At 42.9% G+C, this 41,001-nt stretch carries 37 protein-coding genes (1 of these 37 running past the window's edge); 30 read left to right on the top strand and 7 right to left on the bottom strand.

Annotated elements, in window-relative coordinates; genetic code table 11:
- The 5 genes from M1G14_RS03955 to M1G14_RS03975 all read left to right on the top strand — a co-directional run.
- On the top strand, window positions 1–970 hold the 3' portion of the coding sequence (locus M1G14_RS03955) for an AAA family ATPase (protein ID WP_247926303.1). It extends 1,883 nt beyond the left edge of the window; the window shows 970 of its 2,853 coding nt (coding positions 1,884–2,853); the start codon falls outside the window, past its left edge; it ends in the stop codon at window positions 968–970.
- Window positions 971–1,224: 254 nt separating this feature from the next.
- Window positions 1,225–2,466, top strand: coding sequence for an aminopeptidase (locus M1G14_RS03960; RefSeq protein ID WP_061590964.1), 1,242 nt, complete (start codon window positions 1,225–1,227; stop codon window positions 2,464–2,466).
- A 361-nt stretch (window positions 2,467–2,827) separates the two neighbouring features.
- Window positions 2,828–3,496, top strand: coding sequence for a DUF443 family protein (locus tag M1G14_RS03965; protein WP_049523288.1), 669 nt, complete (start codon window positions 2,828–2,830; stop codon window positions 3,494–3,496).
- A 32-nt stretch (window positions 3,497–3,528) separates the two neighbouring features.
- Window positions 3,529–4,197, top strand: coding sequence for a DUF443 family protein (locus tag M1G14_RS03970; protein WP_049523286.1), 669 nt, complete (start codon window positions 3,529–3,531; stop codon window positions 4,195–4,197).
- An 83-nt stretch (window positions 4,198–4,280) separates the two neighbouring features.
- The gene (locus M1G14_RS03975) at window positions 4,281–5,285 is read left to right on the top strand and encodes a hypothetical protein (protein WP_049523284.1); all 1,005 of its coding nucleotides are present in this window, start codon (window positions 4,281–4,283) and stop codon (window positions 5,283–5,285) included.
- A gap of 64 nt (window positions 5,286–5,349) precedes the next feature.
- Here the strand turns inward: M1G14_RS03975 and def are convergent, their stop codons facing one another.
- Together def and M1G14_RS03985 are read right to left on the bottom strand one after the other, a co-directional pair.
- The gene (gene def, locus M1G14_RS03980; protein ID WP_003004253.1) at window positions 5,350–5,964 is read right to left on the bottom strand and encodes a peptide deformylase; all 615 of its coding nucleotides are present in this window, start codon (window positions 5,962–5,964) and stop codon (window positions 5,350–5,352) included.
- Window positions 5,965–6,018: 54 nt separating this feature from the next.
- The gene (locus M1G14_RS03985) at window positions 6,019–6,711 is read right to left on the bottom strand and encodes a cyclic nucleotide-binding domain-containing protein (RefSeq protein ID WP_049523282.1); all 693 of its coding nucleotides are present in this window, start codon (window positions 6,709–6,711) and stop codon (window positions 6,019–6,021) included.
- A 146-nt stretch (window positions 6,712–6,857) separates the two neighbouring features.
- Between M1G14_RS03985 and M1G14_RS03990 the strand changes: the two genes are divergently transcribed.
- The 8 genes from M1G14_RS03990 to trxA all read left to right on the top strand — a co-directional run bounded on the left by M1G14_RS03990 (window position 6,858) and on the right by trxA (window position 12,769).
- Window positions 6,858–8,021, top strand: a complete 1,164-nt coding sequence (locus tag M1G14_RS03990; protein WP_049523280.1) for an MFS transporter — start codon at window positions 6,858–6,860, stop codon at window positions 8,019–8,021.
- Window positions 8,022–8,126: 105 nt separating this feature from the next.
- The gene (locus M1G14_RS03995) at window positions 8,127–9,278 is read left to right on the top strand and encodes an MFS transporter (RefSeq protein ID WP_247926304.1); all 1,152 of its coding nucleotides are present in this window, start codon (window positions 8,127–8,129) and stop codon (window positions 9,276–9,278) included.
- Window positions 9,279–9,280: 2 nt separating this feature from the next.
- Entirely contained in the window at window positions 9,281–10,009 is a 729-nt protein-coding gene (locus tag M1G14_RS04000; RefSeq protein WP_247919788.1) for a pseudouridine synthase, read from the top strand.
- A 56-nt stretch (window positions 10,010–10,065) separates the two neighbouring features.
- Window positions 10,066–10,494 (top strand): hypothetical protein, encoded by a 429-nt coding sequence (locus M1G14_RS04005; protein WP_031576193.1) that lies wholly within the window; start codon window positions 10,066–10,068, stop codon window positions 10,492–10,494.
- A 201-nt stretch (window positions 10,495–10,695) separates the two neighbouring features.
- Window positions 10,696–10,965, top strand: a complete 270-nt coding sequence (gene rpsO / locus M1G14_RS04010) for a 30S ribosomal protein S15 (RefSeq protein WP_003004251.1) — start codon at window positions 10,696–10,698, stop codon at window positions 10,963–10,965.
- Window positions 10,966–11,385: 420 nt separating this feature from the next.
- Window positions 11,386–12,030 (top strand): CadD family cadmium resistance transporter, encoded by a 645-nt coding sequence (locus tag M1G14_RS04015; RefSeq protein ID WP_003010035.1) that lies wholly within the window; start codon window positions 11,386–11,388, stop codon window positions 12,028–12,030.
- A gap of 187 nt (window positions 12,031–12,217) precedes the next feature.
- Window positions 12,218–12,442, top strand: a complete 225-nt coding sequence (locus tag M1G14_RS04020; RefSeq protein WP_247919787.1) for a DUF4649 family protein — start codon at window positions 12,218–12,220, stop codon at window positions 12,440–12,442.
- 12 nt (window positions 12,443–12,454) lie between these two features.
- Complete coding sequence (gene trxA, locus M1G14_RS04025; RefSeq protein WP_247919786.1) at window positions 12,455–12,769, top strand: thioredoxin; 315 nt, start codon at window positions 12,455–12,457, stop codon at window positions 12,767–12,769.
- A 46-nt stretch (window positions 12,770–12,815) separates the two neighbouring features.
- Here the strand turns inward: trxA and M1G14_RS04030 are convergent, their stop codons facing one another.
- Window positions 12,816–13,469, bottom strand: coding sequence for a hypothetical protein (locus tag M1G14_RS04030; RefSeq protein ID WP_247919785.1), 654 nt, complete (start codon window positions 13,467–13,469; stop codon window positions 12,816–12,818).
- 128 nt (window positions 13,470–13,597) lie between these two features.
- Entirely contained in the window at window positions 13,598–15,394 is a 1,797-nt protein-coding gene (gene pepF, locus M1G14_RS04035; protein WP_247926305.1) for an oligoendopeptidase F, read from the bottom strand.
- 330 nt (window positions 15,395–15,724) lie between these two features.
- Between pepF and M1G14_RS04040 the strand changes: the two genes are divergently transcribed.
- The 12 genes from M1G14_RS04040 (at window position 15,725) to M1G14_RS04095 (ending at window position 31,570) form a co-directional block, all read left to right on the top strand.
- The gene (locus tag M1G14_RS04040) at window positions 15,725–16,690 is read left to right on the top strand and encodes a hypothetical protein (RefSeq protein WP_024054789.1); all 966 of its coding nucleotides are present in this window, start codon (window positions 15,725–15,727) and stop codon (window positions 16,688–16,690) included.
- A 47-nt stretch (window positions 16,691–16,737) separates the two neighbouring features.
- Window positions 16,738–19,383, top strand: coding sequence for an SEC10/PgrA surface exclusion domain-containing protein (locus tag M1G14_RS04045; RefSeq protein WP_247926306.1), 2,646 nt, complete (start codon window positions 16,738–16,740; stop codon window positions 19,381–19,383).
- Between the two features lie 78 nt (window positions 19,384–19,461).
- Complete coding sequence (locus M1G14_RS04050; protein WP_042759817.1) at window positions 19,462–20,778, top strand: DUF6287 domain-containing protein; 1,317 nt, start codon at window positions 19,462–19,464, stop codon at window positions 20,776–20,778.
- A gap of 101 nt (window positions 20,779–20,879) precedes the next feature.
- Window positions 20,880–21,617 carry a hypothetical protein gene (locus M1G14_RS04055; protein WP_049523567.1) on the top strand — a complete coding sequence of 246 codons (738 nt, stop codon included), beginning with the start codon at window positions 20,880–20,882 and terminating at the stop codon, window positions 21,615–21,617.
- 608 nt (window positions 21,618–22,225) lie between these two features.
- A complete protein-coding gene (gene pnp, locus M1G14_RS04060) occupies window positions 22,226–24,448 on the top strand; it encodes a polyribonucleotide nucleotidyltransferase (protein WP_049523569.1) in 2,223 nt (740 codons plus the stop codon).
- 24 nt (window positions 24,449–24,472) lie between these two features.
- Complete coding sequence (cysE, locus tag M1G14_RS04065) at window positions 24,473–25,090, top strand: serine O-acetyltransferase (RefSeq protein WP_049475175.1); 618 nt, start codon at window positions 24,473–24,475, stop codon at window positions 25,088–25,090.
- Between the two features lie 12 nt (window positions 25,091–25,102).
- Complete coding sequence (locus M1G14_RS04070) at window positions 25,103–25,969, top strand: GNAT family N-acetyltransferase (RefSeq protein ID WP_049475174.1); 867 nt, start codon at window positions 25,103–25,105, stop codon at window positions 25,967–25,969.
- A gap of 20 nt (window positions 25,970–25,989) precedes the next feature.
- Window positions 25,990–27,333 (top strand): cysteine--tRNA ligase, encoded by a 1,344-nt coding sequence (gene cysS, locus M1G14_RS04075; RefSeq protein WP_003004399.1) that lies wholly within the window; start codon window positions 25,990–25,992, stop codon window positions 27,331–27,333.
- On the top strand, window positions 27,326–27,724 hold the full coding sequence (locus M1G14_RS04080) for a Mini-ribonuclease 3 (RefSeq protein WP_049475172.1): 399 nt from the start codon (window positions 27,326–27,328) through the stop codon (window positions 27,722–27,724). Before cysS ends, M1G14_RS04080 begins: the two co-directional genes overlap by 8 nt.
- Entirely contained in the window at window positions 27,721–28,581 is an 861-nt protein-coding gene (locus M1G14_RS04085; protein WP_049475171.1) for a helix-turn-helix domain-containing protein, read from the top strand. The genes M1G14_RS04080 and M1G14_RS04085 overlap by 4 nt, the downstream gene beginning before the upstream one ends.
- Before the next feature lie 124 nt (window positions 28,582–28,705).
- Window positions 28,706–29,836 (top strand): ABC transporter ATP-binding protein, encoded by a 1,131-nt coding sequence (locus tag M1G14_RS04090; RefSeq protein WP_247926307.1) that lies wholly within the window; start codon window positions 28,706–28,708, stop codon window positions 29,834–29,836.
- Between the two features lie 66 nt (window positions 29,837–29,902).
- The gene (locus M1G14_RS04095; RefSeq protein WP_247926308.1) at window positions 29,903–31,570 is read left to right on the top strand and encodes an alpha-glucosidase; all 1,668 of its coding nucleotides are present in this window, start codon (window positions 29,903–29,905) and stop codon (window positions 31,568–31,570) included.
- Window positions 31,571–31,897: 327 nt separating this feature from the next.
- Here the strand turns inward: M1G14_RS04095 and M1G14_RS04100 are convergent, their stop codons facing one another.
- Window positions 31,898–35,119, bottom strand: coding sequence for an LPXTG cell wall anchor domain-containing protein (locus M1G14_RS04100; RefSeq protein ID WP_247926309.1), 3,222 nt, complete (start codon window positions 35,117–35,119; stop codon window positions 31,898–31,900).
- A gap of 114 nt (window positions 35,120–35,233) precedes the next feature.
- Complete coding sequence (locus M1G14_RS04105) at window positions 35,234–36,196, bottom strand: aromatic acid exporter family protein (RefSeq protein WP_247926310.1); 963 nt, start codon at window positions 36,194–36,196, stop codon at window positions 35,234–35,236.
- A 96-nt stretch (window positions 36,197–36,292) separates the two neighbouring features.
- Here M1G14_RS04105 and rlmB point away from each other — a divergent pair, with 96 nt between their 5' ends.
- The 5 genes from rlmB to rpsI all read left to right on the top strand — a co-directional run bounded on the left by rlmB (window position 36,293) and on the right by rpsI (window position 39,425).
- The gene (gene rlmB / locus M1G14_RS04110; RefSeq protein ID WP_247926311.1) at window positions 36,293–37,021 is read left to right on the top strand and encodes a 23S rRNA (guanosine(2251)-2'-O)-methyltransferase RlmB; all 729 of its coding nucleotides are present in this window, start codon (window positions 36,293–36,295) and stop codon (window positions 37,019–37,021) included.
- An 18-nt stretch (window positions 37,022–37,039) separates the two neighbouring features.
- Complete coding sequence (locus M1G14_RS04115) at window positions 37,040–37,552, top strand: NYN domain-containing protein (RefSeq protein ID WP_227038570.1); 513 nt, start codon at window positions 37,040–37,042, stop codon at window positions 37,550–37,552.
- Complete coding sequence (locus M1G14_RS04120; RefSeq protein WP_247926312.1) at window positions 37,552–38,415, top strand: DegV family protein; 864 nt, start codon at window positions 37,552–37,554, stop codon at window positions 38,413–38,415. Before M1G14_RS04115 ends, M1G14_RS04120 begins: the two co-directional genes overlap by 1 nt.
- Window positions 38,416–38,567: 152 nt before the next feature.
- A complete protein-coding gene (gene rplM / locus M1G14_RS04125) occupies window positions 38,568–39,014 on the top strand; it encodes a 50S ribosomal protein L13 (protein WP_002876943.1) in 447 nt (148 codons plus the stop codon).
- 18 nt (window positions 39,015–39,032) lie between these two features.
- Window positions 39,033–39,425 (top strand): 30S ribosomal protein S9, encoded by a 393-nt coding sequence (rpsI, locus tag M1G14_RS04130; protein WP_002893764.1) that lies wholly within the window; start codon window positions 39,033–39,035, stop codon window positions 39,423–39,425.
- Between the two features lie 367 nt (window positions 39,426–39,792).
- Here the strand turns inward: rpsI and M1G14_RS04135 are convergent.
- Window positions 39,793–41,001 (bottom strand): GmrSD restriction endonuclease domain-containing protein (locus tag M1G14_RS04135; RefSeq protein WP_247926313.1); only part of this gene is annotated, 1,209 nt, incomplete at its 5' end.

Raw genomic sequence — 41,001 nt, forward strand, 5'->3', positions numbered from 1 at the left:
TGAGCAATTGACCAAGACCATGGCAGATCGGGTGGTGGCCCAAGGTTCTGACGATATTGAGACCATCCTCAATAGCGATATTGATGCTGTTCTTAACCAAGGTAAGTATCAAGCAGGAGCCGACAAGGAAGAAGATGGGATGGCTGCCCTCAACCGTTTGGTTGGAATTGCTAAGGTGAAAGAGCAAGTTGAACAATTCGTGGCCATGGCTGAGTTCAACCAAAAACGGGCTGAACAAGGTGGCATCGTTGAAGATACGACCTTGCACTCTCTCTTTCTTGGAAACCCCGGTACAGGGAAAACGACTGTGGCCCGCATTTTGGGTAATATCCTCTTCCAAAAGGGGGTTATCAAGCAGAAGAAGTTTATCGAAGTATCCCGGAGCAATCTGGTTGGAGGCTACCAAGGTCAAACAGCCTTGAAGACGCGCGAAGTCCTAGAAAGTGCACTGGGTGGAGTCCTCTTTATCGATGAGGCCTATACGCTTTATACCGGTTTAAATGACGATTTTGGGAAGGAAGCCTTGGACGAAGTCCTCAAATTTATGGAGGATCACCGCCGCGATATCGTCATTATCTTTGCTGGTTACACGAAAGAGATGCACGACTTCTTGCAGGTCAATTCAGGTCTACAAAGCCGGATCCCAACTACATTTGATTTTGAAGACTACAGCCCAGATGAGATCGTGGAGATCGGTTTGTTAGGATTGCGTAAGCAAGGTTACCAGGTCAATGAAGCCCTTTATGGAGAGATTGTGAAAGGGAATTATATGCGTGCCAATGACCATAGTAATGGTCGCTGGGTCCGCAATCTCAATGAAAAACTCTTGCGCCAAGTATCAACTCGGGTAACCCGTGAAGGTAGTACAGACTACAATTCCATTTTGGATCAAGATTTGGAAGCTTTGAGAGAGAATAGCAGTTCAGAGCAACCCCATACCGTGGATGATCAAGGCTATGTTCTTCCTTAAGCTGAAGGAACAAGAAAAAAGAGGCTGGGACAAAAGTCCTAGCCTCTCAATTATTTTTGGATTGTCGAGCAAGACGCAGTGGTTGAGTGGGCTCTACTACGCTGATTTCATCAGCTTTTACAGCCCTACTCAACTGTGCGGAGGTGGGACGACGAAATCGAATTCTAACGAATTATCGATTTCTGTCCCACTCTCTTTTTACATGGACTTATGGTATACTAGGAGGAGATCATTCACTTATGAAGGAGAAAACAATGGTTTTACCAAATTTTAAAGAAAACCTCGAAAAATACGCTAAATTGTTAGTGGCGAACGGTATCAATGTGCAACCTGGGCATACCTTGGTCTTGAACATCGATGTGGAACAAAGAGAATTGGCCCACTTGATCGTGAAGGAAGCCTATGCCTTGGGGGCGCATGAAGTGATTGTCCAATGGGCAGATGATTTCACTACCCGGGAAAAATTCCTCCATGCACCGATGGATCGTTTGGACAATGTGCCAGACTACAAGATTGCGGAGATGAACTACCTCTTAGACCACAAAGCTAGTCGCTTGGGTGTGCGCTCGTCTGATCCAGGTGCCTTAAATGGTGTTGATGCAGAGAAGCTTTCTGCCTCGGCTAAGGCTTTGGGCATGGCCATGAAACCAATGCGCATCGCTACTCAATCTAACAAGGTCAGCTGGACCGTTGCTGCAGCAGCAGGTTTAGAATGGGCGAAAAAGGTCTTCCCAAATGCGGCGAGCGATGAAGAAGCAGTGGATCTCCTGTGGGATCAAATCTTCAAGACTTGCCGAGTCTACGAGGAAGATCCAGTCAAGGCTTGGGAAGAGCATGCAGCTATTCTCAAGAGCAAGGCAGATACACTGAATAAGGAACAATTCTCAGCCCTTCATTACACAGCCCCAGGGACTGATTTGACTCTTGGCTTGCCGAAAAACCACGTCTGGGAATCTGCCGGAGCCATCAATGCCCAAGGCGAAAGCTTCTTGCCAAACATGCCGACAGAAGAGGTCTTCACAGCTCCTGACTTCCGTCGCGCAGAAGGTTATGTAACGTCTACAAAACCGCTTAGCTATAACGGAAACATCATCGAAGGGATCAAAGTGACCTTTGAAAATGGAGAAATTGTGGATATCACAGCAGAAAAAGGCGATCAAGTCATGAAAGATTTGGTCTTCAAAAACAAGGGAGCGCGTGCCTTGGGTGAATGTGCCCTCGTCCCAGATCCAAGCCCAATTTCCCAATCAGGCATTACCTTCTTCAATACGCTCTTCGATGAAAATGCCTCTAACCACTTGGCCATCGGAGCAGCCTATGCAACCAGTGTAGAAGGTGGCGCAGAGTTCACAGAAGAAGAACTCGAAGCAGCCGGCCTTAACCGCTCAGACGTCCACGTCGACTTCATGATCGGCTCAAGCCAAATGGATATCGACGGTATCCGAGAAGACGGCACCCGCGTCCCAGTCTTCCGCAACGGAGATTGGGCGATATAGGGAGCAGGACAGAAATCAGTAACTCGAAGAGTTTGATTTCTACCTCGCTTTTCGATTTTAAGGCTCGGGCAAAAAAGGTCCACAGGACCTTTTTAGTCCCCCCCGCACAGTTGATGAGGAAGGGGCCTTGCTTCGCAATCCCTATCTACTACCTCAAAACAGTGTTTTGAGCCATCAACCCCTGTGCCCAAAATATAATAGAGTAAAAAGTATCCAACTGCTAAGAAGTTAGATACTTTTTTTGGTCAAAACTTGATCATCAAAGTAAAATCAGGTATGATGGATGGTATGTTCTTTTATGAATAAATAATATAATTATGACTGTCTAAGAATAAAATAGTATAGAAAGTAAGATCAATCTATGTTTAAACCAGCAAAAATCGATCGTTTGCCGAAAATGAATTTTCGATATCGTTTGTTAAAAGTAGAGAATGAATGGTATTTAATGGACGTCGATCGACCAATTATCATCACCTATTTTCTTCCATGGTTTACCTATTTTATCCCTCATAAAGGTTATCAGCTAACAGAGGATGAAGTAGAAGCAATAGCTCCGAAAGTTCTTAAAAGAGATAAGAACATACTTTCAACTCAGACTAAAGCAGGGATTTCAACACTTGGTGCTGGTTCCTTAGCAGTTTTACTAGGTAGAGCTTTTCCGATAGAGGATTATTTATATTTTACTTCCCATCTACTGAATCTAGTGCTAATGATCCTTGTTCTAATCATTGCTTTTGGAATTCGCATTTGGATCAGTATTGGGAAAAAAGAGTCGGTCATAAAGCCTTCCAAGAAAGCTAAAAAAATGTATTGTCGCCCAGTAAGATTTAGGTTACTACTAAAAAATCTTCTATTAGTAACATTGGCTTTATTTCTTTCAGCTGTATCATTTTGCTTTGTTCTGAGTACCAGTAAACCCAATCTAATTCTTCATGTGGCCTTATTTGCTTTTTCATTGGTTTTTTTATCACATGGTAATTTATTATTATATGCTTCAGGCGAGGATTATAAGGCAAAAATTAAAAAATAGGAAAAAGTGTAAATGTTAAGAAAGGATGATCTATGTTTAAACCAGCAAAAATCGAACGGTTGCCCAAAATGAACTTTCGCTATCATTTATTAAAAGTTGACGGAGAGTGGTATTTGATGGAAGTCGATCGGCCGATTATCATCACCTATTTTCTTCCGTGGTTTGTTTATTTTATCCCTCATAAAGCCTATCAGCTGACAGAGGATGAAGTAGGAGTCCTAGCTCCAAAAGTATTTGAAAGAGACAAGAAGCATCAGAGTTTAGTGAATAATAATATCGGGAGGGCATCGGTTGGTCTAGGTGTAACCTCCATGCTATTAGCAAGGGCGTTTCCAATAGAAAAATACCTCAATTTTACCTCTCACTTGCTTAATCTATCCTTGATGATGTTGATTTTAATTTTTGTAGTGGGACTTCGGATTTGGATGGGTAGAGGGGAAGGGATGCAGGAAATTGTGGCAGATAAAACACCTCGAAAAGTGTATTGCTTTCCTGAATATATAAAAAACATACTATTACCTTTAATATATGTAACTTTTCTTATAGTCATGTTCATTGCAGTATGTTATGCAATTTTAATAAACTTTGAGCCCAATTTTATAATACATTTTGGTCTATTAATCTCATCATTTCTATTTTTATCAGCTGGGAATTTAATTTTTTATTCCCCAATCATCTCTTTCAAAGCCAAAGTCAAGTAGATCAAGTTAAGTGAAATTCAGAAGCAAGTGCAACATCCATCTGCTTTTGGATCTTAAAGGAATTTCTTAGAAAGGAGCATGTCATGAAAAACGAAAAGACAGTCGGTATTGAGCAGGTGAACAAAGTCTACTTTAAAAGTTTAGCCAATACACGTGCTTCAGCGGCTATGATGATCACTTCGTGGACAGGCGTATTTCTGTTCGCGATTGCAATCCTTTGTTTTTATTCGTATGATGTATCAAAAGGTATAAAACCATTTAGTCATTGGTTTTTTGATATCCTCGTCATCTATTGTCTTTACCATATCATTACATTTTTCTTGCCGTTAATGGGGACATTTATATATAGAAGACAAGTATTGTCAACGACCCTACTCTTATTCACCTATGCAGGGATGTTTTTATCGCTCCAAGTCATGGGCTTGCTCATCATTGTTTCTGCTCTGGCAAATAAAGAATTTGAGGTAGGTTTCCCGAAATATGGCTTCATCGTCATTCCTTTTCTTGTGATTTGTACCTTAGTGGGCTTTATTTATAATTATTTTTGGCTTAAGAAGCAGTTAAAGATTGGCTTTTCACCAACTAGAACCCTAGGAAATTATTTCGCAAAATCAAGTAGTTACAGTAGCAATGCCCTAACGATCATCTTCGTCTGCTCCATGATAGGAGCGGCCCTTACTGGCTATTATGGAGTGGTGCTAGGAGTATCCGTAAGCATACTATTCAGTTACGCTTTTACTCAGTTGCTGACAGAAGTGGGTTACCTCTTGTATTTGAAAACAAAAAGCAAGGAATACTGGGAGGATGAACCTGAAGATAATCCGACGTTGTGGGATTTACTATGGAATTGGTTGAAAGGCTTCAGCCTAAAAAAAGCTAAACTTCGCATTCCGTTAGAAATAGTATGCTATCTATTGATGTTTGTAGCACTTGATCATTTAGGATATGCTGATGCAAAGGTAAGACGACCAATCTGGTTGGTGTGGCTTGTCAGAATGATTACCCTAGGAATTGCCTTGGACTTCTTTATTAGCATGGCACGTACCATCATACGCAAGTTTTCGAATAAAAGGCAAGGCAAAAAATAACAAAAAAATACCTAACCGAGAGCTTTCTCAGTTAGGTATTTTTGTCATTTACGCCCTTTGTATCTTATTCTAATATCAAAAGTCCTTCTTTGATTTCAAATGGGTTGTTTGGGTTGATGCGGTCATAGAACATGATGCCGTTGGTGTGGTCGATTTCATGTTGAACGACAATGGAGTTGTAGCCTTTGAGTTTGATGCGTTTCTTTTCCCCATCTTTTGTGAAATACTCAACCGTCACGCGGGCATGACGAACCACATAGCCTGGGACGTTGCGGTCTACAGAGAGACAGCCTTCCCCGTCGCCAAGAGCTGCATCTTGCACAGAATGGGCGACAACCTTTGGATTGTACATGACTTCTTGAAGGCTATAGGCTTCTTTTGGTGGGTTGCCATCGGCATCTTCTGGATTGGGAACCAAAACAGCGATAATCCGTTTAGAGATATCCAACTGTGGTGCGGCAAGTCCAACTCCTCCACGGAGGCCAAGTTTTTCAGCCATAACAGGGTCTTGAGAATGGTGCAAGAATTGCATCATTTTTTCACCCAGGATAATTTCCTGATCAGACAAAGGGAAGGTTACATCTTCTGCAACAGCTCGAAGTGTTGGATTTCCTTCGCGGATAATGTCATCCATATCAATCAAATGGGACGCTCTTGTAACTTTTTCAATTGCTTTCATCGTTTTACTCTCACTTTCTTTCTACCCTCCATGATAACACAAAAGAACCTGAAATTAAAGTTTTCTGTCAGTTGTTTCCGTGTGTTTGATGGACAAGTCCCCCATTCTTTTTCGGTCTAAAATCGTATAGACCCGTCCTTCTCTTTTGATCAACCCCTCGTCAATCATCTGTTTGATCACGCGACTAAGGTGGCGGTAGCTGATCCCAAAACGCAGGGCCAGCTGATTCATCTTGGGCTTGAGGGTCCCATTTTCATCGCAATGTTCCAGAAAATGCGTAGCGAGGCGTTCCTTGACCGAATAATGAAAGTTTGCAGGAGCCAAATAGTTGATCTGGTGCAATTTCTCAGCCAAGGTCTTGGCCGTAGAGCGCAAAAAGGTTGGATCAAACAGGAGGCGCTTCTTAAAGTGCTGGGCTGGGAGCTGGACGACTAGCGAGTCTTGGTCTGCAATGACTGATGAGATACAGACCCGATCGAGCAGGAGCTCAATCTCTCCTAAGAGTCCAGGTTTTTCTTGGATTTCAAGGATGGTGTCGCTGCCATTTTCAAGACTGTGGATAATCTTGAGCCGGCCTTTGAGAAAATAAGGAATGACATCTTGCTCAGAACCTTGGCGGCAGATATAATCTCCAGCCTGATAGAGAACGAGGTCCAGCTGGCTGAGACAGTCGCCTGGAAAGATCTGGTCCAATTGGTAGTCAGTGATGATCTCCTTGAGTCTTGTAGATGGGGAAATTTTTTTCATCTCACTCTCCTAAAATAGGACAAATGTCCTGTTTTTCTATTTCTAAATTGATTATACTAGGATTCTATTGAAAATACTAGTTTGAATCTTTTTTGAAAAAACTAGTGAAATCAAAGTATTACCAGTAAAGTGTAGGAAATAAAAAAATGAAAAAAACAATGGAAAGAATCAGTCTCTTGAGCTTGTCGCTCATGCTGATCTCATCCTTTTCAATTACAGCCGGTTTGCCGGCTATGAAGGCTTATTTTAGTCACTTCGGATATTCAGCAAGTCAGGTGGAACTCTTGGTTTCCCTGCCAGCCTTTGCGGTCGTAGCCATGCTCTTTTTAAATAGCCTGATCGAGCGGTGGATGAGTGAGCGCCAGATGATTGTCGCAGGGCTCTTGCTCTTTTCAACTAGTGGCCTCTTGCCTTTGGTCGTGCAGGACTATCCTCTCATCTTTCTGAGTCGTTTGCTCTTTGGCTTGGGGACAGGAATGATCAATGCCAAGGCTATTTCAATTATCAGTGAGCGCTACTCAGGCAATGATAAGACCCGGATGCTGGGCTATCGGGGGTCTGCTGAAGTGGTGGGCTCTGCCATCTTGACCTTTATTGTGGGACAACTCTTACCCCTAGGCTGGCCAGCGATCTTTGCCGTATATGGTGGTGGTTACTTGATTTTACTCCTCTATCTCCTTTTTGTCCCTTATCCTAAGGAGCAAAAACAGGCTAGCTTGAAGGAGAAAAAGAAAGGTTCCGCACGTCTTCGCTCCCCTCAATGGCGTTTTAGTCTGATGCTAGCTGTGATTGCTGGTATCATCATTTGTTTCAATTCCATCATTAGTCTGCGCGTGCCGGATATCATCGTTGATGCTCGTATGGGAACAGCGACAACAGCTGGAACCGTCTTGAGTCTGATGCAATTAACAGGGATTGTCGCAGGGGTAGGCTTTGCCAGTTTGACACATGTTTTCAAAAAGAACTTGCTCATGATCATGTGCTTTGGTTTCGGTCTGGCTTTGGCCTTGATTGGCTTGTCCAGCCAGCTATGGAGCTTGGTTATAGGAACCCTTTTAGCAGGATTTACCTACAGTACGGGGGTCACCAGTATCTTTTATCACTTATCTGAAAAAATCCCGACCAATCTCCTGAACCTTGCGACCTCGCTGGTCTTGATCGGCTGCAATCTCGGATCGGCCCTCTCTTCTTTCTTCATCCAGTTGGTGACGCCACTAGCTCCTAACAATCATCTGCTTTTTGTCTGGATTGGTGCTTTGATGGTTGGAACGGGAGTCTTTGCCTCACAATTACTAGCACGAACGAAATGATGGAGAAATCATTTCGTTTTTTTAATTCAATCTATTGCGTCCTGTCACTAGCTCGTGTTATTATAGGAGGAGTGTGAAAAAAAGATTAGTTTAAAGGATAGAATAATGAAAAAAATCATGGAGAAAGTGAGTATTCTCGCGCTTTCATTTATTTTGACGACCTCGTTTTCGATTTCGAGTGCGCAGTCGGCCATGTTTGCCTATTACAAGGGAATTCCTCATAGCATGATTGAGCTCTTGGTCTCGCTTCCTTCTGCAGGGATCATGGTTTCACTCATCTTCAATAAATGGATTGGGCGCCTATTTTCAGAGCGCCAGATGATTGTGACAGGCTTAGTTGCTTACGCTCTATGTGGCTTTATTCCCTTAATCAGTCCAGCCTATCCGGTTGTCTTTTTGTCTCGGATTATTTTCGGGATGGCGGTTGGCTTGCTCAATGTTTCTGCCATTGCCATTATCAGTGAGCGCTATAAAGGAAAAGAACGCGTTCAAACCCTTGGCATTCGTGGTTCTGCAGAGGTTGTTGGGACGGCCGTTTTAACCTTTGGAGTCAGCCTCTTGATTCGCTTTGGCTGGCAGGCTGCCTTTCTCGTTTACGGCATCAGTATTCCTATCTTACTTTTGTATCTCTTATTTGTGCCTTATGGATCTAAGACAGAAGCAGTGGAGGAAAAACACAAGGATGTGAAGATGACGGGGGGACAATGGCGGACTACGCTCGGCTTAGCGGTCGTTGCGGCAGCTATCGTCTTGTCCAATGTCATGATCACCGTTCGGATTCCAAGTGTGGTAGAACAAGTTGGACATGGCACTGCCCAAACTGCGGGGGTTATTTTAGCAACCATGCAATTTGTCGGAATCCTTGCAGGATTAGCCTTCTCCCCATTAACCCAGCTGTTTCGCGATCGCTTGTTGGTAGTTTCGGGAGTGGCCTATGGCTTGACCCAACTGTTGATCGGGGTTTCTACCAATCTCTGGATGCTCGCCCTTGTGACCATCCTTGCAGGTTTTGCCTATAGTGTGGCTCTCACAACTGTTTATAATGTCTTATCTGATCAGATGCCAGCTGGAGTATTAAGTCAGGCAACATCCATTGCGGTGTTGGGGTGTAGTGCAGGTTCGATCGCAACGACCTTTGTCCTTAGTCTATTAGGGACGATCTCATCTGCTCCAGCCTTCATTTTTGGATTTTCTGGTATCCTCATGATCCTGATTTCCTTTTTTGGCCTTTGGATTGTGCGAAAGAGCGGGAAGTAATCATGCGGCTAGATAAATTTTTAGTGGATTGTGGCGTGGGGAGTAGGACCGAGGTCAAGCAGCTTCTCAAGCAAAAGAAAATCGCAGTGAATGGGAAAAAAGAGACAGCAGGGAAGCTACAGATTGATCCAGCCAAGGATCAGGTGACCTTTATGGGGGAAAATCTGGTCCATGAAACCTTTGTGTATTATCTGCTTCATAAACCAGCTGGAGTCATCTCAGCGACTGAGGATGACCATCACCAAACTGTCTTGGATCTATTGGATGAGACAGCCCGTCACAAGGAAGTCTTTCCTGTCGGGCGCCTAGATATCGATACCCATGGCTTGCTCCTTTTGACCAATAATGGTAAGCTCGCCCATGCCATGCTTTCACCGAAGAAGCATGTGTCGAAGGTCTACCGTGCCCAGGTGGCTGGGATCATGGATGAGGCAGATGTGGCCCGTTTTGAAGCAGGCATTGCCCTCAAAGACTTCACGACTTTGCCTGCGAGATTGCAGATCTTAGAGGTGGATGAGGCAAGCGCCAGTTCCTATGTCGAAATTGAAATTGCAGAAGGAAAATTCCATCAGGTCAAGCGCATGGTCGCTGCCTGTGGCAAGGAAGTAGTGGATTTAGAGCGAATTTCTATGGGTCCTCTAAGGCTAGATCCAAATTTAGAGCTTGGGGACTGGAGACGGCTGAATGAGTCTGAATTGAAATCTATCAGTATATTTGGGATCAAACTTTAAGTTAGTACAATGTTAAAGTTAAAAATTGGATAATTACAATATATAAGGAGTTTGTAGTGAATTACTTTAATAATTTATTTATAGTTTTAATGCCAGTTATTGTTGGTGCATTGATTTCAATTGTTCCTAATATGATAAATAAGAAAATTGAAAATAAAAATAAGTTAAAAGAAGACAATAGAAATATTAAGTTACAAAACTATGTAGAATTAATAGATCTATTAACAATAGTGTTGAAGAATCCAGGAGTTAATTTTGAACAAATTATTTCTAAAATAAATATAGTAAACATGATTGGCAGTGTGGAAGTAGTTTATACGTTAAATGAATATATTCAAACATGGGGAGGTTGCACTTCACAAGAGGATCAAAATACTAAATATTTTCAATTACTCATTGCGATGAGGAAAGATATTGGTATTGACGAAGGGGATCTGTCTAAGCTTTCTACAATAGGGTTACTTGATATCCAACGAGTGAGTTGATATTATGGAGATGTTTTTTCTTGCTTAAGTTTATGTACAAACTAACTTTTAAAATCATCAAGCTACTGTATTTTCTATTTGTTTGACAAACGGGATCAATCCTGATAGAATAAGAAGGTCGAATAGACAACTAACTCTTTCTTGGTAGCAGGCTATGCCAAACCTGCCACTCGGATAGAGCATAAAGAAAAGGAGCTTATCATGGCAATCTCAAAAGAGAAAAAAAATGAAATCATTGCACAATACGCACGTCACGAAGGTGACACTGGTTCAGTAGAAGTACAAGTTGCTGTCCTTACTTGGGAAATCAACCACTTGAACGAACACATCAAACAACACAAAAAAGACCACGCTACTTACCGTGGTTTGATGAAGAAAATCGGTCGCCGTCGTAACTTGTTGGCTTACCTTCGTACAAACGACGTTAACCGTTACCGTGAGTTGATCAACTCTCTTGGACTTCGTCGTTAATCTTGCGTCTAAAACGTTTCTATACTTCGTTGACTTCGCCTCGATGTACCATCAGTACAATCTTCGGCTCGGCGCCTTGTCTAGAAACGTTTTATCCAGCAAGAATGGAGCCTTCTGAATTCAGGGGGCTTTTTTATTGAGGTTTTATCGGCCACAATTTTGGAGACTACAAAAACTCAAATAGTAGCAGTCTGCAAGCTCCCTCGGAGAGCCTACACTTTACGAAGTAAAGTATAGTGGGTTATACTTTACATGGAAGTAGTCACCGAATTCTAGCTAGAAATTACTTTGTAACTACGTTTTGAGGAGGAGTAAAATGCTTTCCTACGTTCGACATTACCCACTAGCGATAGCTAAATTAATGTGTCTGTGCTTCCCTAAAATCTGCTGATTTATTACTGACTAATACAGGAGTTTTTTATGGGACAGACAATCATATCTGCTATTGGTGTTTATATTTCCACCAGTATCGATTATTTAATTATTTTAATTATTTTATTTGCACAGCTATCACAGAATAAACAGAAATGGCATATTTATGCGGGGCAATATCTAGGCACAGGCTTACTTGTAGGGGCGAGTTTAGTTGCTGCTTATGTCGTCAATTTCGTGCCTGAAGCATGGATGGTTGGATTGCTTGGTTTAATCCCTATCTATTTAGGGATTCGCTTTGCAATTGTTGGAGAAGGTGAGGAAGAAGAGGAAGAAATTATTGAAAGATTTGAACAAAGCAAGGCAAATCAACTGTTTTGGACAGTTACATTGCTGACAATTGCGTCTGGCGGAGATAATTTAGGTATCTATATACCTTATTTTGCTTCGTTAGATTGGTCACAGACACTCGTGGCGTTGCTTGTGTTTGCAATCGGCATAATTATCTTTTGCGAGCTTAGTCGTGTGCTATCCTCTATGCCGTTAATATCTGAGACAATTGAAAAATATGAGCGAATCGTTGTGCCCTTAGTATTCATTACACTTGGACTATACATCATGTATGAAAATGGCACGATAGAGCCTACAATCTTCGGTTCGTCGCCTTCTCTAGAACGGTTTTATCCAGTATAATCTTCGGCTACGGTTTCTAGCATCGTAAGGTAAAATAGACCAGATCGATCTCCCTTCGGGGAGATTTTTTGTTTTGTTGTCTTTTCCTTTTCGCACAAGATCCATCATTCTGAGGAAGTCGTTTTGTTTGACAGATGTAATGAACAGTGTTACAATGGATACATCTTAAGAAATAGAGGTTACTGATATGATTGAAATTACATATCTAGATGGTGCAAAACATGAAAGAGTCATGCATTTTGATTCCTATGAAGAGTTTGAACGATCCCAACAGACCTGCTTGATTGGTGTAGCGGATTACTATCCCGTACAAAAATTGACCTATAATGGTCACGAACTCGATTACCACGGAACTTACGGAGATGTCTTCTTCTATTTGATGAAGCAAGACCTCGATCAATACAAAAACTAAAGGAGAAAAACAATGGTAAAAGCAATTACAGATGCAACATTTGAAGCAGAAACGAAAGAAGGATTAGTCTTGGTAGACTTTTGGGCAACCTGGTGTGGTCCATGTCGCATGCAAGCTCCTATCTTAGAAAAATTATCGGAAGAACTTTCGGAAGATGAGTTAAAAATCCTGAAAATAGATGTGGATGAAAATCCTGAAACAGCGCGTGCTTTCGGCATTATGTCTATCCCAACCTTACTCTTTAAAAAAGATGGACAGGTGGTCAAACAAGTTGCAGGGGTACACACTGCAGCACAAATCAAGTCTATTGTGGCTGAGTTGAGTTAAAAAGCAAAAAAGCTAAAGAAGAATGAACCTTCTTTAGCTTTTTTTGTTATTCCTTGTTCGAATGATGTTTTCCAGCTCTAATTGCTTCAGCTTCACTCATTGTGATAACTTTGTCCTTACGAGTATTTGATGGCATATTATTAATATTGTACCAATAGGCAGGTGATTTTCCATATTGAGCAACATAGACGATACGTTGTTCCTGGGCAGCAGCTTGTTGAGCAGCAGCAGCTTGTTGTGCTTCTACTTTAGCTTTTTCATTAATTGCATTTTGTACACGTCCGATGCGTTCAGTTAACGTAGCTTTTACTGTTGGATCAACAATTTGCTCGACAGCTGCTTGTGCCGGGGCAACGTTATCTTGAATTTGATTATTTTCTAGTTGTTGTACATAAGATTCAGCTTGCTCCGCAAGTTGTTTTGCTTCAGCCTCTTTCTTTTCACGTTCTTCTTTTTCTTTTCGTTCCTGTTCTTCTTTCGCCTTTTTCTCGCGTTCTTCTTGTTCTTTTCGTTCTTGCTCCTCCTTTGCTTTTTTCTCTTTTTCTGCTTTCTCCTGTTCGTCGCGTTCTTTTTTTGCTTTTTCTTCTTTTTGAACGAAACCTACCTGTTTTTCAGTTTCTTTCTGAGAAGCTTCATTTTGATTTGAGCAAGCTCCAAATAATAACGCAATTAAGATTGTTAAAATCAACCGTTTTTTCATAATGTTACTCCCTTCGGATATTTATCCAAGAATTATCATACCATAATATAAAAGCGCTTTCAATCACTAACTGGTAACATTTTTATAAAAAAATCAGACTTAGATTAAACTAAGTCTGAAAATTGTTCTTATTCTCCCAATTCTGCACTGTAAGCAATGATTTGATCGACAGTGTCTGAAAGGAATTGGATGGTATCCCGAAGTGGTTTGTCTGTTGAAATATCTGCTCCGATAATCATAGCAGACTCAAGTGGGGTCTTGCTACCGCCTGATTTAAGGAGATCTAGCCAATCTTTAGCTCCGTTTTCGGAGTTCTTCAAATGCAGGTAACCAGCGGTTGAGATAACTAGGCCAGCTGAGTAGGTGTAGCTGTATAGTCCCATGTAGTAGTGGCTTTGGCGCATCCATGTTAGAGCTGCATCGTCATCGATTTCAACAGCGTCTCCCCAGAATTCGGTCAAGACTTCCTTCATGATGCTGTTGAGCTTGCTAGCGCCGAAGGTTCCACCTTCTTCAATCAGGGTGTAGACCTTGCGTTGGAAGGCCGCTTCCAACAAGTGGGTGATGAAGTTGTGGAAGTAGGTGTCTGTCAAGCGGTGAGCTAAGGCAAAGCGTTTTTGACGAGGATCGTCAAACTGGTGTTCCAAGTAGTCGCTGAGGAGGAGCTCGTTAAAGGTAGAAGGAGCTTCCACATAGTAGGTCGACATGTGGGCGTTGAAGTAGCTTTGGTTGTTATCTGAGAAGATGAATTGACCAGAGTGTCCGATTTCGTGGATTAAGGTATAAACATCGCTCATCCGTCCTGTCCAACTCATCAAGACATAAGAATGGACACGATAGGGGTCAGCTGCATAACCACCGGAATCCTTGCCTTCATTGGCAGCGAAATCAACCCAGCGTTCGGTTTGGTAGCGGGCAATTTCGCGGGAATATTCTTCCCCAAGAGGTGCCACAGATTTCATGACCAAGTCATAGGCATCATCAATAGTAACATCTGGGTTGAGCGCACTGTCCAAATCCAACTTCCAATCAGCGAAAGTCATTTTTTCAAGGCCGTTGACCTTGGCTACGTGTTTGAGGAATTTTTGAGCGACTGGAGCGAAATCCTTCATGATCAGGTCAATCTGACGGTCAAACATAGAACGATCCACTTCCTGCTCAGCTAAGAGATAGTCAAAGACAGAGTCGTAGCCTCGCATATCTGCGATCAGTTTTTCAGACTTAACTTGAGCTAGATAGGTAGCAGCAGCTGTGTTTTGGTGCTTGCGGAGACCTTCTGAGAAGGAACGAAAGGCTTTTTCACGGATTTCCGCATTCTCATGGTTTTGGTAGAAGTTTTCATAGGTAACAAAGCTATTCTTGTAAACTTTTCCATCGACTTCGAAATCAGCCATTTCAAAGTCACCTGCCCGCATCTTGGTATAGATGTCTTGCGGTCCGTAGAAGACTTCACCCAGGTTGGTCAGAGTTTTTTCTACGTCAGCTCCCAAGTAGTGAGCTTTTTTGATTTTAGCCTGACGAATGGCAAAAGTGAGGTGAGGGAGTTGACCCAGGCGTTCAAGGACTTCTTCATCCGCTTCTACCAAAGCATCATCAAAGAAGGAAAGTTCAACGCTCGCCCAAGTTTCGAAATCCATCCCTGCTTGGGCAATTTCTGCAAAAGCTTCATCCCCAAAGTCCGTCGTTTGGGGCATAAAGCTGTAGTTGCCAATGTGGCTGAGTTGGATCTGAATTTGTTCAAAGACTGTAAAGGCAGCTTCAAAGTCTTCAAAGGTGTGGAGGTTGCCTTTGTAGTTACGGACAAATTCATTGATTTCTTCACGTGTTTTTTCAATGGCACGCAAGAAGTCTTCCTGGTCTTGGTAGAGGGCTGTGAGGTCCCAGAGTTCGTTCTCAGGAAATTCAGAACGTTTTTTTAATTCCATAGTGTTCTCCTTTTGATCAAATAACTATACTAAGTATATCAGAAAAAAGGGCAGAAACATAGAGGAAGAGGGGAAAATGCTTGTGTGAAAATCTTGAAAAGAGCTGGAAAAAAGTTAAGATTAAAAAACTTAAGTTTAACCACTATATTTAGGTAAGGCATGGATTGGAATTTCGCTGATATACTTAGTACATCAGAGTATTGCATTTCATGCAATACTCAACACTAATGGCTCTAAAGAATATAAGGATTGCTTAATAATTTTTTGTGGCAATTCTTATATTCAAAATTTTAGTAAAATGTTGCTAATTAGTGATAGAGGAGGTTATTAATGGAAACAAGAGAAGAAATTGTCTCTAAATTAGAACTCATTCGTGAGAATATATTGGGATTTATTCAAGCCCGTTCACGTCAAGTTACACTTGTTAATCAAATGAGAACAGCCAAATTGATTCAACAAGATGAATATAACGAAAACACATTGTCTCATAAATCCCTCAAGCTTGCTTTTTCAATTATGGTATTTTCAAGTATTTCGATACTATTAGGGGATTTATTGTATGTCATCTTACTTGGTGCTGTGAATCGATTAATCGGTGATATTATCTTTGAAGTTTTGTTCTTATCGGGATTTTTATTTCTATTATTTCGTCGTATGAAAGGTTCAAAGGATAGCTGGATTTATCCAGCGACACTGATTATGGGAGGGATCTTACTTGTATTCCCTCTACGTTTGCTTTTGACTCCTAATCCTATAACATTAATTCTACTTGGAGTGTCAATTGTAGCCACTTATTTTATCATTCAAAATAAGCTGGAATTAATGATTGCGTTTGTGAATAAAGGTATTCGTAATAAAAATGAACAGCATTTAAGAGATTACCAAGCAGTGGTTGCAGAAAATCAACGATTAGAATTGGCCTATCAGCAAGAGGGACGTTTGATGGAAAATTTCCGGAATCAAGCTGTAGCAATTGGTCAAGGATGGTACCCTAAGGATTATTACGCACTAGATGCAGTGAATTATCTAATTCACGCGTTTAATAACTTTAAAGCAGATAACATAAAAGAAGCGATTAATTTATATGATACATATTTAGACCGAGAAGCACGTCGAGCCTTTGAGGCAGAGATGATCGAACTTGAGAAAGAGCAGATTATTAATCAAGAACGGATGATCAAGCTTCAAGAACATGCAAATATTTTAAGTGCAAGACAAATTGCAGAAACACAAGAAGCAGCTGCTGCATCACGTGCTGTAGCAAGTGAACTTGAGAATATTCGTTATGGAAGATAAGAAATCCGGGATAAATAGGTAGGGAAGTAAATAGAAGGAATATAATTATGAATAAAACAACAAAGAAAAGTATTGCTATCGGTGCTACTATTATTGCCGCTACTGCTGTAACTTCAGTTGTACAAGCTGAAGAAGCGCCAGTTGCTCAACCTCAGACAGGGACATCAGCAACTGTTTCAAATATTGACCATACTGCTGAGGTTACAAAAGAGGCAGTTGATACAGCAAAAGAGCAAGCTGATGCTGCGGCTAAAACGGTAACAGAACAAGAAAAGGTTGTCAGTGCAGCGGATCAAAAGGCTAAGGAAGCGGAAGCTGCTGAAAAAACGGCAGCAGCAACCTATGAAAAAACAAAAGAAGCTGCGAGGGAAGCAACTCCTGAAAATATTGCAAAAGCTGAAGAAGCCATTAAAACAAAAGAGGCTGGTGTGAAATCAGCTGAAGAAAGTGTAAAAACGGCTGAAGAAGGTGTGAAATCAGCTGAGACAGCGGAAGCCGAATCAGGAAAAACTTATGAAGAGGCTACTAAAAAAGTAGACGATGAAAAAGCAAAAGTCGCTTTAGGCAAGGAAGAAGTGAAGAAGGCAGAACAAGCTCTTAATGAGACAACACTGACCAGAGCACAGGAGACAGTGACGATTGCGGGAAATAAACTGAAAGATGCAGAGTCTGTGAATAAAGCAGCTCAAGACGAATTGACTCGTGCAAAAGAATTCGACGCATCTCGTCAAGCTAAAATCGATGAAACAAAATCAGCTCTCGATAAAGAACGTACTGAAAAGAACATTCCTGCACTCGAACAAGGTCTTGCTGATGCAAAAGCTAATGTTCAAGCAAAAGAAAAAGCTCTTGCTGAAACAAAAGCCAAAGTCGGCGTAGCTCAAGCTGAAGTTGATGAGGCTCAAAAAGCTCTTGACAAAGCAAACGCGGACTATCAAGAAAAAGTTGCTAAGTTGGAACAAGATAGAGCTCTCCGTAAAATCGTTATTCCTGCTGAATACGCAAAACACGACATTAAAGACTACGAATGGTTCATCGCTCATCAAGATGAATACATGAAATTGCAACCAGAAACAGATTATAGCCAAACTGGCATTGGTGTTAACGGAGAAATCGTTGATTTAGCAAATCTCACAGCGGCTCAACGTAAAGAAATTGCTGAATTTGTATCTCAAATGTTGAACGACCTCAACCAACAATATTGGTCACAACGCGAACCAGGCAAAACCATCACACCAATCCAATTGACAGTTGGTGGTCAAGAATTTGCAGACGCTATCGCTCGTGGATATTCTAAATTCTACGAAGACAATGGCGGAACTCCTGATAAATTCAACTTCGGTAAAAACTGGGGGCACCAACTCTCAATTCTCCGTCAATATGGAGCATCTGAATCACTCGGTGGGCTTTTGCCAGAATGGCATAAAGAAAATATGGGCGGATATACAATGTTGAACCTTAAACAGGAGATTGCAGGTGATATTCGTATGATGATGTTCCAAGATGGTAATCAAGCAAACGGTCACGCTAAACACTTGATTTCCCTTGAAGGTTCGGGCATTGGATTCAGCGTAAGCTCCGGATCACTCCACATCTTATCAACAAACCGTCCAACAAATCAAGACAAAGCTGATTACCTTAGCACTGATCAAGAATACAACGATTCTGTGAAACATTCAGTTGAAAAAGAAGAACAAGCGCTTCAAGCAGCTAAAGCTAAGAAAGCAACTGCTGACCAAGCCGTTACATCTGCTGAAAATGACCTTGCTTCGGCAAAATCAGCTCAAGTTGACGCTCAAACTAAATTGAACGCTGCTCAAAATGCTATCGCTAAAGCTCAAAAAGCTTACGATGACGCTCTTGTTGTCAAAGAACAAACTCCTGCAGCTCAAGCTAAAGTTGCTGAAACTGCGAAAGCTCTTGAAGCAGCTAAAGCTGAACTCGCAACCGCTCAATCAAATCTTGAAAACTTGCAACAAGTTCGTGCACAACGTGAATCTGAATTGAAAGACGCTAAAGCTAAATTGGTTGCTCAAGAAGAAGTTTTGAAACAAGCCCTTCAGGCAGCTCTTGATGCAGAAAATGATTTGAAAGCAAAAGGTCTTGCAACAACTGAAGCTAAAGCTCAAGTGGAACGTTCTAAACAAGCTGTTAAATCAGCTGAACAAGCTGTACAAGACGCAAAAGATTATCTTGAATTGCTTAAGAGCGCACCTGTGAAACTTGCTGAAGCTGAAAAAGCATTGACTGAGGCAAAAGCTAAAACAGCTGAAGCTAAAGCAACTCTTGAAACAGAAATTGCCAAACTTGAAGCTTTGAAATTGAAAGCGAAAGCATCTCAAGAAGACTACACTCGTGTCTTCGAAGCTTACCAAAAACTCGTTAAAGCGAAACAATGGGAAGAAACAATTCGTCGTGAACAAGAACGTATCAAACACGAAGAAGAAACTCGTCGCAACGAACCAGTTCGTCATGAACCAACTGAAAACAAAGTGATGAAGACAACTGTCCCAATCGTAACAGGAACACCTGGTGCAATCACACCGGCAACACCTCAAGTTAACCCAACTAAACAAGCAAACACGAAAGAATTACCGTCAACTGGTGAATCTGCAAGTGCACTTGGACTTATGGGCGTAGCTATGATGGCTCTAGGTTTTGTTGGATTGAAACGCAAACGCGAATCAAAATAAAAATTCTATTTAGGCTGGGGAAACCCAGCCTAAAATGATATAATTTTAAGAAAAAGATAGTTAAATGGGGAATTTTTTATGAAAAAGGTTATGATTTCACTACTGGCGGGTGCGTCCGTTCTAGCTCTGGTGGCTTGTACGCCCAAACGCTATGAACGCCAAAGTAAACCAAAGACAGCAACGTCATCAGCTGTCAAAAAAGAAAAGAAGGATACAGGTCAGAAGTATTATCAAGAGGTTTTGGAGCGGTATGCTAAGTATGATACTGCTCTTAAAAATGGGGATAAAGCAGGCCTCTTTGCGGAATTAGGTAAAATACAATCTGGTTCAGAAGAAAGCATCTATCTAGATGCTTTGGAGCGCTTAGGAACTCCGGTAACCTTCCAATACGCTTTTACAGACTTGAACAAAGATGGTGTGGATGAGCTCTTGGTGTCCAATCAATACACTGGAAACAAACAGTATGTTTCTGCTATCTATTACCTCAAGGGTCAAAAAGCTGAATTGCTCCATACAGCTTATACAGCTGCGGTGGGTGGTTATCGCTCCAGCTTAGAAGTTTTCGACAATGGACAAATCGTCTATGCCACTTGGCAATCTCTTAATCCAGAAATGGAATTGACCCTTTATTCGCTAGGAAAAGGGGAAGCCAAGGAAGAAAAGAAAGCAACCATTCAAATTGGTGGTGACCAAACAGCAGAACAAGCTCTTGGGATTTCAGCCAAGCAGTTGGACCTCAGTAAGCTGGACTGGAAAACTTTTGAAGGTTCAGGGGATTCCAAATCAGCAGCAAAATCGGAAGAGAAAAAATCGGAAAGCTTCCAAGTACAAGTCAGTGTGTCGGATCTCCGTATTCGAAAAGAGCCATCGACTTCTGCACCATCTGCGGGAATGATCGCAAAAGGAACTCACACCATTACGGAAACAGTAGAGGCAGATGGCCATACCTGGGGCAAATTGGAATCTGGACAAGGCTGGATCGCCCTTGAATTCACAACGCGCGTGGATGGTTCTAAATCAGCAAGCTCAAGTAAAAAAAGCAGCGGAATGAATATTCAAGAGATTCAGAACGGAAATTTCTCAAGTATCGCAGGAACCTGGAGAAATGGGAAAGGGATGAGTGTAACATTTGATGATAACGGTATATCAAAGATCAATGGTGAACCAACAGACCAGGTTGTAGACCGCTTTAATCATGAATTTGGATACTTAAGCAGTAGTGTTCATTCAACTGCCCCAGCTGGTGCTTCAGCAATGAGTTTTTTCCCAGCAGGTCAAGAGTTTCCCGCATCATTAAAATATGGAAATTTTTCTGTTGATAATAGCAAGGATATTATTTATTGGGGTCAAAATGTTATTTCAGATCAAAGCGACTTGTTCTATAAGGAAGACTAAAAAAGGTTAGAAAATTAACTTATATTTGCTAGTGGTCTCTTCATTGATACTGAGTAAATAGATTTTCTTTGATAGAGTAGGATAAAAAAATAGGAGATATTATGAAAAAATTTATTATTTTATTTTTAACAGTTGGTTCGATAATTTCCCTAGCAGCTTGTGCTCCCAAACGCTATGAGCGCAAGCACAGTCCAGTAGGAGCCTCATCGGTTAAAAAATCATCTGATAAAGCCCAAGAAAAAGAGCAAACCGAAGGAGATAAGTCAGATGAACATGATAAAGAAGCCATTGGGACCTTGTCAAAAGCGGACCAAGCGGATATCTATTCGATTATTGAAAACAGTGCGTCTTTGACCTATTCACTTCAGGTGCAACCGACTCGCTTGCTAGAGTTGAATAATGACCACGGCGCGGTTGATGGTTACCCACAAGACATGTTCATTGATTACTACAATACCTACACGCCTGGGACCTATAATCTGCAAGATGTCATTGATAAATTAGATGCAGAAGAAACATCGGACTCAATCCGCAGTCTTTCACAAGACAAGCTGATCCAGCTTACAAATGAAAAGAAAGACGGCTGGATCTATTCGACAAAAGACAAGGCCTTCTACGAAATTGTACCTGGTGGTCGTGGCGGAGCGATGCCACCGATGGAAATCCCTTCACCGGATGAATGGGTGATCAATGAAAATTCAGTTGAAGTGACCACATCGATCCAAGGGACTTCTGAACCATACAGACGTTTTGTCTTGAAACGAAACAATAAGGACTACAAGGGTGGAACACATAAAACACGCTTTTATGTCGACAGCACTGAATTCGCAAAATCGTAAAAATAATCAGAAGCTATATCTAGCTCTAAAATTTTTATATAGAACTTGCTGAAGAATCAAAGAAAAAGGCCCTCAAAGCCTTTTTCTTTTGGGCTTGAATATGTTAAAATAAAAGGTATACGTGCTTGGATACAAAGATGAGGATATAACAGACAGATAGGCTGTTGAAATTCCTATCTCGTTGAGTTGCTTGACGGCTTGGTATCTTGAGTAATTGAACCCGGCCGAAAAGCCGTGTAAAAAAGATAAACTGTCTTGTCTTCATCGAAGACTTCGTCAGTTTCCTATTTTTACTTTGCTTTTGACGGCCTTGGTATCTTGATAGTTGAACACGGGCTAAATCCCTAGTGAAAAAGATAGATTTCCTAGTGTGCGTGGCACACTGCGTCAATCTCCTATTTTCATACGGGATTCTTCACGCCCTTTGTATCCTGATGAACTGAATTTTGGCCTCATTTCTTAGGAAAAAAGATAAGCTTCCTAGCACTCATCGAGTGCGGCGTCACCTTCCTATTTTTCTACAGAAATGTTCGGCAAGCCGAACCGTCCAAAATATCTTGATCTTTGTAGGCAAGTCGTATAATTTTATCAATCCAAAGGGGATTACAATGACAAAACAAGTGTTTCAAACGACTTTTGCGGGTCGTGAGTTGATCGTAGAGACTGGTCAGGTTGCCAAGCAAGCAAATGGCTCTGTTGTCGTGCGTTATGGTGAGTCAACTGTCTTGACGGCAGCTGTCATGTCTAAGAAAATGGCAACTGGGGATTTCTTCCCACTTCAAGTCAACTACGAAGAAAAAATGTATGCGGCTGGGAAATTTCCTGGTGGCTTTATGAAACGGGAAGGACGCCCTTCTACAGATGCGACCTTGACAGCGCGTTTAATTGACCGTCCGATCCGTCCAATGTTTGCGGAATGTTTCCGTAACGAAGTGCAAGTCATCAACACAGTCCTTTCTTACGATGAAAATGCATCTGCACCAATGGCAGCCATGTTTGGTTCTTCCTTGGCACTTTCTATCTCAGATATTCCATTTGACGGACCAATCGCTGGGGTACAAGTGGGCTATGTTGACGGGGAAATCATCATCAATCCAACGCAAGAACAAGCAGAGCGCTCTCTTCTTGAATTGACAGTAGCTGGTACCAAACACGCTATCAATATGGTAGAGTCTGGTGCCAAAGAATTGTCAGAAGAAATCATGTTGGAAGCTCTTCTTAAAGGGCACGAAGCCGTTAAAGAATTGATTGCCTTCCAAGAAGAAATCGTTGCGGCAGTTGGGAAAGAAAAAGCAGAAGTTGAATTGCTTCATGTAGATGCTGACTTGCAGGCTGAAATCATCGCAGCCTACAACAGCGACCTTCAAAAAGCAGTTCAAGTTGAAGAAAAATTGGCGCGTGAAGCTGCAACTCAAGCAGTGAAAGACCAAGTCACAGCAGTTTACGAAGAAAAATATGCCGACCACGAAGAATTTGACCGCATCATGCGGGACGTGGCTGAAATCTTGGAACAAATGGAACACGCAGAAGTGCGCCGTTTGATTACAGAAGACAAGGTTCGTCCGGATGGTCGTAAGGTCGATGAAATCCGTCCGTTGGATGCACAAGTGGACTACCTTCCTCGCGTACACGGTTCGGGTCTCTTCACGCGTGGACAAACGCAAGCTCTTTCTGTCTTGACCTTGGCACCAATGGGTGAAACGCAAATCATCGATGGTTTGGATCCAGAGTACAAGAAACGCTTTATGCACCACTATAACTTCCCACAATACTCTGTAGGGGAAACAGGTCGTTACGGTGCGCCTGGTCGTCGTGAAATTGGTCACGGTGCTCTTGGTGAGCGTGCCCTTGCTCAAGTATTGCCAAGCTTGGAAGAATTCCCATATGCGATTCGTTTGGTAGCAGAAGTTTTGGAATCAAACGGTTCTTCATCTCAAGCCTCTATCTGTGCGGGAACACTTGCCCTTATGGCGGGTGGTGTGCCAATCAAGGCGCCAGTAGCAGGTATTGCAATGGGTCTCATTTCTGATGGAAATAACTATACCGTATTGACAGATATCCAAGGTTTGGAAGACCACTTTGGCGATATGGACTTTAAGGTTGCAGGTACGCGTGACGGGATTACAGCCCTTCAAATGGATATCAAGATCCAAGGGATTACTGCGGAAATCTTGACTGAAGCTTTAGCTCAAGCCAAGAAAGCTCGTTTTGAAATCCTTGATGTGATCGAAGCAACCATTCCGGAAGTGCGTCCAGAATTGGCTCCAACTGCTCCGAAAATTGATACCATCAAGATTGATGTGGACAAGATCAAGATTGTCATCGGTAAAGGTGGAGAAACCATCGATAAGATCATCGCTGAAACAGGCGTTAAGATTGATATCGATGAAGAAGGAAATGTATCGATCTACTCAAGCGACCAAGATGCCATCAACCGTGCTAAGGAAATCATTGCTGGTTTGGTTCGTGAAGCGAAGGTGGATGAAGTCTACCATGCCAAAGTGGTTCGGATCGAGAAATTTGGTGCCTTTGTCAACCTTTTTGACAAGACGGACGCCCTCGTTCACATCTCTGAAATGGCTTGGACGCGTACCAACCGTGTCGAAGACTTGGTAGCCATCGGCGATGAAGTGGATGTGAAGATTATCAAGATTGACGAAAAAGGTCGTGTCGATGCTTCTATGAAGGCACTATTGCCACGTCCGCCAAAACCTGAACATTCAGAAGAAAAAGGTGAAAAGGGTCCTCGTCATGGCGATCGTCCTCGTCACCACAATAAAGACCACAAACCTAAAAAAGACTTTACCATTACACAAAAAGATTCAGAATAAGCATTAGAAAAGGAGGAGCACGGTATGGGATGGTGGCGTGAAACCATCAATATTGTAAAAGAAAATGACCCAGCAGCGCGTACCTCGCTGGAGGTCCTTTTGACCTATCCGGGAGTCAAAGCACTGGCAGCTCACCGTGTTTCCCACTTTTTGTGGAACCATGGCTTTAAGCTCTTGGCGCGGATGCATAGTCAGTTCTGGCGTTTTTGGACTCAGATTGAGATCCATCCAGGTGCGACCATTGCTTCTGGTGTCTTTATCGACCATGGAGCGGGCCTCGTTATCGGGGAAACGGCCATTGTCGAAAAAGGCGTTATGCTATACCACGGGGTGACCCTTGGGGGAACAGGGAAGGATGTCGGGAAACGCCATCCAACGGTTCGTGAAGGAGCCTTGGTCTCCGCTCATGCTCAGGTCATCGGTCCTATTGAGATTGGGGCCAAGGCCAAAGTAGGAGCGGGAGCGGTCGTCGTCTCCGATGTACCGAGTGATGTGACTGTTGTCGGAGTCCCTGCTAAAATTGTTCGTGTTCACGGTAAGAAGGATGAGCCAGTCATTCACCAAGAAGAAGAAAAACGCGAATACTACATGAACAAGCTGGAGCATGCTAAGGAAGCCAGTCATCGGTCTTCTAGCTTGTAAGGAGATCGCTACGTGATTCAAGCAACCAATACATTGAATGACCACCAACTACTGGAAGCAAAGGCCTTTATTGCCATCTGTCAGAAGGATGACGGAACTTTTCGGGATCCTTATCTCTCCAATATGCTCAATTTTGATCCCGATATGCCCGCCTTTTTCCTTTATTACGAAAAAGGTGAACTTGTTGGCCTATTAACCGTCTATGCGGATGACCAAGATGTTGAAGTAGCGATTCTGGTCCACCCCAATCATCGTCGTCAAGGCATTGCGCGTGCTTTGTATAGAAGTTTTGAGACAGAAACGGCATCTTATCCCATTGAATCTGTGACTTTTCAGACAGAGCGTGTTTTTTTAGAGCGCCATCCTGAGTTTGCCAGCAATTGGGGACTGGTCGAGGATGAAGAGACAGAAACCTGGTTAGGACGTGATCGAACCGCTTATGCATTAGATTCCCGTTCGGATGTCGGTGTGCTCTTGGCGGAACCTTCTTATCTTGAAGCCATTGCCCAGCTCCACCACCAAACCTTCTCAGATGAAGTGGAAGCACCGGAAGTGAGCCACAGATACATTTCAGAGGCCTTGAAGGATCCTGATAGTCTGCTGTACATATTACTCAAAGAAGGTCAAGTGATTGGCGTTTGTACGGTCGATGTATCTGGAAAATGCAATTACCTTTATGGACTTGCGATTGCTGAAGTCTATCGTGGGCAAGGTTACGGAAGCTATCTAGCAAAATCCCTCGTCAACCAACTCATTGAGCAAAATGATAAGGAATTTCAGATTGCAGTGGAAGATAGCAATGTAGGTGCCAAACGCTTGTATGAAAAGATTGGCTTTATCAAACAGACTCAGGTGGTTTACTTGAAGCCAAAAGAGTAGAAACAGAAAGGAAATGAAGCGTGTTAAAAATTTATGATACTATGTCTCGTGATTTGCGAGAATTTATCCCCATCGAGGAAGGAAAGGTCCGCATGTATGTTTGTGGGCCAACGGTTTACAACTATATCCACGTAGGGAATGCCCGCTCAACAGTGGCCTTTGACACGATTCGTCGCTACTTTGAGTATCGTGGCTACGAAGTTGCCTACATTTCCAACTTTACAGATGTGGATGATAAGATCATTAACCGTGCCAAAGAAGAAGGCATTACGCCACAGGAAGTGGCAGACAAGTATATTGCGGCCTTCCGTGAGGATGTAACGGCTCTTGGCGTGAAACCTGCAACCCGCCACCCTCGTGTGGTCGAGTTTATGGATGACATCATTCGTTTTGTCGCTGACTTGATCGAAAAAGGCTATGCTTATGAGAGTCAAGGCGATGTCTATTTCCGTGTGGAAAAATCCCACAACTATGCTAAGTTAGCCAATAAAACCCTAGAAGACTTGGAGCTAGGCGCTTCAGGTCGGACAGATGAGGAAACAGCTCGCAAAGAAAATCCAGTCGACTTTGCCCTCTGGAAAGCTGCCAAACCAGGTGAGATTTCTTGGGACAGCCCTTGGGGACCTGGTCGTCCGGGTTGGCACATCGAGTGTTCGGTCATGTCGACGGGAATTTTAGGGGATACTATTGATATCCACGGTGGTGGAGCCGACCTTGAGTTTCCACACCATACTAATGAAATTGCCCAGTCTGAAGCTAAAACAGGCAAGACTTTTGCCAATTACTGGATGCACAATGGCTTTGTCAATATTGATAATGTCAAGATGTCCAAGTCATTGGGCAACTTTATCACCGTGCATGATGCATTGAAGACTATCGACGGCCAAGTGCTTCGCTTCTTCTTTGCGACCCAGCACTATCGCAAGCCCATTAACTTCACAGAAAAAGCGGTGCGCGATGCGGAGACCAACCTCAAGTATTTGAAAAATACCTATGAGCAACCGTTCACAGGAGAAGTAGATCCAGCAGACTTGCAAGGCTTTGTGGACAAGTTTATCGTGGCTATGGATGAAGATATCAATGCGGCAAACGGCATCACTGTCGTCTTTGAATTGGCCAAATGGATCAATTCAGGTCACTACAATCAAGACGTCAAAGATGCCTTGACCAAGATGTTAGAAGTCTTTGGAGTGGTCTTTGTCGAAGAAGTCTTGGATGCGGATATTGAAGCCTTGATCGCTGAACGTCAGGAAGCGCGGGCTAAGAAAGATTTTGCGCGAGCAGATGCCATTCGCGATGAATTGGCTGCACAAGGAATCAAGCTCTTGGATACAAAAGAAGGTGTAAGGTGGACACGTGATTGATGTCAATCTAATCAATGGGATTGCCCTTGCCTTTGAGGGAGATGCGGTCTATTCCATGTATATTCGCAGACACCTGATTTTTCAAGGTATGACCAAGCCTAATAAGCTTCACCAGGCTGCCACCCGCTATGTCTCTGCTAGGGCTCAGGCCAGCTTGATTGAAAGCATGCTGGAGCAAGAAATTCTGACGGAAAAAGAGTTGGAGATCTACAAGCGCGGTCGCAATACCAATAGCCATACCAAGGCCAAAAATGCGGATGTCGTGACCTATCGCATGTCGACGGGCTTTGAGGCTGTCATGGGCTATCTCCATATGACGGGGGAGTTCTCTCGTCTAGAAGAGCTGATTGACTGGTGCATCCAGCAAGTAGAAGAAGGAAGAAAGCAGTGAAAAATATCAGAGAGTGGTTTCCTCATGCAGAGGTGACGGATCAAGCCAATCCACCAGCTGGTTATGTAGCCATTCCCCTTCAGGCTCATCAATGGCTGCTGCTGAAGGAAGAAGAGCTAACCGAGCGAGAAAAACAATTGATTTCCTGGTTGGGTGGTGAAGAAGAGGTTGCCCCTAATCCTTGGTACCAGTACCTGATCGATGGAAAGGGAGAAGCCCCTCAAGTCATCAAAAAAATGCAGCTCGTCTATTGCCACCTCTCGCATTCAACAGCAGAAGGGACGGCTTCTTGGTTAGAGATGATGCAGACACTCTTGCCCAACTTTCGGGCAGTCTTGCAACTGAGTGGACAGGACTATGTACTCATTCTAGATCAAGAGCAGTCGCTGGTTGTGGCTGATATCTTAAAAGATACCGTCTCTGCCATGGAGTATGATTTCAACATTCGCTTATCCATCATGGTCGGGCAAATATGGACTGAGTCAAAAGCTGGGAAAGTATCTCCGGTTATCCGAGCAGAACAGGCCGTCTTTCGAGCTTGGATTCGAGAAGGTCATCAAGGTGTCTATCGCTTTTCTCAACTCTATCTGTGGGGAATCGAGCAGGCAGATTTGGATCTCACTCCAATCAAGGCAAGTTTGCATCAGTTGATTGAAAGTCAAGATCAATTGCAAGACATCATTGTTGCTCTTTGGGACAATGGGGCAGTTGTAACCAAGGCCGCCCAGCAACTCTATCTCCACCGCAATTCGCTCCAATACAAGATTGACAAGTGGGAGGAGTTGACGGGTCTTCAGTTGAAAAATCTGACAGATCTAGCCCTGTGCTATCATTTGGTCTTACCAGATGTGATTTAAACGAAATAAATCCAGAGTTTTGTGCAACTTGCACAAAACTCTTTTTCTTTTTTGTGAGACTTGCCATAGATTTGTAAAACGTTTTCATTTACAATAGAACTATAAAAATCAAAGGAGTACCATCATGGTAGAATTGAATCTTAGTCACATTTATAAAAAATATCCAAATAGCGAACATTACTCAGTTGAAGACTTCAACTTGGACATCAAAGACAAAGAATTTATCGTTTTCGTAGGTCCTTCAGGATGTGGTAAATCAACGACTCTTCGTATGATCGCTGGTCTTGAAGACATCACAGAAGGTGAATGTTCAATCGATGGTACTGTTGTAAACAACGTGGCACCTAAAGACCGTGATATCGCCATGGTATTCCAAAACTACGCTCTTTACCCACACATGACTGTGTACGATAACATGGCATTTGGTTTGAAATTGCGTAAATACAGCAAGGAAGATATCGACAAACGTGTACAAGAAGCAGCTGAAATCCTTGGCTTGAAAGAATTCTTGGATCGTAAACCAGCTGACCTTTCTGGTGGTCAACGTCAACGTGTAGCCATGGGACGTGCTATTGTCCGTGATGCAAAAGTATTCTTGATGGACGAACCTTTGTCAAACTTGGATGCGAAACTTCGTGTATCCATGCGTGCTGAAATTGCGAAAATCCACCGTCGTATCGGAGCTACAACGATCTACGTAACTCACGACCAAACAGAAGCGATGACATTGGCTGACCGTATCGTTATCATGTCTGCTACTAAAAACCCTGCAGGTACTGGTACAATTGGACGTGTAGAACAAATCGGAACTCCACAAGAAGTGTACAAAAGCCCAGTCAACAAATTCGTAGCTGGATTCATCGGAAGCCCTGCGATGAACTTCATTAACGTGAAATTGGAAGGTGGACACATCGTTGCTAATGGATTGAATTTGAAAGTTCCAGAAGGTGCTTTGAAAGTCTTGAAAGAAAAAGGCTATGATGGTAAAGAATTGATCTTTGGTATTCGTCCAGAAGACGTGAATACAGAAGCTGCATTCCTTGAAACTTTCCCAGAATCAGTTGTGAAAGCTACGATCTCTGTGTCTGAGTTGCTCGGTTCTGAATCTCACTTGTATTGCCAAGTTGGTGACAACGAATTCATCGCTAAAGTGGATGCGCGTGACTACCTTGGAACTGGTGCAACCATCGAACTTGGATTTGACTTGAACAAAGCTCACTTCTTCGACAAAGAAACTGAAAAAACAGTATACTAATACCTACTGATACTATAGAGACTGAGACGATTTGTCTCGGTCTCTTTCATTTTAAGGAGACAAAATATGGAAAAAGACTGGTGGAAGGGGAAAGTTGCTTACCAGATCTACCCAAAAAGCTTTAAAGATAGCAATGGTGATGGTGTTGGGGATTTAAACGGCATCACGGAGAAACTCGATTACCTTCAAGACTTAGGAATTGATATTCTCTGGCTTTCCCCTATTTACAAGAGTCCGTTTATTGACCAGGGCTATGATATTTCAGACTATTATGCCATTGATCCCCTCTTTGGGACCATGGAAGATATGGAAGAGTTGATTGCGGAAGGTAAGAAGCGGGGCATTTTCATCATTATGGACTTGGTGGTTAACCACTGTTCCAGTCATCACGAGTGGTTCCAAAAGGCTTTAGCAGATCCAGATGGTCCTTATGCGGACTACTTTTACTTCATCGAAAGTGACAAAGAACCCAACAACTGGGAAAGTTACTTTGGGGGTAGTGTTTGGGAGCCGGTTCCTGGCACCAATAAGTACTATCTCCATTCTTTCCATAAGGACCAGCCAGACCTCAATTGGCAAAATCCTGTCTTGCGCGAAGAAATTTACAAGATGATCAACTGGTGGTTGGACAAGGGAATTGCGGGCTTTAGGATCGATGCTATTATCAATATCAAAAAAGATCTAGAATGGCGTTCTCTTCCGTCTGATCGCGAAAATGGCTTGGTCCCAGTACCGGAGTCTCTAGTGAATGCCCAATCGATTGAACCGTTCTTGCAAGAGTTAAATGAGCGAACCTTCGCCAAGTATAATGCCTTCACAGTAGGGGAAGTGTTCAATGAAACCGACGAAGAATTGCATTTCTTCATCGGGAAAGACGGTGTCTTCTCTTCCATCTTTGACTTTAAACAAACCATGCTGGGGCAAGAAGGAAAAGGCTGGTTTGACCATGCTCTTCCAACAGCAGATGAACTCAAGGAAAGTATTTTCAAAGCCCATGAGCGCGCGGATAGCATTGGGGTTCTTTCGACCATTATTGAAAACCACGACGAACCTCGTGGCGTGTCCCATTATATTGCGGAAGGTCCGGTAAACGATACCAGTAAAAAAGCTCTAGGAACCATTCAGGTTTTACGTAAGGGAATTCCTTTTATCTATCAAGGCCAAGAAATTGGAATGGAAAACCAAGTCTTTGAATCGGTGGAGGATTTTGATGATATTGCGACCATCAATGGTTATCATGTTGCTAAAGAAGCTGGTTTGAGCGAGGAAGAAGCCTTAGCTGCGATTGCTAAATACAGCCGGGACAATGCGCGGACACCCATGCAGTGGACAAAAGAGCCAGGTCTGGGCTTTAGCGATGGGTCAGCCTGGTTGATCAGTCCCAAACCAAATGTTGCCATCAATGTGGAAGATCAGGAAAAGGATCCAAATTCCATCTTGAATTATTACCGGCAGCTGACGGCCTTGTATCGCCATCCCCTCTATGGAAATACTATCCGATTTGGAGATATGATCCCAGCGTATCGGGACCGTGAAAACATCATCGCCTTTGAACGCCGTGGGGACAAACGTCTCTTGGTTGTCAGCAATTTCCAAAATCGCCAGGCCACCTTGGAGTTGCCAGCTCCGATTAAAACGGTCGTTTTAAATAATACAGCAGGATTATTCCAAGAAGGAGACCAAGTGCTCGAATTGACCCCTTACCAAACTGTTGTGTTGGAATTGGTGGAATAAGGAGAAACTTTGCATCAGTATTAGGATTTAATGTAGAATAGTATTTTCATTAAATATTCTGGAGAAATTAATAAAAGTTTTCTATACTTTAGAATCAATCAAGTATAAACTGAAACTTTCCGCTGTGAGAAAAGTGTTTGAAACATTATTGTTTCAAACACTCGGGAGTTTTGAGACCTTAGGCTCAAAACTAAGTCATGGAACTTCGAAGAAGTTCGCTGACGTCCGTACTCACCTAAGGAAAGTTTTGAAAGATAGTTTAGATCCAAAAAGAACCTTCGCATCTGCAAAGGTTCTTTTCATGTCATCCAGGTCTAAACCTGGAACTTACTCAACTTCTTTCTTTTTCAAGAGGAGGAAGCCTCCGCTTACAGCTAACAAGAAGCCTGAAAGAATGAAGTGTGCAGTTGTGTCTTCTCCGGTTTGTGGCAATTGTGCCTTGGCTGGACTTCCTTGGAAGCTTTGTTCTACTTGGTAAGTCAAGGCTTGCACACTTTCTTCATTTTTAGTTGTCATTTCTTTTTGTGGAAGGAGCACTTTAGGAGTCTCCTTCTTGGCTAAGATTGGCTGTGGATTGCTTGTTTGGTTATGAATTGGCACCACTACTTGATCTGGTTCTTTAGCTGGAACGTAATCCATCAAGCTTGCCAATTTGCTGCCAAAGATCGCATTGGTTACCCAGCGGAAGAAGTGGACAGGGTGTTGACGGTTGGTTGGATTTCCTGCATAGACAAAGAGTGGTTGTCCCATCAGTTCTCCAGAGATGGCCATGACTTTGTTAGCCAGAACATCATTATGTGGCCACCAACCTGCAATATAATAATCGCTCGGAGCGATGCTCATCAAGGTCTTGAAATGTTCTGGAACCTTTTCAATCCAGTTTCCTGAGTTGGAGTAGAAGAGGGTATTCTTCTTGTATCCGCTGGTCAATGGATCCTGGTCATCAATGATCGCTTTCATCAAGCCTTCGTAGTCACTACCGCCTTTTAGTTTTTCAGCGTCAAATCCTGTAAGAACTCCCAATTTTTCCAGTTTTTGCATGGCTTCCCCACCAATGACAAGGGTTGGTTTCTTGCCAAAAATGGAAGCGTCAAAGCGGTTGCTTTCCAAAATAACAACATCGGCTTCTTCTGGTGTATTGACGATTTGGAAGCCTAATTTTTCAAGGACCAGACTAGTATGAGCAGGCGCATCTACTCCAGCCCAATTATAGTGGTAGTTCGGAGAGTAGATCTTCATCGGTTTCAAGGTTGGGCCGCTAGGTACCTTGTAGAGGGCATCCCCATAGATGGCATAGTTTGGTAGGAGCGAAGCAAAGGTATCGCGGTCAACGATGTAGCCATCGTCTGTTAGGTAGACAGATTTTCCTTGCGCGATGGCCTGATTGACAGCTTTAACGGCACTGGCTGAGGTATTTGCGATCACATAGTAAGGAGCTTTTGGATCGATCTCAGAGGTACGAGTGGCGCGGGTGGTGGTGACTTCTCCTAATTTTCCGTTGAAAAGACCATCCGCAAATATAGGTTCGGACTTGAACCCTCTCATATCTGGGAAGTTGACCAGTAACTCTGCGTACATCGCAGCCCAGGCAGATTCGTTGGAGCCCTTGTAGAGAATATGGTTGGCATAGCCACGTTTGGCTTGGGCCATGTCAATGACCAAGTCCCCTTTTTTGTAGGGACCTGTATCTTCTTTAAGTTCCTTGACGAGGACACCATTGCGTTTGAAGTAGTCAATCATATTGAAGGCTTCTTGCGCATCATTGTCCTTGTCGAGGCTCATTGGGATGACGTAGTAGTCTGGGAAGAATTTCGGACGACCATTTTTCACCCGTCCAACGATTTCCCCATTTGGGCCAACCAGTTCATTTTCAGCTTTTGGATCTTCGGTTTTATTGAGACCGCGCAGGTAGAAGTTGAGACGCATCTCAAGGAGACGGTCTGGATCTTGGTTGAGGAAGTCAATGCCGCCTAGGACAGCATTGCGACCCGCTTTGTAGGATTCTTCATTTCCTTCCGGAATTTCAATGGTATGGCCTAAGATACCATGGTAGACAGCATATACCCCTGTATAGCCAGAGAAGGAGTCATCCCAGCCATCGCCCCAATCCAGTTTTGGAATGATGTAACTATTGTATTTAGAATTGGCAACTCCTGCCCGTCCCATATGATGGGCATTTTCTAGCATCAGGTCTGACAGAAGATCGTATTCGAAGTTCGGATCATGTGGTGGCGTTGCAGGTTCGATCAAGAATTCTTTGATAAAACCGTGTAAGTCGTAGAGAGCGATCGGATTCCATTTGTTGATCATTTGGATAACCGTGCGAACTTCAGGGTTGGTTTGGTAGCTGGCATCCCGGTTTGGATCGAGCCCGTTTGCTAGGGCCCGCAGGTTGAGAGCATCCCCATCTGGGTTTTCCGTGAAGTCAAATAAGAAAATGAATTTATTGAGCAAGCTTGGAATATCTAGCGTGACTGTTTTAGCATTTCCAGCTTCATCTGTGGTGTTAAAGGTCACCTTTTCCTTGGTCGCAAAGGTATTGAAGAGGCCTGTGATGATATCAATGCCTGGCTGTTCATCCGCGTGGGTGTTGTGGACTAAGACAGGTAATTTGTAATCCAAGGTCTTGTCTTTTAGTGCGGCCAGCATTTCGCTTGGCTTAGTCAAAGCTGTAGGGTTGGTACTAGACAGGTAGTGATCGATGCTGGCTTGGTCCTTGCTCACGATCCCCATCTTCATATCCCGGCCTTGGGCACTCTTTCCAAGAGTTTCCAGCTGCACTAAACGATCGGGTTTCGCTTCTTCCTTGGATTTTTCGATAGCAGCCAGCATCTCTTCATGTGTATGGTAGTCTTGGTAAGGTCGAAAAACAAGGGTTTTATTGATGGTCACACCTAAGTCTGCATTGGTCCCGACTAGTTCATGGTTGCCGATGTAGTTGCGATAAGTCCGGCGAATATTATTTGGGCTACGAAGACTGAGATCTTCACCAAAGAGATCCTGCACGTCGATGTGGAGATCTAAATCATTGCCGTTTGCAGTCTCTGTGATGGTGAGGAATGGATCCTTGCTTAGTGTTCCTGTCTCCATATCCCAAGTTTTCCACTCAGAGAGAGGCTTATTGTCTAAGGTCCAGTTGATCTTGCCAGCAGCTTGAGCTTTTTCTTGGACTTTGTCATCAATCGTACTCTTTTCAGAGAGATAAATGGTGCTATCCGCCAATCGAGTCGCTTGGTCAGAAGTCGTTGTAGCACGGTTAGTGCTTGGACTAGCGGTTGGAGCAACTTCTGTACTAGAAGCCATATCAGAAGTCGCTGCTGTTTCTGCAGAACTAGCAGGAGTTACTTCTGTGGCTGTAGTGGGACTGGCAGTATCAGCTGTCACAGGTTGCTCAGTAGCAGGTGTCGCTTCAAGAACCGTGCTGGGTTCCGTTTGAGGCACTTCTAAGCTATCAGCTGAAGCTTGGCCATGACCGATAACAGAAAGCAAGACAGCCGCTGAGAGGCTGAGTGTTGTAGTGTACAAATGTTTCTTATACGAAGACTTCATATAGAAGACCCTCCTTAAAAAGTTATTTTCCGTTTCTAGTATACCATTTTAGGAAAACGTTTACAATAATCCCCTGAATAAAAAAACCTTTGCATCTTGCAAGGGCTTCTTTGTCTATTCTGTTTCCTTATGAAATTGTTGGTAAAAATCAACCTTGACCTGGATGAAAGTTTCTAAGTCTCTTAAGAGTTGGAGCAAGGTGGCGCGTGTTTCAAATTCCTCACGGGTCTTAGGAAGAGGACGTTCGCGGAAGATCGCCAAATACTGATTAATATCATCTAGAAGATCTTGGGCGGGATTTTCCTGACTTAACTGTTGGGCCGTCTTCTTAAATAGTTGTGCCAGGATTATGCTTTCACTCGCCGCTAACTGACAGCGGTTGACGTTTTCTGCCATATCCCGCAGGATATCGTTTTGTCGCTTGCGCATTTCGAAGTAGTGAATATGGTAGTTGGTTTGGTGAAAGAGGTGGTTGGAATGGTCCAGATAGACTAGCTTCAAAGCGTCCTTTAGGATGCTGTCCAACTCCTTAATCAAGCGAGCATCATTGCGACCATCCCCTTTACCAAGTAATTCCGCAAAACGACCAAGGATCTTTTTCAGTTGGTCTTCAACAACATCATGGTAATGATCGATCGCAGCCTGATTCGAAGGCATATAGAGATTGGCCAGCAGGGCAAAGCTGGTCCCTATCAAAAAGAGAGCAAGTTCATTGAGCAAGAGTCCCCAGGAAGTAGACTGCTCAATCAAGAGGTGGGTGACCAGCACCGTGCTTGGCGTGATGCCGATCTGCCAGCCCAATAGAAAGGCACAAGGGACATAGAGAGCGATAAAGACTCCCAGTGCCCAAAGGTTAAACCCTAAAAAGGAAAAGGCAAGACTTCCGATAGCAAGGGCCAGCAAGGTCGACATAAAGCGCTGGTAGGCCTGCTTGATGGTGCTGCGACGCGTATCCGAGATACTCAAGATGGCAATGACGCCAGCTGAGATGGCATAGGTCAAGCCCAGAGCATAAGCAAGGGCCGCTGCTAAACAGGTGGCCAAGGTGAGCTTGATGGTTCGTTGAAAAAGAGGCATGGCTTCCTTTCTAGTTTGGTTCGTTCATTAAGATAGATTTCATTTCATTATATCATGAATTGGCCTCTTCCTCCTTTCTTGTGGTATACTAGTTCTATGGAAAATAACGATATCGTATACGGTGTCCACGCAGTCACCGAGGCTTTACAAGCCAACACAGGCAATAAATTATATATTCAAGAAGATCTCCGAGGGAAAAATGTCGACAAGATCAAGGCCTTAGCAGCTGAGAAAAAAGTGTCGATTTCTTGGACGCCAAAGAAAACCCTGCAGGAAATGACAGAAGGAGCTGTTCACCAAGGCTTTGTTCTTCGAGTGGCAGCCTTTGCTTACACCGACTTGGCAGCGATTCTGAAACAGACAGCCCAAGAAGAGAACCCGCTTTTATTGATTCTCGATGGCTTAACAGATCCGCACAATCTTGGATCTATCTTGCGGACAGCTGATGCGACCAATGTCTCAGGAGTCATCATTCCTAAGCACCGAGCGGTTGGGGTGACCCCAGTGGTGTCAAAAACTTCTACCGGAGCAGTGGAACACATTCCCATTGCGCGTGTGACCAATCTTAGCCAAACCTTAGACAAGCTAAAGGAAGAGGGCTTCTGGATCTTTGGAACCGACATGAACGGCACGCCATCGCACCAGTGGAATACGGATGGCAAGTTAGCCTTGATCATTGGCAATGAAGGAAAAGGGATCTCAGCCAACATCAAAAAGCAAGTCGATGAGATGATCACCATTCCCATGAATGGTCATGTGCAAAGCCTCAATGCCAGCGTGGCAGCAGCTATTCTTATGTATGAGGTCTTTCGCAACCGACTATAATCCTAGAAAGGCAATGATATGAAACGAAAAATCTTATTGGTTGACGGCTACAATATGATTGCCTTTTGGCAGGAGACCCGCCAGCTCTTTCAAAAGAGTGAGCTCGATGCAGCCCGCAATATCCTTCTGCAAAAACTGAGCCACTATGCTAGCTTTGAAGGGATCGAAGTCATCTGTGTCTTTGATGCCCAGTATATGCCAGGAGTGCGGCAGACCTATGAGGAATTCAATGTTCAGGTGGTCTTTACCGGTGAGGATGAGACGGCAGATGACTATATCGAGCGCTTGGCGGCAGAGCTCAACACACCCCTCCACCAAGTATCGGTAGCGACCAGTGACTTAAATGAGCAATGGACCGTCTTTGCTCAAGGGGCCCTTCGGGTATCCGCTAGAGAGTTAGAAAAACGGGTCGCAGTCGTCAAAGGAAACCTTAATCAAGCGCAACAAGTGGTCAACGATCAAAAACCACCCATGCGACCGCTCGATCACGAAGTATTGCGACAATTACAAGAAATGATGGGAGACAAGTAATGACATTTGCTATTTTGACAGATTCGACCGCAGATTTAGATCAGAACTGGGCCAAGGAACACCAGGTGACCATTCTTGGGTTGACCATTGAGTTAGATGGGACGGTTTACCAGACAGTTGGCCAAGGTCAATTGACCAGCCCTGAGCTTTTAGAAGCCATGAAAAATGGAGCTAAACCGACAACCAGTCAGGTCAATGTGGGCCAATTTCAGGAAACCTTTGAACAATTTGCCAAAGAAGGAAAAGATCTGCTTTATGTGGCCTTTTCATCGGTCTTATCTGGGACTTACCAGAGTGCAGTCATGGCACGAGACCTGGTTTTAGAAGACTACCCGGAAGCCGTGATCGAGATTGTCGATCCGAAGGCTGCTGGGATTGGAGAGGGTTATCTGGTCATGCGGGCAGTAGCTGCGCGTGATGCAGGCCGATCATTAGCAGAAGCTAAAGAAGAGATCATGAATCTAGCGCCAAAACTTCGGACCTATTTCCTGGTCGATGATCTCTACCACCTCATGCGTGGAGGCCGTCTCTCAAAAAGTGCCGCGATCATGGGAAGTTTGGCCAGTATCAAGCCCATTCTTTGGATAGATGTGGAAGGAAAATTAGTCCCTATTAGCAAGGTTCGCGGACGCAAAAAAGCTGTCCGTGAATTACTGGAGCTGATCAAAGCAGATATCGGTGAAAGTACAGCCTTGGTGTCTTATACCAACGATCTAGAAGGAGCCGAATCACTGAAGCAAGAAATGCTTGCGCTTGAAGGGATTGATGAAGTCCTCGTGATGCCCCTTGGACCAGTTATTTCAGCCCACGTCGGCCCGAATTCTTTGATCGGATTTGTCATTGGAAAAGAAAATCGCAAATAATTTTCTAAATCGGTTGACTTTTATCTTAGAATTTTGATACAATAGTAGGCGGTATTGTTTACCCCATTTGTAAGGCCCCGGAACCTTTCAAATAACTTGCGGACCGGAACATCCGCCCTGTAAACAAAAACGACATTCATATAGGAGAAATCATGAACAAAACTACATTCATGGCTAAACCAGGCCAAGTAGAACGCAAATGGTACGTTGTTGACGCAACTGATGTACCTCTTGGACGCCTTTCAGCAGTTGTTGCTAGCGTGCTTCGCGGAAAAAACAAACCAACATTCACACCTCACACTGATACAGGTGACTTCGTAATCGTTATCAATGCTGAAAAAGTTAAATTGACTGGTAAAAAAGCAACTGATAAGATCTACTACACTCACTCAAACCACCCAGGTGGATTGAAATCAATCTCTGCTGGTGAACTTCGTTCTAAAAATGCAGTACGTTTGATCGAGAAATCAGTTAAAGGTATGCTTCCACACAATACTCTTGGCCGCGCTCAAGGTATGAAATTGAAAGTATTTGTTGGAGCTGAGCACACTCACGCTGCACAACAACCAGAAGTTCTTGATATTTCAGGACTTATCTAAGGAAAGGAACAATAAAGTATGTCACAAGCACAATATGCAGGTACTGGACGTCGTAAAAACGCTGTTGCACGCGTTCGCCTTGTTCCAGGAACTGGTAAAATCACTGTTAACAAAAAAGATGTTGAAGAGTACATCCCACACGCTGACCTTCGTCTTGTAATCAACCAACCATTCGCAGTTACTTCAACTGCAGGTTCATACGACGTTTTCGTTAACGTTGTAGGTGGTGGTTACGCTGGTCAAGCAGGAGCTATCCGTCATGGTATCGCTCGTGCCCTTCTTCAAGTAGACCCAGACTTCCGCGATTCATTGAAACGCGCAGGACTTCTTACACGTGACTCACGTAAAGTTGAACGTAAGAAGCCAGGATTGAAAAAAGCTCGTAAAGCTTCACAATTTAGTAAACGTTAATTCGAGAGAATTACGATACTTACAAAGAGCACCTTTCAAGGTGTTCTTTTTTAGATTTTTTTACTAAATTGGTGCAATTGACACAGTTGTCGCGACTTTAGTCGCTTACAAATGTGGCTGCAATCTGACAACGTCAGTTGCCTCAAAACGTTAATCAACACGATACTATCAACGTTTACAGACATTCAAGAGTATTCTCTTGGATGTCTTTTTTGTCTAAAAAATAGGTCTTTTTCGGAAACTTATTAAATGTTGGGGACGATACAAGTAGATAATCGTATCCATAATTGCCATTAAATACAGGGAAAAGCACTTTAGTTGATAGTAACAGAATATGTGTTATCAGCTAAAGTGCTTTGTTAAATTGCTACATGCTCAAAAATTTTTCTCTTGCCTCATTTGAATCTTCCATTTTGAAAATTCTTATAAAATCAAGATAGTCTGAAAATCGTTCTTCTGGGATACATATCAATAATTCTTCAACATTAGCTTCAGATTGATTCAGACCCCAGTCGTTTAGTATTCCAACTAATTCATCAGAAATACGAATATCACGTTCTCTAATTTCATCAAGTCCCCAATTGTTATTACTTTGACTTAACTCAAGTAAGACGCCAACTTTGGACTTCTTGTAGATTTCTTTTTTCTTAGCAAAGTATCCGTTACTTGCGATAATATTGAGCTTCTTTTCAATGGGAATCTTATTACCAATATGTTCAACTAATTCTTTGACTTCAGAATCTGAATTTGTTGGGAAATAACTAGATTGCCATTTTTGGGGAAGGATATGCTCAATTTCCCATTTTTCTGGTAATAATTCCGATTGATGTTGATAAGCTATGATATTTAATATCATCTTCACTGTATTACGATTCGCATTTTTGATTTTATCTGACAATTCTTTCTCATCGATATCGCTGAAATTGAATCTGGGTTGTGATGAGTTAACTATTTCTGCATTTAAATTCAAGATTCCAGTTTTGACGGCATTAATTGTTGGTGTTATGATATATCTTGCAGAAAGAACTGCTAATAATCTCTTCGCAAAAATAAGAAAATCATCTTCGAATGTGTCTTTATGATGATAGTGTAAATAGTAAATGACAACAGGATATTTCCAGAATTCATTAGGATAAGAGGTCAGAGCATCCAAAATTTGTTTTATTTCCATATTTTCTGACCATTTTTCATTTTCTAGTGAGACTTTATTATTTATCACTATCCACAAATTTAAAATGGCATTTAAGTTTTGCATTAAATCTTGTGAGTACAGTTTTTCGAAATTATTTTTTGCATAGTATTTTCTAATACCAGGAGTGGTTGTTCTTCGATCATTTTCCTTTGCTCTCAAGTAGAACATATAATAGTAAAACAACTTTTGAATACTTTCCCCAGCATTTGTAGCTTGTTCATCTAGTTCTTGCCAGAGTTCTATAAATTTCTTTTTTTCTTCTGGATCTAAGTGATTATAAATTTTTGCTTTAAAAATATCGGCATCCGATAATGCTAGTCCTCTATCGTTTAGAGTTGAAAAAATAGTGAGTGCTGTTTCTTGACTATCGGCTGTAATAGGGAG

The sequence above is a fragment of the Streptococcus parasanguinis genome, assembly GCF_023109675.1.
Lineage (GTDB): Bacteria > Bacillota > Bacilli > Lactobacillales > Streptococcaceae > Streptococcus > Streptococcus parasanguinis_I.

Coding starts and splice junctions, on each gene's coding strand:
- trxA (WP_247919786.1), top strand. CDS start 12,455: ATGGTAAAAGCAATTACAGATGCAACATTTGAAGCAGAAACGAAAGAA.
- M1G14_RS03960 (WP_061590964.1), top strand. CDS start 1,225: ATGGTTTTACCAAATTTTAAAGAAAACCTCGAAAAATACGCTAAATTG.
- M1G14_RS04015 (WP_003010035.1), top strand. CDS start 11,386: ATGGGACAGACAATCATATCTGCTATTGGTGTTTATATTTCCACCAGT.
- rpsI (WP_002893764.1), top strand. CDS start 39,033: ATGTCACAAGCACAATATGCAGGTACTGGACGTCGTAAAAACGCTGTT.
- M1G14_RS04115 (WP_227038570.1), top strand. CDS start 37,040: ATGAAACGAAAAATCTTATTGGTTGACGGCTACAATATGATTGCCTTT.
- M1G14_RS03985 (WP_049523282.1), bottom strand. CDS start 6,711: ATGAAAAAAATTTCCCCATCTACAAGACTCAAGGAGATCATCACTGAC.
- M1G14_RS04090 (WP_247926307.1), top strand. CDS start 28,706: ATGGTAGAATTGAATCTTAGTCACATTTATAAAAAATATCCAAATAGC.
- M1G14_RS04055 (WP_049523567.1), top strand. CDS start 20,880: ATGAAAAAATTTATTATTTTATTTTTAACAGTTGGTTCGATAATTTCC.
- M1G14_RS04045 (WP_247926306.1), top strand. CDS start 16,738: ATGAATAAAACAACAAAGAAAAGTATTGCTATCGGTGCTACTATTATT.
- rpsO (WP_003004251.1), top strand. CDS start 10,696: ATGGCAATCTCAAAAGAGAAAAAAAATGAAATCATTGCACAATACGCA.
- def (WP_003004253.1), bottom strand. CDS start 5,964: ATGAAAGCAATTGAAAAAGTTACAAGAGCGTCCCATTTGATTGATATG.
- M1G14_RS03965 (WP_049523288.1), top strand. CDS start 2,828: ATGTTTAAACCAGCAAAAATCGATCGTTTGCCGAAAATGAATTTTCGA.
- rlmB (WP_247926311.1), top strand. CDS start 36,293: ATGGAAAATAACGATATCGTATACGGTGTCCACGCAGTCACCGAGGCT.
- rplM (WP_002876943.1), top strand. CDS start 38,568: ATGAACAAAACTACATTCATGGCTAAACCAGGCCAAGTAGAACGCAAA.
- M1G14_RS03970 (WP_049523286.1), top strand. CDS start 3,529: ATGTTTAAACCAGCAAAAATCGAACGGTTGCCCAAAATGAACTTTCGC.
- M1G14_RS04105 (WP_247926310.1), bottom strand. CDS start 36,196: ATGCCTCTTTTTCAACGAACCATCAAGCTCACCTTGGCCACCTGTTTA.
- M1G14_RS03990 (WP_049523280.1), top strand. CDS start 6,858: ATGAAAAAAACAATGGAAAGAATCAGTCTCTTGAGCTTGTCGCTCATG.
- M1G14_RS03975 (WP_049523284.1), top strand. CDS start 4,281: ATGAAAAACGAAAAGACAGTCGGTATTGAGCAGGTGAACAAAGTCTAC.
- M1G14_RS04020 (WP_247919787.1), top strand. CDS start 12,218: ATGATTGAAATTACATATCTAGATGGTGCAAAACATGAAAGAGTCATG.
- M1G14_RS04050 (WP_042759817.1), top strand. CDS start 19,462: ATGAAAAAGGTTATGATTTCACTACTGGCGGGTGCGTCCGTTCTAGCT.
- M1G14_RS04030 (WP_247919785.1), bottom strand. CDS start 13,469: ATGAAAAAACGGTTGATTTTAACAATCTTAATTGCGTTATTATTTGGA.
- pnp (WP_049523569.1), top strand. CDS start 22,226: ATGACAAAACAAGTGTTTCAAACGACTTTTGCGGGTCGTGAGTTGATC.
- M1G14_RS03995 (WP_247926304.1), top strand. CDS start 8,127: ATGAAAAAAATCATGGAGAAAGTGAGTATTCTCGCGCTTTCATTTATT.
- M1G14_RS04000 (WP_247919788.1), top strand. CDS start 9,281: ATGCGGCTAGATAAATTTTTAGTGGATTGTGGCGTGGGGAGTAGGACC.
- cysE (WP_049475175.1), top strand. CDS start 24,473: ATGGGATGGTGGCGTGAAACCATCAATATTGTAAAAGAAAATGACCCA.
- M1G14_RS04040 (WP_024054789.1), top strand. CDS start 15,725: ATGGAAACAAGAGAAGAAATTGTCTCTAAATTAGAACTCATTCGTGAG.
- M1G14_RS04120 (WP_247926312.1), top strand. CDS start 37,552: ATGACATTTGCTATTTTGACAGATTCGACCGCAGATTTAGATCAGAAC.
- M1G14_RS04095 (WP_247926308.1), top strand. CDS start 29,903: ATGGAAAAAGACTGGTGGAAGGGGAAAGTTGCTTACCAGATCTACCCA.
- M1G14_RS04100 (WP_247926309.1), bottom strand. CDS start 35,119: ATGAAGTCTTCGTATAAGAAACATTTGTACACTACAACACTCAGCCTC.
- pepF (WP_247926305.1), bottom strand. CDS start 15,394: ATGGAATTAAAAAAACGTTCTGAATTTCCTGAGAACGAACTCTGGGAC.